Consider the following 52,295-nt stretch of genomic DNA (forward strand, 5'->3'; position numbering starts at 1 on the left):
GGCAGGCCCGCGGCAGCGAGTTCCGGCATCTCGTCGGTCATGTCTCCACAATAGCGTTGAAAGTTCAGTTATTGGAGTCAATGCGCCATCGAAATGGTCATGGCGGCTGCGCCGCCGAACAACAACCTATGCAGCGGGGGCTGTTGTTCGGCCGGACCGACAGCCCTGGCCCGACTCAGGAGCACGTGCCGCCGGCGTACGTCGCGCCGTTGACACCGCACTCGAAACCAGCGTGGAAGTCGGGGGAGCACGTCGGTCGTGACCAGGACGTTGAACAGCAGACCGATGCCCGCCAGCGGCAGGACGATCCTCCCCGTCGACCTCCCGCCGCGACACCGGAACCGCACCCTGGTACCCCGACCAGCGAGGTCAGGTCGCCGCGACGACCGAATCGCCGTCGACGGTGACCTTGAACGGGGTCAGGGGATCCGTCGCGGGCCCGTTCAGGACGGCGCCGGTGAGGGCGTCGAACTTCGACCCGTGGCAGGGGCAGTCGAGCTCCTTCTTCATCACGGCCACCGCGCAGCCCTGGTGGGTGCAGAGTCCGCTGAAGGCGACGATCTCGCCTGCGGTCGGCTGGGCGACGACGACCGGTGCGCCGCCGGCCGCCGTGACCAGGAGGGCCGAGCCCACGGGCACCGCGGACACCGTGGTCAGCGCCCCGTCCCCGCTGGAGGTGGCGCTGCCGGAGGAGCTGGTGGACGAGCTGCTGCTGTCGGTGGTCGCGGGGGTGGTTCCGGCGTCGTCGTCGCTGCCGCAGGCCGCCAGCAGGGACCCGACACCGAGGGCGCCACCGCCCACGGCGAGCGCCTTGCGCCGGGACAGGAGCCCGGGAGTCACGGGCTGGGGCAGTCGGGCGTCGTCCACGAGGATCCTCCGTCGGTCCGGCGGGCCCGATCGGTCCGCTCGGAGGGGACACGGTGTCACGCCCCGTTCGGTTCACCCCGGGGCCGGGGCAGGCTGGGAACGTCGGCGGTAGCGTCGCGCGGGTGGCCGACGACCTGCGCGAACGGCTGCGGCACGTCCGGTGGATCGGCGGCGGGTCCGGCGGTGCGAAGTCCACCGTGGCCCGCGCACTGGCGGCGCGCTTCGCCGTCGAGGTGTTCTCCACCGACGACGCGATGACCCGGCACACCCGCCGGCTGTCCCCGGCGTCCGCTCCGCGGCTGCACGCCTTCGCGGCGATGTCGATGGACGAGCGGTGGGTGGCGCGGACTCCGGCCGAGATGCTGGAGACCTTCCACTGGTTCGCCGGGGAGGGTTTCGAACTCGTCGTCGAGGACCTCCTGGGCCTCCCGCCGCACCGGCCCGTGGTCGTCGAAGGGTTCCGGCTGCTGCCCCGGCTCGTGGCCCCGCTGCTGTCCCGCCCGGAGCAGGCGGTGTGGCTGCTGCCGACCCGCGAGTTCCGGGTGCGGGCCTTCGCGGACCGGGGTTCCACGCTGGACATCGCCGACCGGACCGGTGACCCGGGGCGGGCCCTGGCCAACCTCCTCGAGCGGGACGCCCGGTTCACCGACCGCTTGGCGGGCGAGACCGGGGAGGCCGGGTGGGTCGTCGACGGATCGGCGTCTCTCGACGACCTCGTGACCCGTGTCGCGAGCCGGTTCGGGTTCGGCGCGGCGCCCGGACGGAGAACGAGGCCCGGACCCGGGTGGCCGTCGTAGCCTGGGGCAGAGCCCGACGACGGGCTGCGGCGTCGCGGAGTGGAGGTACCTTGCCGGTCGGCGGACACGAATTCGGCCCCGACGAACTCGCCCGAACCCTCGAGCACGCGTTCGGTGAGCTGAGTGGTCCGCCCGCGGCCGTCACCTTGTTGCACCGCACCGGGAACTGGTTGTCCGCCCTGGACACGGCCGGGTTCATCGAGATCGGCCCACCGCACCCCGACGACCCCGACGCCCGCCCGCGCGCCACGATCGCGTGGACGGAGGCGCTGGCCGCCGCGGAGCACGGTGGTGCCCTCGCCTCGCGCAGCCTCGACCTGCACCTCGACGACGACCCCTACGCCGTCGAGCCGGATCCCGACCAGCCCCGTCGCGACGTCCCCGTGCTCCGGCTGGCCGCCGGCCTCGCGGGGGCCGTCGCGGTCGACCTGCGCAGCGACCTGTCCGGGCTGGACCGGCCGATGACGGCCGTGCTGCTCGCCGCGATCAGCGCGGCCACGCAGGCGCACGTCCACCAGTTCCGAGCGGTGCGTGAGGACGGCCGCCCGTCCTCACGGGGGTCGATGCGCTGGGTGGGCCCGCTCTACGACTGGAGCGACGCTGAGGCCGAGGTGCAGCGCTGGGTCGGTTCGGACGAGCCGTCCGGTCCGTGGCGCCAGGGACGGCTGTCCCTGTACCCGGCGGCCGACGCGGAAGCAGACCTCCTGCGCGCCGCCCTCGCGAACCCCTACCCGGTCGCGGACCTCCCGCTCAGCGACCACCTGCGCCGGGTGCTCTGTGCGCTGCCGCCCGAGAGCCACCACCGCGGCTACCGCTCCCGTGGCGGAGGGGGCGGGGGCCAGGACAGCGTGGAGGCGACCATGGTCCGCCATCCCCGGGGCGAGGTGGAGTCGTGGCTCGGGTTCCCGCTGCCGACGCTGACCTCACTGGAAGAGCAAGGGCACGAACTGGTGTGCGTCACCCACCGGCTTCCGTGGGACGGCCCCGGTGGTGCGTTGCCGATTCGAGGCAGTCTGCTGCCCAACGGCGAACCGGTGCAGGTGGACGTCTCGTTGCTCTGGGTCCCACCGGGAACCGATCTGGCGGAGGTGTCGCTCGACGACGCGCAGGTCGAGAGCTGGGTGACGGGCCTGGTGCACTGGTCACCCGTCCCCCGGCCGCGGCCGGACCACCGGAAGCGGACGACCTCGTTCACGCAGGCAGCCGGCGGATGCACCGGCGTCACGGTGCGGGGGACCCGGGTCGGTGTCCAGCACCGGGACGCGGGTCACACCCGGATCGGCTGGTCACGGCGCGAGGGTGGGGAGGAGTTCGGCCTGTCGTTGCACGTGCCCGCCGAACCCGTCGAGGCTCTGGAAATCGTCCTGGCGGGACGGGACGTCCCCTGAACCTCAGATCCGCCCGGGGAGACCGCCCACACGGGGAGGCACCGGGGAGCGGTGCTGGTCCGTGCCGAGCCAGCGCAGCAGGGTTCCGGGTCCCTGCAGTTGCAGGGCGTCGGGGTGCTCGAACCGCTCGCCGAACCGGCTGAGGGTGTCGAGGCACCGAGCGGTGCCGAGGACGGCGGGCGAGCGCCGGACGGCGTCGACGGTCAGGTCGAGGTCCTCCACGAGCAGGGGTTTCCCGGCCAGGTCGACGTGGGTGGTGGAGCGCAGTGAACCGCCGCGTTCGCCGGTGCGGCCCAGCACGAACGTCTCCCGCAGTTCGGCGACGGCCCCGGGACCCAGCGACACGTCGAGGGAGCGGGTGACCTCGGCCCCGTCGGCGACGACGAACGGTTCTCCGGCCCAGGACAACCTCGCGCCGGGTGCGACGTCCACGGTGGTGGTCCACGTCGAGGCGGGTCCACCCCGGCCGTCGTAGGCGACGGTGCCCGCCACCTCGACGAGTTCCAGCGTGCAGCCCTCGGAGACGCTCACGTCGATGCGCACGTCGTCGCCGGCGAGGAGCAGCGCTCGGGCCCCGACGAGGGCCACGCGCGCGGACGCGACGCAACGGGTGAGGAGCTTCGGTGCGAACGCCCCGGTGACGAGGTCGAGGGAACCGTTGCGGTGCAGGTGGATCCTGGTCACGCGTGGGTGTGGGCGGTGATCGCGCCGTCGTCCCCCCGGTGGAAGTGCGGGGCCATCGGGCCCGGGTCGACGGGGGAGTGCGTTCCGGAGCGGAAGCGCGCGACGACGCCGTGCAGCCAGTCCGTGAGTTCGGTGACGGACGCCGCGTCGGTGCGGGACAGGGCGATGACGGGGCGGCCGTCGCGGGCGTGGGTCGCGTCCGCCTGCATCCGGGCGACGTCGACCCCGACGTGCGGTGCGAGGTCGGTCTTGTTCACCACCAGCAGGTCCGCGCGGGCGATCCCCGGGCCACCCTTGCGGGCGACGTCACCGCCGCCGGCGACGTCGAGGACGAAGATCTGCGCGTCGACGAGGGCGGGGGAGAAGGTGGCGGTGAGATTGTCGCCACCGGATTCGACGAGGACGACGTCGAGGGGGTCGAAGTCGTGCTCGAGGTCCTCCACGGCCAGCAGGTTGGCCGTGACGTCGTCGCGGATGGCGGTGTGCGGGCAGGCCCCGGTCTCGACCGCGCGGATGCGTTCGGGTTCCAGCACGCCGGCGGAACGCAGGAACCGGGCGTCCTCGTCGGTGTAGATGTCGTTGGTGATGACGCCCAGGCGGTAGGTGTCGCGCAGTTCCCGGCAGAGCAGGGCGATGAGGGAACTCTTGCCGGTCCCCACCGGCCCGGCGACGCCGAGGCGGAAGGAGCGGTTCGCGTGGTGGTGGTGCTCAGGCATGGAACAACCTCTGTTTCGTCCGGTCGTGCAGGAGGGAGAACTGTTCGAGCAGCGGGGCCGATCCGGCGGGGATCGCGGACGGTTCGGTGAGCCGGGCGCAGCGCTCGACGAGGTCCTCGACGAGGGGGTGGGCGGCGAGCGCCCACCCGGTGGTCTCGAGGGGGTCGCACGGGTCGAGCTTCAGGGCGGCGGCGGTGACGGTGGCGATGTCCTCGTGCCCGCAGAGGCGGACGAGTCGTGCTGCGTCCAGTCCGGCGACGGCGGCCAGTGCGCCGAGGACGAGGGGGCGGGGTGGGGTGCGACCGAGGTGCGCCCAGACCGGGTCGGGCCAGGTGCGTCCGGCGAGGCGCAGGTAGCCGCGCCCGAGGGTGCGCGAGACCGTCCGCAGCGGGCCGCTGGGCGTTCTGGCCGCCCAGGCGTCTTCGACTTCCTGGAGGTCGAGATCGGCGAGGACGTGGTGGCGGGCGACGACGGCGGTCCCGGCCTCGACGGCGACGACGGTCGTGAGCCGTCCGCGGAGGAACTCCGGGACGTCCGCCGCCGTGGCCCCGCCGTGGGTCACGGCGGGTTCCAGGCCGGCGGACTGGGTGTGCCCGCCGACGGGCAGGCGTGCGTCGGCGAGCAGGGTGAGCAGGAGGTCCGGGGAGTCCGCCATCAGAACAGCTGGTACCGCTGAGCGAGCGGGAGTTCGGTGGCCGGGGAGGGTTCCACGAGGTCGCCGTCGATGGTGATGGCGAAGGTCTCCGGGTCGACCTCGATGCGGGGCAGTGCGTCGTTGTGGACCATCTGCGCCTTCCCGACGCCGCGGGTGTCGCGCACGGGCTCGAGCCTGCGCCGCAGCCCGAGACGGCCTTCGAGGCCGTCGGCCAGGGCGGCCGGGGACACGAAGCTGACCGAGACGTCCGCGCCGTTGGCGTGCATCAGCGCGGGGCGCAGCAGGACGGGTTGGGGGGTGGGGATGGAGGCGTTCGGATCTCCCAGGGCGCCGAGCACCAGTGCTCCGCCCTTGAGCACCACCGAGGGCCGGATGCCGAAGAAGGCGGGGTCCCACAGGACGAGGTCGGCCAGCTTCCCGACCTCGACGGATCCCACGAGGTGGTCGATGCCGTGGGCGATGGCGGGGTTGATCGTGTACTTGGCGACGTAGCGGCGGGCGCGTTCGTTGTCGGCTCGCGCGTCCATGCCGCCGAACCGGAGCTTCATGACGTGCGCGACCTGCCAGGTCCGGGTGATGACCTCGCCGATGCGGCCCATCGCCTGGGCGTCGGAACTGGTGATGGAGAGGGCTCCGAGGTCGTGCAGGACGTCCTCGGCCGCGATCGTCGTGGCCCGGATCCGGGACTCGGCGAAGGCGAGGTCCTCGGGGACGGCCGGGTTCAGGTGGTGGCAGACCAGCAGCATGTCGAGGTGCTCGGGGACCGTGTTCACCGTGTGCGGCAGCGTCGGGTTCGTGGAACCCGGGATGACGTGCGGGAGGCCGGCGATCGTGATGATGTCCGGCGCGTGGCCGCCGCCGGCGCCCTCGGTGTGGAACGCGTGGATGGAGCGGCCGGCGATGGCGCCGATCGTGGAGTCGACGTAGCCGGCCTCGTTGAGGGAGTCGGAGTGCAGGGCGACCTGCAGGCCGAACTCGTCGGCGGCGCGCAGGGCGGCGTCGATCGCGGCGGGGGTCGACCCCCAGTCCTCGTGGACCTTGTAACCGGCCGCGCCGGCGAGGGCCTGCTCGGCGAGGCCCTCGGCGGACACCGTGTTGCCCTTGCCCAGCAGCAGCACGTTCACCGGTAGCGCGTCCAGCGCCCGGTGGGCCTGGGCGAGGTGCCACGACCCGGGGGTGACCGTCGTCGCCTTCGTCCCCTCGCTGGGGCCGGTACCCCCGCCGGCGAGGGTGGTCAGCCCCGCGGCCAGGGCCTCGTGGACCTGGGAGGGGGAGATGAGGTGCACGTGGGTGTCGATGCCACCGGCGGTGAGGATGCGTCCCTCACCGGAGATGACGTCGGTGGAGGGACCGATGTGGAGGTCGGGGTGGACCCCGTCGGCGATGTCGGGGTTCCCGGCCCGGCCGATCGCGGAGATCCGGCCGTCGCGGACGCCGACGTCGGCGCGGTAGATCCCGCTGTGGTCGAGGACGACGGCGTTGGTGATGACGGTGTCGGGGGCGCCGGCGGCCCGGGTCGTGGTGCCCTGGGCCATGGACTCGCGGATCGACTTGCCGCCGCCGAAGACGGCTTCCTCACCGCCGGCGGTGAGGTCCTGCTCGATCTCGATCCAGAGGTCGGTGTCACCGAGGCGGACCTGGTCGCCGGTGGTGGGGCCGTACAGCGCGGCGTAGGCGCTGCGGTCGATCTCAACCACGCGAGGACTCCTTGATCTGCAGGCCGGGGACGAGGCGGTTCCCGCGCAGGGCGACGGCCTGGACCAGGCGGGAGACGCCGGGTTCGAAGCGGAGCGAGGTGCCGGAGGGGACGTCGAGCCGGAAACCCGCGGCGGCGGCGCGGTCGAAGCGGAGCGCCGGGTTGGCGTCGGGGAGGTGCAGGTGCGAACCGATCTGGACCGGGCGGTCGCCGGTGTTCTCGACGAGCAGTTCGAGGCGTTCCCCGGGGGTGCGGTCGCCGTTGAGGACGATCGTGCCCGGACGGACCCGGACCGCGCCGGGACCTTCGGTGGGGGCACCGCCCTGGACGGGGTGGTGCAGGGTCACGAGTTTGCGTCCGTCCGGGAACGTCGCCTCGACCTGCACGTCGTGGAGCATCTCGGGGACCCCGGTCATGACCTGGTCGGCACGCAGGACGTGACGACCGGACTCCATGAGGTCGGCGACGAGGGCGCCTTCGCGGGCCCGTTCCAGCACCCACGTGGAGAGCAGGGCGACGGCCTCGGGGTGGTTGAGGAGGACTCCCCGCTCGAGGCGGTCGCGGGCGACCATGCCCGCGACCGCCAGGAGGAGCTTCTCGGTGTCGGCCGGGCTGAGGTTCACGGGTGGACCGTACCCCCGGTGGCGGGCAGGACGTGGTCGGACACCTTGTCGGTGCTGAGGCAGAGCGAGCAGACGACGTCGTCGTGGGTGAGGCAGGCGGTGACGTCGGGACGTTCGTAGTCCTGGCGGCAGACGTGGCAGGTGAGGACGGCGCCGGAGGGGTTGCCGTCCTCGTCGTACATCGGCAGCGCGATGCCGTCGTCGCTGCGGCGCAGGTAGTACTTCCCCTTCGTGGCCAGCGCCAGGACCGGCGGGCAGAGCACCGCGAGGACGATGGCGACGACGGGGGAGTAGGGCTGCAGACCGGCGCCGAACCCGCCGAAGAACACGACGATGGACAGCCCCGCCGAGAGTAGGACCGAGACGAACCCGACGGGGTTCACCGGGTAGAGCATCCCACGGCGGAACTCCGCGACGGTTGGGGAGATCTTGAGGATGCCCTTGTTCACGACGATGTCGGTGGCGACGGTCACGACCCAGGCCATGGCGCAGTTGGCGTAGAAACCCAGGATGGTGTTGAGGAAGTCGAACATGTTCGACTCCATCAGCGTCAGCGCGATGACCAGGTTGACGACGACGAAGACGATCCGGCCGGGGTAGCGCTTGGTGACCCGGGTGAAGGAGTTCGTCCAGGCCAGCGAACCCGAGTAGGCGTTCGTCACGTTGATCTTGATCTGGCTGATGACGACGAGGATGACGGCGAGGGTCATGGCCAGCCAACCCGGCATCATCTCCTCGTAGACGCCGAGGAACTGGTGCACGGGTTCGTTCGCGGTGGCCGCGGCCTGGGGGTCGAGGGAGGCGATGAGGTAGACGGCGAGGAACAGTCCGACGGCCTGCTTGAGCGCGCCGAAGACGACCCAGCCGGGGCCGGCGAGGACCACCGCGGTCCACCACTTCCGCCGGTTCTGCGCGGTGCGCGGCGGCATGAACCGCAGGTAGTCGATCTGTTCGGCGATCTGGGCCATCAGCGAGAGGCAGACCCCGGCCGCGAGCAGGACGGAGGCGGTGCTGATCGAGGCGCCCGAACCGTCCTCGCCGTCGTAGGCGAAGAAGGTGTCCACCGAGTCGGGGTGGCTGGCGACGAGGTAGACGAAGGGGATGACCATGAGGACGAGCCAGAACGGCGTGGTCCAGACCTGCATCTTCGACAGGGCCTTCATGCCGAAGACGACCAGGGGGATCACCAGGATCGTCGAGATCGCGTACCCGATCCAGCGGGGGATCCCGAGGCCGAGTTCGAGGCCCTGGGCCATGATCGATCCCTCGAGGGCGAAGAAGATGAACGTGAACGTCGCGAAGATGACGTTGGTGAGGACGGAACCGTAGTAGCCGAACCCGGAGCCGCGGGTGATGAGATCGAGGTCGATGTTGTACCGCGCCGCGTAGTAGGCCAGCGGGAAACCGCTGACGAAGATGACGACGGCGGCGACGAGGATGCCGAGGAGGGCGTTGGTGGTCCCGTGGGCGATGCCGATGTTCGCGCCGATGGAGAAGTCGGCGAGGTAGGCGATGCCGCCGAGGGCTGAGGTCGCGACCACGGCGGGGGTCCAGCGGCGGTAGCTGCGGGGGGCGAACCGCAGCGTGTAGTCCTCGAGGGTCTCCGAGGTGGCGGCGCTGACGTGGTGCGCGCTCGTGGTGTCTTGGGTCATCCCGGGCCTCCGGCGACGTCGGATCGCTTCCAACTGGAAGCGTTCTGACGCTAGGGCGTCACCCGTTCGGCGGTCAACGAACTGGTGTTCCCGATCGTGTTGCAGCGCAAGGAATCGCGAAAGTTGATCTGCTGGAAAAGCTGCCGAAACACGCCGGAAACACCTCAGAGCGGCGGCGAGGAAGGACCGGACACCTCGGCCAGCACCTCGAACTCCAGTCCCACCGCCGCGGCGACGTGCACGCGGTGCCCCGCGCGGCCCCGGCGCATCTCCACCGTCCCGTGCGGGGTCTCCCAGGCCCACCGCGACCGGGCGCGGTCCAGGTCGTCCGCACCGGGTGGCGCGCGGTGCCCCACGTCGGCCAGTAGTTTCAGGGCCAGGTAGGTGCTCTCGGCCATCGTCCCGGGCGACGGCACCGCCAGCCCCGGGGAGGTGCCCGCGACCCGGTCGAAGGTGCGGGCGAAACCCGCGCTGAAGTCCAGGGCGGCCGCGGTGCCGAGACCGGCGAACCAGCCGGCGGACGCGAACAGCCCCCGGGTCGTCCCGGGCCCGCTGGCCAGCAGCATCGTCTCGTCCATGAAGGGGCTGAACCGGACCAGGTCCCCGTCCAGGTCCGCGGCGTGGAACTCGCGGTTGAACCGGGCGCCGTCCGCACCCACGAGCAGCATGACCACTCCGTCGACCCGGGACGCGCTGCGCTGCAGCGTGTTCAGCAGTACGGACCACACCTCGTCGTCGTCGCAACCGAGCGGTAGCCAGTGCTGACCCCGCAGGTGGATCCCGGACCCGGCCAGCGTCCGCGCCACCCGCGCGGCCGTGGCCCGCGGCCAGACGTAGTCGTCGCCGACGACGAGCCAGCGCCGCCAGCCGAACTCCTCGCGCAGGAACCCGAGTGCCGCGACCACCTGCTCCCCGGGGAGCTCTCCCGTGCACAGCACCCCGTCACGGGCCTCGCCGCCCTCGTAGGCGGTGGCGTAGACGTAGGGGACCCGGCCGGCGAGCGCCGGGGCGACGGCTTCGCGGACGCTGGAGAGGTGCCAGCCGGCGACGGCGTCGACGTGGCCGCGGGTGACGGCGAGGTCGAGGGTGTCGGCGACCTGGTCGGGATCGAGTCCGGCGTCGACGTCGAGGAGTTCCAGGGGGCGGCCGCCGATGCCGCCGTGGGCGTTGACCTCCTCGGTGGCGAGGTGGGCGGCGACGCGGCAGGACAGCCCGAACATGCCGGCGGGTCCGCGGCGGGGGACGGCCAGCGCGACGCGGTAGCTGTCTGGCATGCTGGCCACGATCCCACGAGCGAGGAGGTCGGGTGGTGGTTGCGGTCCCGACGAGTCCGGCGGTCGAGTTGCTCGACCGGTTGCGGGCGGCGGCGCTGTTGCAGAACCTCCTGGCCGAGGCGTTGCGCGGTAGTGATCTGACGGTGGACCGGTGGCGGTGCCTGGCGCTGGTGGCGCAGCGGCCGGGGGCGTCGATGAGCGACCTGGTGGAGGTTCTCGTGATGGCGCCGGCGACGGCGAGCCGGGCGGTCGACGCGTTGGTGGACCTGGGGTTGCTGTACCGGGGTTTGGATCCGGCGGACCGGCGGCGGGTGGTCCTGCGGGTCTCCGGCGAGGGGGAGCGGGTCCTGGACGGGCTGGACCTGCCCGTCCCTTCCTGATCAGACGCTCGTGGGCGGGGAGACGTCCTTGAGGTACTGGTCGGCCCAGGCGCTGATGATGTGCGCGGCGCGGCGGGCCTGGCCGCGGGCGATGAGCAGGTGGTCGGAGCCTTCGAGGGAGATGAAGCTCCGGGGGTGCTTGGCGGCCTTGAAGATCTCGCTGGCGTTGTCGATGCTGACGGTGTCGTCGGTGGGGGAGTGCATCACGAGCAGCGGGACCGAGAGCCGGTGGATCTGCTGCTTGAGGTCCGCGGTGCGGACGTCCTCGATGAAGGCGCGTTTGAGGGTGAGGGCGCGGCCTCCGACCATCCACTCGGCGTGACCTTCGGACATGACGCGTTCGACGAGGGCGTCGTAGTTGTGTTCGACGTGGCGGGGTTCGGAGGGCGAGGCGATGCTCGCGACGGCCTGCAGGTCGGGGATGCGGTTCGCGGCGGCGATGACGGCGGCACCGCCGAAGGAGTGTCCGACGAGGAGGGCGGCGGGGGTTCCGCGTTCGGCCATGAACCCGGCGGCGAGGACGGTGTCGGAGACCTTGTGGGTGAAGGACCCGTCGCCCCAGTCGCCTTCGGAGTCGCCGAGGCCGAGGTTGTCGAAGCGGAGCATGCCGATGCCCTCGGCGGCGAGGCCCTTGCAGATGCGGGACGCGGCGGGGGAGTCCTTGCCGAGGGTGAACCCGTGGGCGAAGATCCCCCACCCGCGGACCTGTCCCTCGGGCAGGTCGAGCAGGCCGGCGAGCTTCTGGCCGGTGGTGCTGAGGAAGGAGACCTGTTCTGCCACGACGGGTCAGCCTAGCGGGCCGAACCAGCGGGGGAGGTGTTCGTGCAGGTCGTGGGGGTCCCCGGTGTCGTCGCCGACCCAGGCGACGTGGCCGTCGGGGCGGACGAGGGCGGCGGGGACGCTGAGGTGGGTGTCGACGTGGACCTCCACGGAGGGCGTCCGGGGGTCGAGCGGGAACGTGCCGCGGTGGGTGAGGAGCCACTGGCCGGTGGGCTGGTGGACGTCGCGGAGCCGGCGGCCGACGAGGTCGTGGTGGCCGCCGAGGTCGTAGCGGATCGCGAGGCCGGTGATGCGTTCGACCAGGGCGCGGTTCACGGTCTCGAGGTCCATGAGCCCGGCGAGGAGACGTTTCGTGGCGCGGGGGCCGGGATCGTCGCGGCCGAGTTCGGAGAGGGCGGTGACGAGGTCGAGGACGTCGGCGCCGACGGGGTGACGTTCGGCGTGGTAGGTGTCCAGCAACCCTGCGGGGGCGCGGCCGGCGACCTCGGCGGCGAGTTTCCAGCCGAGGTTGAACGCGTCCTGCAGGCCGAGGTTGAGGCCTTGTCCGCCGGTGGGCGGGTGGACGTGGGCGGCGTCGCCGGCGAGGAGGACCCGCCCGGTGCGGTACTGCTCGGCCTGGCGGGTGGCGTCGGTGAAGCGGGAGAGCCAGCGCGGGTCGTGGGCGCCGAAGTCGGTGCCGGCGTGGTGGCGGAGCCGGCTGCGGAGTTCGTCGAGGGTGGGGTCCTCGTGGCCCGGGGTGACGCCGGCGGCGGGGACGACGACGCGGTGGAACCCGTCGCCGAGCGGGCCCGCGCCGAAACCTCGGAGCCGCTCGCGCACGGCGGTGACGACGGCGGTCACCTCGTCCTCGGGTGCACTGAGGCGGACCTCGGCGATGAGCGTCTCGTGCCGGGCGGGTTCACCGGTGAAGGCGGTCCGGAGGAGTTTCCGGACGGTGCTGCGGCCGCCGTCGCATCCGACGAGGTAGCGGGTGCGGAGCCGCTTCCCGTCGGTGAGTTCGACGGTGACCCCGTCGTCGTCCTGGGTGAGGCCGCTCAGTCCGGTGCCCCGGCGGAAGGTGACGCCCAGTTCGAGGGCGCGTTCGGTGAGCAGGCGTTCCGTCGTGGTCTGCGGGACCCCGAGGATGGAGTTGTGGCTGGTGGCGAGCGCCGGCCAGGGACGGTCGATGCCGGCGACGTAGCCCGCGGGGGTGAACGTCCTCCCGTGCGGGGTGAAGCGGTCGAGGAGGTCGCGGCTGTCGAGGATCTCGACGCTGCGCACGTGCAGTCCGAGGCCGCGGACGCGGTCGGAGGGGTCGGGGTCGCGTTCCAGGACGAGGACGTCGACGCCCTGCAGTCGGAGTTCGCAGGCGAGGAACGTCCCGGTCGGACCGGCGCCGACGACCACGACGTCAGGGGTCGTGTCGCGGGTCACGTCAGCGGGTGCGGCGTTGCGCCCGTGCGGCGATCCGGTCGGCGATCCGGCGGCGCTGGTCGCGCAGGAACACCGCGGACAGGACGACGGAGAGGACCAGGGCGACGGCGATCGAGAGCGGTGGCCGGACCCCGAGGAGGGTCAGGACGGCCAGGGGGAGGACGAGGAACCCGACCCGGAGGATCGCGAAGGTCACGTAGGGGTTCACAGCCACCACGCTACCGGTCCCACGCGCGGGGGTGGGTCTTGACCTGTGTCAGCTTCCTGACATACGGTCTGCGTGTCAGGCATCTGACACAGACGGAAGGGACACCCTCGTGCCGGTCACCGGACCCGACTTCATCTCGCTGCAGGCGAGCGACCTCACCGCCTCCCGGGAGTTCTACGAGCACTACCTCGGTCTCCTCCGCTCCCCGGCCGGTCCCCCGCACGCCGTGGTCTTCGAGACCGCGCCCATCGCCTTCGCCCTGCGCGACGTCGTGCCGGGCACCGACCTCGACGCCGTCGCGCAGCCGGGCGTCGGGGCGGCGATCTGGTTGCACGCCGACGACGTCCAGGACATCCACGACGCCCTCGTCGCCGGCGGCCACCGCATCGTCTCGGCGCCGGTCGACGGGCCCTTCGGGCGCACGTTCACCTTCGCCGACCCCGACGGCTACCAGATCACCCTCCACGACCGCGCCTGAGTCGAGCCCCGCGCTGACTTAGGCCTGCGGGAAGTCCTACCCCGTCCCCGCGCCGCCTAGTTCCCGCAGGGTGCGGGCCAGCCGGGTCGCGGCCTCCCGCAGTTCCGGCGGTTCCAGGACCTCGGCGGGGATCCCGAGCCGGGCGATGTGGGCGGCGATCCAGTCGAGGTCGTCGCCGCCGACCTCGAGGACGCAGTGGGTCCCCTCGTCGTGCACGAGGCCGATCGTCGGGGGGACGAGTTCGCGGACCGTCCGGGCCGGGGCGTGCAGGCGGACCCGGACGAGCCACCGGTAGGGGACCGTGGTGACGGAACGCTGGACGTGCTCCACCGGGTCCGGGTGCTCCCGCGCTCGGAACCGCCACGTCGTCGCGCGGACGTCGCGCATGCGGTCCAGCCGGAACGTGCGCCAGTCGTCGCGGTCGACGTCGAAGGCCATGAGGTACCAGCGCCGACCGGTCGTGACCATCCGCACGGGTTCCACCGTCCGCTCGCTCTCGCCCCCTTCGCGGGCGGGGTAGTGGAAACGGACCCGGAGCAGGTCGCGGCAGGCGCGGGCGAAGGTGACGAGGACGTCCGCGTCGATCGTCACCCCGTCGGCCACCAGGGTGTCGGTGGCGGTGTGCACGGCGCGGACCTGCTCGCGCAGCCGGGGTGGCATGACCTGGTCGAGCTTGGCCAGCGCCCGCAGGGCCGCCTCGGCCGCCCCGCTGACGGTCCCCCCGCTGGCCAGGCGCAACGAGACGGCGGTGGCGATCGCCTCCTCGTCGTCGAGGAGCAACGGCGGCATCCGGGCGCCGGCACCGAGGCGGTACCCGCCCCCCACGCCGGAGGTCGCGCGCACGGGGTAGCCCAGCGAACGCAGCCGCTCGGCGTCGCGACGGATCGAGCGTTCGGTCACCCTGAGCTCAGCGGCCAGCTCGGCGGCCGTCCAGGACCTTCGTCGTTGGAGCAGGCCCAGCATCCGGAGCACGCGCTCGGTGGTCCCTTCCCCGCCCACCCCACGATCCTGGCACCGATCGCGGACGAAAGCTGTCCGCGATCGGGGTCACGGTGGTCCCATGAGCGTTGAGAGCTGGAACCGACTCCTGCGGGAGCAGATGAACCGGCACTGGGAGCACCAGGTGCGGAGGGGACTCGACGGGCTCACCGACGAGGAGTACTTCTGGGAACCGTCCCCCGGCAGCTGGAACGTCCGTCCCCGGGGGAGCAGCACCGCACCCGTGCAGGGTGGCTCGGGGGTGATGACGATCGACTTCGCGTACCCCGAACCGAGTCCCCCGCCCCTGACGACGATCGCCTGGCGGCTCGGGCACGTGATCGTCGGCTGCCTCGCCCTCAGGAACGCCGCGCACTTCGGCCGGGCGGCCACCGACTACTTCACCTTCGACTACGCCCCGGACGCCGCGACCGCCCTGCGCCAGCTCGACACCGAGTACGCGACCTGGCTCGCCGGGGTGGAGTCGTGGGGCGAGGACGGTCTGCTCGAACCCTGCGGACCCGCGGAAGAGGGGTACGCCGACGCCCCGAGGGCGGCCCTGGTGCTGCACATCCACCGTGAACTCATCCACCACCTGGCCGAGGTGTCGCTGCTGCGCGACCTGTTCCGCACGAGGGAGGCCTGACGTGGCGCGGGAACTGCAGATCGCGATCGACTGCGCCGATCCGGCCCGCCTCGCCGGGTTCTGGGCGGAAGCCCTCGGCTACCGGGTCCAGGGACCGCCGCCGGGGTTCGACACCTGGGCCGCGGCGCTCGACGCCTGGCAGGTGCCCGAGGGGCAGCGCAACGGCGCCTCGGCCGTCGTGGACCCGTCCGGATCCGGACCGCGGGTGTTCTTCCAGCGGGTTCCCGAGGAGAAGCGGGTCAAGAACCGGCTGCACCTGGACGTCCGTGCCGCTCCCGGACTCACCGGACCGGAACGGATGGCGGCGTTGGAGCGCGAGGCCGACCGCCTCGTCGGCCTCGGCGCGCACCGGGTCGCCCGTCTCGAACCCGCCCCACCCCTCGGAGCCGGCCACCTGGTGCTCGCCGACCCCGAGGGGAACGAGTTCTGTCTCGACTGACCTGCGGCCGACGAGAGGCCGGGGTTCAGGTGTCCGTCGGCAGGAGCGACAGGCCGTCGAGGATGATCTCCACGCCGGCACGGAACTGCTCGCGGTCGTCGTGGTTGCGCAACCGATCGGCGACGCGGGTCAGGAAGGGCAGGCCCGCGGCGTCGACCTCGTCGGTGAGCGCCGACGTCGCGCCGCTCAGGAACGTCGACCGGTCGAACCGCCGTCCGGGCTGAGCGCCGGGGAGTCTTGTCCCGGCGTCGTGCTGACTCGCGACACCGAGGACGTGGTGCACGAGCAGCGAGGCGGCGTCGAACTGGAAGGGCTCGGGCACCCCCAGCGCGTCGAGTTCCGTCCCGATGCGGTCGAACAGGCGCAGGACGGCGGGCTGCCACGGAGCGGCGGTCAGCTGCGTCCCCAGCCAGGGGTGAGCACCGATGGCGTCGAAGACTCCCAGCACCAGCGTCCGGACGCCCTGTCTCGCCCCGGTGCCCGTGGTGGTGGATCGCCCCGGCGCCGGTCGAGAGGTGTGCGGCCAGGGACCGGAACGTCAACGCCTCCACGCCCCCCGCGTCCAGGACCTCGATCGCCGCGTTCACGATGCGGGCCGTGGACAGGCGATGCGCCGCTGCGTCGTTCCACACCAGGAGGCACCACATGCTCGACGCACGTCAACCGGGGACCGTCCTGAAGTTCACCGCCAAGCCCGGGTGTGGTGCAGGCTGTTCGAACTGACCAACAGCCTGCACCACACCGGTGACCCCGACGGTCCCACCGACTGGGTCCTGTGCCGCGCCGAGGACGACCCCGACACCCTGTGGGCGTTCGAGTTCTACGCGGACGACGCGTCCTTCGAGCGCCACTTCTCCGACCCCGTCATCGACGCCAACCACGACGAGGTCATCGAGCTGCTCGCCGGGCCGCCGATGCGGGTCGTGGTGCGTCCCGTCTTCTCGGGTTTTGCCGGCTGAGGAGGGTGGGTCAGGGCACCTGGGCGATGACCAGGACGCCGAGGACGAGTGGGGCGTGGACACGGAAGGTCCACGCCCCACTCAGGTCTCGCAGGTGCCGTCGAACCCGCCCGGGAAGTCCTGGGCGAGTTCGCGGCGGTCAGGAACTCATTCCGCCAGCGGCGAGGGGCCGAGCTCGGCCAGGAGCTCGCCCATCTTCTGGTAGGCCTTGTTGCGGTAGTCGATCAGCGCGGCCAGCTTCTCCGGCTCGAGCTCGAGGAACCCGGAACCGGTCTTCGTGCCGTACTTGCCGGCGTCGACGAGCGCGGTGAGGTTCGCCGGCGCGGAGAGACGCTCGCCGAAGTGGCCCTCGAGGACCTTGAAACCCTTGGCGTAGACGTCGAGCCCGGCCATGTCGGCGATCGCGAACGGCCCGAAGAACGGCAGCCGGAAGCCGAAGGTCGTGGAGACGATCGTGTCGACGTCGGCGGGGGTGGCGACACCCTCCTCGACGACCGACATGGCTTCCTTCAGCAGCACGTACTGCAGGCGGTTCAGGACGAAACCGGGGACGTCCTTCACCTGCGCGCCACGGCGGCCGGCGCGGGTGAGCAGGTCCTCGATGAGCGGCAGGACGGCCGGGTTGGTCGCCTCACCCATCACGAGCTCGACACCCGGGATGAACGGCGCCGGGTTGGAGAAGTGCACGGTGAGGAACATCGACGCGTCCTCGAACGCCTCGGCCAGGACCTTCACCGGGATGGTCGAGGTGTTGGTGCCGATGATGGTGCCGGGGGTGACGGCCTTCTCCACGCGGGAGAGGACGTCCTTCTTGACCTGCGGGTCCTCGAAGACGGCTTCCTCGACGAAGTGGACGTCGGCGACGGCCTCCTCGATGGAGTCCGCGGGGTGGAACTTCTCCTTGAGGGTGTCGGTGCTGCCCGCGGGGAACAGTCCCTGGGCCTCGAAGAGCTCCGACTCCTTCAGGAGGCGCTCGTAGTTGCGCTGCGTCGACTCCTTGTCGGCGTCGGCGAGCCACACGTCGTTGCCGGCCAGCGCGAGCGACTGGGCGATGCCGCCGCCCATGTAGCCGGTGCCGATCTGGGCGACCTTGGTGATCTTGTCGGTGCGGGGTGCGAGAGGCATGGGAGGTCTCCTGGTGTGGTGGTGGCTGGTTCGACGGTGAACCGGACCTCCCGCGCCTCAGGCGCGGTCGGCCGGCTCGTCGGCCGTGTCGGTGTGGTGTGCGTTGAGCGGGTGGTCCGCGATCTCCTGGATCACGAGCCGGAAGTTGGCGACGTCGTGGGCGAAGCGGCCCAGGAACAGGCCGTCCACGCCCTCGGCGACGTCGGTGAACATGCCCGGGCCGGCGCTGCCGCCGTAGAGGATGCGGGTGACCCCACGACGGTGCGCGAGGGCGTCGCGCAAGCGGGTGGTGACCCCGACGACGTGCTCCGGCGGGGCCGGTTCGGTCTGCCCGATGGCCCAGTTCGGTTCGTAGCCGATGACGACCTCGGCCTCGGAGGGCACGTCCTCGAGCGCGGCCAGCACCTGGCTGATCGTGGTGCGGGCGGCGTCGGGGACGTCGATGCGCACGTTCTCGCCGATGCAGATCAGCGGGACCAGCCCGTTGCGCGCGGCCGCGGCCGCCTTGCGGGCGGTCACGATGTCGTCCTCGGCGAACATGCGGCGGCGTTCGGCGTGCCCGATCTCGACGAACCGGGCCCCGGCCTCGCGCAGCGCCGCCGGCGACACCTCGCCGGTCAGCGCCCCGAAGTCCTCCCACGAGGCGTCCTGGGCGCCCACGGCGATGCCCGTGCCGCGCAGGAGGTCGACGCCGGTGGTGATGTTGAGGAAGTCGGGGATGACGAACGCGTCCACGCCGCTACCCGCCACGTCGCGACCGAGGGTCGCGACGTCGGCGAGGTAGCTGCGCGTGCGGGCCAGGGAGAAGTACATCTTCAGGCTGACCCCGACGAGCGGGCGGGGACGAGTCGTCATGGTGCGCGGGCTCCAGATCTAGGTGGGCATCAGCAGGACCCGACGGTACCTGCCTCGCCCTCCGTCGCGGTCTCGTACCCGGTGATGGCGTCGACCTTCTCCGCCGAGGCGGAGGTCTCGTCGAAGACGTAGCCCAGGAACTCCTTCGCCAGCCGGCGGGCGAGCTCCTTGCCGATGACCCGCTCACCCAGGGTCAGGACCTGGGCGTTGTTGGAGAGCACCAGACGCTCCACCGAGAAGGAGTCGTGGGCGACGGAGGCCCGGATGCCGGGGACCTTGTTGGCCGCGATGGCCACGCCCATGCCGGTGCCGCAGACGAGGATGCCGCGGTCGGCTTCGCCTGCGGCGATCTTGCGGGCGGCGGCGACGGCGACGTGGGGGTAGGCGGTCTTGTCGGTGTCGCTGTCGACGCCGACGTCGAGGACCTCCTTGACCCGGGGGTCCTTGAGCAGGTCGGCCTTGATGGCGTTCTTGTAGGAGACACCGGCCTCGTCGGCGGCCAACACCACACGCCACTGCAGATCAGTCATGCGCTTTCCTTCCTCAGAGCTTGTCGGCGACGGTGCGCGTCACCAGCGCGAGCGAGACGGCACCGGCGTCGGGGTGACCGATGGAGCGCTCCGCCAACGGCCGCGCCCGCCCGATCTGCGGTCGCAGCTGCTTCGTCGCCTCGGCGGCGTCCGTCGCCGCCTGCGACGCCGTGGTGAAGGCCGTCTTCAGGTCGTCGCCGGCGGCGATGCGCTCGGCGAGGGTCTCCGCGAAGGGGACCTGGGAGTCGAGCATCGTCTTGTTGCCGACGCGGGCACCGGCGAGGCGCATCACGGCCTCCACCGACGCGGTGGCGCCTTCGGAGACCTGCTCCGGCGTCGGCGTGCCCTCGTCGCCGAGCTTGTCGGCGAACGCGTGCAGCAGCACGCCCCAGATCACCCCGGAGGTGCCGCCGGCGCGGTCGGCCCACGCCGCACCCGCCGCGGACAACGTCGATGCGGCACCGGCCCCCGCGTCGGCGGCCGTCCGGGCCGCCTGCGCGGCCGCGACGGAGCCGTTGACCATGCCGGTGCCGTGGTCGCCGTCACCGGCGATGGCGTCGATGCGCCCGAGTTCCGCTTCCGCGTCCTTGAGGACCTCGCGCACGGCCTCGATGAGCCCGGCGATCTTCTGCCCCGACTCCTGAGCCGCCGCGGGAGTGCCGCTGTAGTCGGCGACCTCGTCCTCGGGGACGACGTACGTCGGGGCCGGGGTCGTCTCGATGCTCGCGCCGACGCTGAGCGCCGGGCACTGTGCCGGGTCCGTCCACAGCTTCTCGAGTTCCTCGTCCAGCCACGTCACCGTGAGCGAGCAACCCGCCATGTCCAGGCTGGTGACGAGTTCCCCGACCTGGGGGGCGACGATCTCGTAACCCGCGGCCCGCAGCTGCTTCGCGATGGGCACGTAGAGCAGGAACAGCTCCTCGTACTTGGTGGAGCCGAGGCCGTTGACCAGCACCGCGATCCGCCCGGAGTCCGGCGCGTCGTCGGGCTTGCCGGCGAGGACCTTCTCCACGAGCAGGGTCGCGATCTCCTCCGGGGTGCCGATGGGCTCCTCGGAGATCCCCGGCTCACCGTGGATGCCGAGCCCGATGGCCATGTTCCCCGGGGTGACGGTGAACAACGGCTCGGTCTCACCGGGGAGGGTGCAGCCGGCGAAGGCGATGCCCATCGAGCGGGTGACGTCGTTGACGTGACGGGAGACCCGCACGACGTCCTCGAAGTCGTAACCGGCCTCCGCGGCGGCACCGGCGATCTTGAAGGCGACGACGTCCCCGGCGATGCCCCGGCGTTCCCCGTTGGCGCCCTGGCCCTCGGAGGCGACGTCGTCGGTCACGACGAGCAGTTCCGCGGGGATGCCCTCGGCGCGCAGGCGTTCCGCGGCGAGGCCGAAGTTGAGGATGTCACCGGCGTAGTTGCCGAAGCCCAGCAGGACCCCGCCGCCGCGGTTCGCGGCCTTGGCCACGTCGTAGACCCAGCGGGTGGAGGGGGAGGCGAAGACGTTGCCGCACACGGCGGCGTCGGCCAGGCCCGGCCCGACGTAGCCGGCGAAGGCCGGGTAGTGCCCGGACCCGCCGCCGGCGATGACGGCGACCTTCCCGTCGGGGGTGGCGGTGGAGCGGATCACCCCGTGCGGCACCGGCTGCACGAAGTGGGAGTAGAGGTCCACGAACCCGGCAACGGAATCGTCGACGAACGAGGACGGGTCCCCGAAGATCTTCGTCATGCGAACGGTCTCCTTCGATCGCTCAGTGGTTCACGGCGGAGCTGCTGAACTGCTTCCAGGTCGTCGCCCTGGGCAGGACGCGACGGATGTACTCGCGGTTCGTGGCGCCGACGCTGATGCTGTCGCCGCCGTAGTGTTCCACGCAGAAGGCGCCCCGGAACCCGGCCTCGATGGCCATCGTGATCGCCTTGCGGTAGTTGATCGTGCCGAACTCCAGGGGAGCCGGGTGGGTGCGGACGGAACCGGTGCCGGGTTCCTCGTCGCGGTAGTAGTTCTTGAGGTGCCAGTAGTTCGTGTAGGGGAACGTCTTGGCGGCGATCTCCTCCCACGGCTCCACCTCGCGGTGCAGGCGCAGGATGTTGCCGAAGTCCGGGTTGAGGCCGACGTTGTCGAAGCCCACGTCCTGGACGAACTGCACCATGCCGTCGGCGGTGCCGAGGTAGGTGTCCTCGTACATCTCCAGGGCGATCTGGACGCCGACGCTCTGGGCGTGCGCGGCCAGTTCCTTGATCTTCGCGACGGCGACGGCGCGGACGTCGTCGCTGAAGTCGTCGGAGTAGCCGGGCTGCAGCCAGAACCACAGGGCCTTGGCCTGGTCGGGGGTGAAACCGCGCATGAAACCGAAGTTCACGACCGGGATGCCGATCGCGGCGCACGCGTCGATGGCGCGGTGGGAGTAGGCGAGGTTCTCGTCGGCCTTCTCGTGGTCCATCACCGAACGACGCGAGGTCGAGAACGCCGGGATCGTCAGCCCGGCCTGACGCACCGTGGCCGAGAACTCGTCGAGACGCTCGGGGGAGAGGTCCGCGATCCGGATCCAGGTGTCGGTCGGGTCGATGCTCGTGTAGCCCGCGTCGGTCATGACCTCGAGCGTCTGCGCCCACCCCTCGGCGGACTGCTCCTGCACCGTGGTGCCGTCCTTCAGGACGTGCGGGTGCGGCATCATCGGGACGGTGATCGGCCAGTTCTGGCGGGTCAGCACGTCCGGGAAGCCGTCGAACACGCGAGTGCTCGTCGGGGTGTGCGCGTCGTCGCTCACGGTGTCACTCCAAAAGGTCGTCCGTTGAGTCAGATTCTATAGAAAATCACGCCAGAAGGCGAGCGCCTCCCGGCGTGTTCACTCGACCGCCCGGTCCAGGACGCCCTGCAGGTGCGCGCGCATGGCCTGCGCGGCGCCCGCGGGATCGCGCTGCTCGAAGGCGCGCACGATCGCCTCGTGCTCCGAGACGCTCTCGTCCGCATCGCTCACCCGTTCCTCGACCTGGTGCAGACGCTGCACGAAACCGCGGAAGGAGTCCAGGGTCCGGACGATGAACGGGTTGCCCGTCCCCTCCGCGACCAGCTCGTGGAAGGACCAGTCGGCCTCCAGGTAGTGCTTGAAGCCGGCGTAGCCCGGACCGGTGGGCGCGGAGCGCTGGTCCTCGACCGCGCTCCACAGCCGGGCGACGAAGGCGTCGTCGGTGCGGACGCAGGCACGCTCGGCGTTGCCGGGTTCCACCAGCAGCCGGACGTCGACGAGCTGGGCGAGCTCCTCCGCCGAGAGCAGCGGTGCGGCCCGGTAGCCGCGGCGGGCGCTGCGGACCACGAGGCCCGAGCCCTCCAGGCGGGCCAGCGCCTCCCGGACCGGGGTGGCGGAGACGCCGAGGCGGACGGCGAGGGTCTGGGTCCGCAGCGCCGAGCCGGGCTCCAGGCCCCGGTTCATGAGGAGTTCGAGGATCGCGTCGTGGACGGTGTCGCTCAGTCCCCGCGGGGCGTCCACCGACCAGTCGCCGTCGTCGGTGGTCGCGCGGGAGCTGTCCATGGCACCGGGACGCTACCCGAGACGCGCTCCCGGGGGCGGCACGCTCTACGGTGGCGCAGGTGAGCGCGGACACGACGAACGGGACGAACGGGACGGGCGCGGCCGAGGCGGAGGTCGTGGACCTGTGTCGCGATCTCCTGCGCATCGACACCTCCAACTACGGCGACGGTTCGGGTCCGGGGGAGCGCGTCGCGGCCGAGCACGTCATGGAACTCCTGCACGAGGTCGGTCTGCAGCCCGAGTACGTCGAGGGGTTCCCGAAGCGCGGCAACGTGGTCGTGCGGGTGCCCGGTGACGAGCGGGGAACCGCCGAGCGCGGCGCGCTGCTGATGCACGGCCACCTCGACGTCGTCCCGGCGCAGGCGGCCGACTGGAAGGTCGACCCGTTCTCCGGTGAGATCGCCGACGGCTGCCTCTGGGGTCGTGGCGCCGTCGACATGAAGGACATGGACGCGATGCTGCTCGCCGTCCTGCGCGACATGGCCCGCCAGGGGACGAAACCCCCGCGCGACATCGTCTTCGCGTTCCTCGCCGACGAGGAGGCCGCGGGTGTGCAGGGTGCGGAGTGGTTGGTGCACGAGCGTCCCGAACTGTTCGAGGGGGTCACCGAGGCCGTCAGCGAGGTCGGGGGATTCTCCGTCGACCTCGACGGGCAACGCACCTACCTGCTGCAGACGGCCGAGAAGGGACTGGCCTGGTTGCGTCTGGTCGCCCACGGTCGTGCGGGCCACGGGTCGCAGGTCGGCACCGACAACGCCGTGACCCGGCTGTGCGCCGCGGTGACGCGGATCGGTGAGTACTCCTGGCCGTTGGAGTACACCGCCACCGTGCGGCAGTTCCTCGAGGGTGTCTCCGAGATCACCGGGGTGGCGTTCGAGGAGACCGATCCCTCGGCGCTGCTCGCGAAGCTCGGCACGACCGCCCGCTGGGTCGGCGCCACCCTGCAGAACACCGCGAACCCCACCGCGCTGGACGCCGGCTACAAGCACAACGTGATCCCGGGCACGGCGAGCGCCCTCATCGACACCCGGTTCCTGCCGGGACGTCAGGAACAGCTCATGGAGGTCGTCCGCGACCTGGCGGGCGACCGCGTCGACGTCGAGGTCGTCAACCAGAGCGTCGCGCTGGAGACGGAGTTCGCCACCCCGTTGGTGGACCGCATGCAGGCCGCCCTGCTGGCGGAGGACCCGGGGGCGAAGGTGCTGCCGTACTGCCTGTCCGGGGGGACCGACAACAAGTCGTTCTCGCACCTGGGTATCCGCGGCTACGGTTTCGCGCCGCTGCGGTTGCCGGCGGGGATGGACTTCGCGGGCATGTTCCACGGGATCGACGAGCGTGTTCCGGTGGACGCCCTGGAGTTCGGCGTGCGGGTGCTGCAGCGCTTCCTCGCCGACGCCTGAGGTCCGGCCCGGTCCGGGTCCGGAGTGGGGTCGGAGTGGGCTCGCGGTGGTGCGGTCGCCGACTCCGCCGGCAGCCGCCACCCTGAGCGGGTGACCGACACCGAGCACTCCCAGCCCCCGGCCCCCGTGGCCGACAGCTTCACCGCCCTGACCGGCAACCTCGACCAGTTGCTCGCCGCGGCCGAGAGCGCGGGCGACGAGGCCGCCGCGGGCCTCGCCGGAGGTCTGCACGCCGCGGCCCTGGACGCCCTGCGCGCCATCGCCGCGGCCTGCGGCGTCGACTGGGACGGCGTCCTCGCCGAACGCGACCGCCGTTCCGTCGTCGCGGAGTGACCTCCTCCGGTCCGAGGAGCCCCGGGCTGCTCAGACCGGGAACCGGCCCGACGGGTTCGAGATCACGAACAGTTGCGACCGGCCGTCGTGCCAGAGGCCGTCGACGACGCCGAGGTCGCGCATCCCGATCCGGGTGGCCGTCGCCCGGCTGCGGAGGTTGTGGGTGTGGGTGAGGGCCCACACCTCGTCGTGACCCGCGTCGAAGGCGTCGTGGACGGCGGTGAGGGCCGCGGCCGCCGCGTAGCCGTGGCCGACGGCGTCGGGGTGGAGGTACCAGCCGACCTCCACCTCACCGTGCTCGGAGTTCGGTGCGGTGAAGAGCAGGACGCTGCCGACGGGTTCGAGGCGGTCGGGGGTGACGATGGCGCGCGTGCCCAGCGGGGGTTGGGCGGTCAGCGCCCACTGCTCGATGCGGTGGCGGGCCTGGGTGACCTCGGCCAGCGGGACGCGCGCCGCCTCCCCGAACCACTGGATGACCTCGTTGCGGCGCAACAGGTCGTAGAGCCGTTCGGCCTCCTCGGGTCGCCACGCCCGCAGGCTGACCGGGGGAAGTCCTGAGGTCTCCGCGGTCGTCACGGGCCTCACGGTAGCGCCGGCTCAGCCCCCGGTGGGGGTGACGGCGACGATGCCGTGCAGCAGGGCGCGCAACGCCCAGCGCAGACGGTCCCGCCCGGTTCCGGAGAAGAGTTCGTCGCCCACCCGGTCGAGGTGGACGAGGTCTCCGTCGTGGTGGCGGACGGCGTCCTGCTCGACCGCGTCGTCGGCGTCGGGGGAGTTGCGACGGGTGGCCTGCTCCGCAGCGGTGGCCGTGGCCAGCTGCAGCAGCAGGTCCACCCCCCAGGCCGCCTGGCGTGCAGGGACGCGGCCCTGGTGCAGCTCCCCGAGCGCCCGGTCCACGAACGCGAGGAACTGCGGACCGGTGGGACGGACCGCGACCAGCGAACGGGCCAGCCCGGGGTGGCGGAAGAGCAGTTCGGTGTAGCCGCTGAACTGCGCGACGAGGCGTTCGCGCCAGTCCCCCTCCACCGGGGGTTCGAGCTCCTGCAGCAGGCGGTCGAGGATCGCCGCGTGCAGTTCGGCGGTGTTGCGCACGTAGACGTACAACGACGCCGGCCCGGTGTCGAGGGCGGCGGCCAGCTTGCGCATCGTGAGCCGTTCGAGGCCGTCGGCGTCCATCAGGCGCAGGGCGACGTCCACGATCGCGTCGCGACTCAGCGGGGGTTTCGCGGGTCGTTCCCGGCGGCTGAGCGGGGTGGGGGTCACGCCCGGGCTCCGGCGGCCGTCGCGGCGTGGATCGCGAACTGCTCGACCAGCGGCGCGGGTGAGTCGGCGCAGAAGATCAGGTCGAGGTTGCGGGCCGCCTCGGCGGCCTTCTCCTCGCTGCGGGCGAAGAGGTCCGCCTCGTAGCCCGCGAGCGCCGTCTCGACGTCGTCGGGGTGTTCGAGCAGGGCGCGGGCGAGTTCGGCGCCGTCGAGGAGGGCGAGGTTCGCGCCTTCGCCGGCGAAGGGGGACATGACGTGGGCGGCGTCGCCGAGGAGGGTGACCCCGGGGACCCGGTCCCAGGTGAGTCCGGTGGGGAGGGCGTGGACGGGGCGGGGGGTGAAGCCGCTGTCGGCTTCGCGGACGAGGCGGAGCAGGCTCTCGTCCCAGCCGTCGAAGGCGGTGAGGAGGGCGGTGCGGGTGTCGATGCGCCGCCGGGTCCAGTTCTCGGGGACGCGGAGGCCGGCGTAGACGTGGAGGCTTCCGTCGGTCTCGCGGTGGGCGAGGAACCCCTGGTCCTGGCCGAGGGCGAAGAGCATCCCCGCGCCGACGGTGTCGGCGGCGAGGGGGTGGCGTGCGTCGGCGTCGACGAGGTCGAACTCGACGAAGGAGATGCCGCTGTAGGCGGGGACCGCGGGGGTCAGGAGGGGCCGTACCCGCGACCAGGCGCCGTCGGCGCCGACGAGGAGGTCGGTGGTCGTGGTGGTGCCGTCGGCGAGGGTGAGGGTGTGGCCGCCGTCGGGGTGGGGACGGGCGGCGGTGAGCCTGGCGCCCCAGCGGACGGTGTCGTGGGGCAGGGAGTCGAGGAGGAGACGACGCAGCGTGGTGCGGTCGATCTCGGGGCGGGTGCCGTCGCCCTCGTCGGTCTCCTCGTGGTGCACGACTCCGTGGCGGTCGAGGACGCGCAGGGCCTCCCCGCCGGGGTGGACGTGGGTGCGGAAGGTGTCGTGCAGGCCGGCGGCGCGCAGTGCGGCCTGCCCGGTGTCCTCGTGGATGTCGAGCATCCCGCCCTGGCGGCGGGTGTCGGGTCCTTCGTCGAGGTCGAGGACGAGGGCCTCGACGCCGTGGACGTGCAGGACGCGGGCGAGGGTGAGGCCGCCGAGGCCAGCGCCCACGATGGTGAGGGGTCGATGGGTCACGAACACGATCGTGACGAACATGTTCGTCGGCGTCAAGGGGAAGGGCGCGCCCCTACGCTGCTGCCGTGCCCCGCTACGACCGTGACGAGATCGCCCGCCGTTGCGGGCACGACAGCTGGCAGCAGGCCGTCGAGGCCACGGCCCACCTCTCCCAGCAGGAAGCGGGCCGGGTGCTCGGCGTCAGTCACCCGACGGTGCGGGTCTGGCGGGCCGAACTGGGCGTGGGGGTGGCCGTGGCGCGCCCCTCCACGGCGGAGCGCAAGGCGGCGTTCCTGGCCGATCCCGCTGATCCGCGGCACGGTTCGGCCAACGGCTACCGCAACGTCGGTTGTCGCTGTGAGCGGTGCACCGAAGCGTGGACGACGTACCAGCGGGAACGCCGCAACGCCTGACATCACGCGACATCACTGAGGTACCCTGGATCGCATGGCCCAGATGACCCTCCGCCTCTCGGAGGAGCACGAACGCATGCTGGACGACCTCCAGCGACGCAACCCCGGTGTCTCGCGGCAGAAGCTCTTCGAATCGATGCTCGAGCAGTCCACGCGCGAGCAGGAGGAGGAGATCGCGACGATCGCCGAACGCATCGCCACCAGCAACCCCGCGCTGTGGGAAGCGCTGCGCGCTCGGTGATCCCCGAGCGTCCCCGCTTCCTGACCGTCGCCCAGATCAGCGAACTCGCCGACTGGCTCGCCGAGGAACCCGTCCGCATCCGCGACGTGGGGGCCCTGGTCGCCGCTGCGTCGCGTCCTGCCGTCGACGTCGACGGTGAGCGCGTCTACCGCGACGAGTACGAGCAGGCGGGTGCTCTGATGCACGCCATCGCCACGACGCGTCCGTTCGACTCGGCGCTGAACCCGGGGATCGCGTTGTTCGTCGCGCTGGCCGCCCTGGACCGCAACGGGATCAAGACGTTGCGCCCGGACGCCGACCACGGCCAACGCCTCGTCCGCTCGGTCGCCGAGGGACTCGACGACGTCGGTCTCATCGCGACCCACCTGCGTCAGATCGCCCTCGGGGAGCCGTGGCGGGAGACCTTGCCCCCGAGCTGAGCGTTCCACTCGAGGTACCGCACCGGCCGGGCCCCTGACGGGGCCCGGCGACGGTCAGTCCGAGGTGGCGCCGGTGAGCGTGTCGAGCGCTTCCCGCGTCGGGGTACCGGACTTCTTCGCGGCGACGGCGGCGTCGACGAGGGAGATGAAGAAGTCGTCGAAGGAGGTGTCCTCGCCGTGGGCGTCCCAGTGCTCGGAGGTGATCTCCGAGGTGAAGGCGGCGAAGGCCTCGACCGAGGAGGCCGTGTCCGGGTAGTCGTCACCGACGGCCTGCAGCCAGTGGTGCCAGCCGTTGACGTAGGCGGCGGCCTGCTCGCGGCTGTCCGCGTCCCGCAGGACGGTGCCGACACTGGCGGCGTCCAGGCTGTAGGGCGGCTGCGCGAGGGCCGTGGCGGCCGCGGGGTGCTCGGCGATGGTGTCGAGGCTGCCCGCACGTTCGGCTTCGTCCAGGAAGCGTTCGAGGCTGCGGTGGTTGCCGGCCGGCCAGGGCATCTTGTTGGCGCACTGCGTGCGCCTGTTGCTGGGCATGCCTGTCCTCTTCGCTCGTGGAAATCTCCCCGGGATCATCTCACGCCGCGCGTCCGGCGTGCGCGGTCGCGCGTGCCCGCTCACCCCTGCGCCGACACCGCCGACCCTGCCGAGACACTGCGCAACGCGGCGTAGGTGCGGTTGCCCGCGGCCGCGGACCGCAGCTCCTGGGCGGCCACGTCGATGTACTGCTGGGACGTCGTGAGGCTCTGGTGGCCCAGCAGCCGCATGATCTCCACGGCACTTCCCCCGGCGGCGACGACCTCGGTCGCGAAGGTGTGGCGCAGAGCGTGCACCGAGGCACCCCGCGCCACCCGGTCGTGGATCCCGGCCGCCCGGTAGGCGGTCCGGACGAGGTACTGCAGCTGGTTGCGGGTCAGGGCCGTGCCACGGGTGTCGACGAACATCGCCGCGTCCAGCGGCAGCACCGCGGGGCGGGCGAAGCGCGCACGACGTGAGGCCAGGTAGGCCTGCAGGACCTCCGCCAACGCCGCCTCGACGGGCACGCTGCGCTCGGCGTTGCCCTTGCCGAGGACCCGCAGTCGCTGATCACCGTCGGCGCCGGCCAGGTCACCCACCCGCAGCCCCAGCAGTTCCGCGCTGCGGATGCCGCTCACGAGCAACGTCGCCACCACCGCCAGGTCCCGCTCCGGCCACGGATCGCGAGCCCCGGGCCGGTCGAGCGCGACCGAGGACAGCAACAGTTCCGGCGTGCGTTCCCCGCGCAGGGGTTTGGGACCCGTGCGGTCCGGGCGCGGGCGCTGCACACCGCCCATCGGGTTGCCCGGCAACGCGTCCTCCGCCACGAGGAAGGAGCAGAACCCGTTCCACGTCGACCAGCAGCGGGCGATGGAACTCCGTGCGTGGTCGGCGGCGAACTCGGCGAACGCCGCGCGCAGGGCGCGGACCGTGAGGTCGGCCACCAGGAGTTCCTCGCCGGCGAAACGTCGCAGCCGGGGGAGCAGGACGGCGACGTCACGCCGCCGGGCGTCGGTGGTGTGCGGGGATTCCTTGCGGGGGAGTCGTGCGACGTCGTAGGCGTCGAGAGCGGCCTGCAGCGACGTCGAGGAGGTCACGACCTCGGGAACCCCGGACGACGGGGGAGTCATGTGACGATCGTGTCCCACCGGGGGAGTCTTGTCAAGCGATTCCGTTGTGTCGCAACGAATCTGTTCCAGGGCAGCGGAGATCTGGAACGGGGGAGTCGTCCGCATATTCGTCGTTATGCGGAGTTCGGGTGAGTGTGGGCCGCTGGTCCGGCCGCGAGGTCACTGCGTGCGGGTCACGTCGGCCAGCCGGTGTGGTCGTTCCAGTGCGAGGTCACCGCGTGGGTGGTGGACGACCGCGAGGTCGTTGCGCACGCGGACGACCGTGACGGCGCGGTGGTCGATGCGGGATGCGTTGACGCATCGGGTCGACGCATCGGGTCGGTGGGCGAGCCGGAACGTGGGAACCGACGGATCGGCGGCTGGTCCGGAGCGCCCCTTCGGCGTCGGATCACCAGGTGCGAGTCACGCCGATAATCGACATTATGACAAACAATGGGCGGCGTTGCGGCACCTGGTCCCCTCTTCTGGGGTAAAGGTGCAGGTCAGAGGGTACGGAGAGTGGTTGATCGCACACAAAAAGTGAGAGCCCCGGGGCTGGACCCCCAGGGCTCTCCGAGCACTTCACAACCCAGCGTGTGTGCGAAACCGAGAATAACGGTGAATGACCTCAGAGTCACGCCGTTCCTCGGCCATTCGCGCACACCGAAGAAAGGTGTGCCCTGATGTCTCTGACAGATGCCGTCGGACCGTACGACTCCGCCCCGACACGACTTCCCGCCGGCTACCCCTCCATGGACGCCCCCGGCGGCGACAACGAGTACGGCGCGATGGCCGGCCGCTCGAACGCGAACCTCCTGCTCAAGGCCCTCGCCGACGCCGGCGTCGACCTCTTCGCCTTCGACCAGGCCGTCGTCACGATGCTCGCCGGGACGTCCAACCCGGCCGTCGTGCGGACCGTCGTCGGCTGGATCGTCCGCGCCCACCTCGCCGGGGTCTCCACCGGCGTCACCACGGCGACCTCGACGGCGAGCACCCTGAACAGCCAGGCGTCCGGCCTGCTGGTCGGCCTGCTCAAGACGGCGCTGGGCAACCAGGCCGCCGGCGCCACCTCCGCCGCGACCGCCATCGCCGACCGCGTCAACGCCCTCGCCGCCACCTGGACCAACCGGTGAGCGCCGACGACCCGCAGGCGCGGGCCCTGACCGACACCGTCGGCTTCTTCGACGACGTCATCACCGAGCTGCACCGCCTCGTGGGCCTCGAGCGGGACTTGAGGGTTCGCGCGTACATGGTCGAGCGGCACGCCCTGATGCGTGCTGCCCGGGACGCCGTGTTCGACGACGCGCGCCACCGTCGCCCCCTCGACCTCCACGTCTCGGGACAGATGTCCCTCGACGACGAGAACAGGTGAGCCCCGGGACCCTCGCCCTCACCGCTGACCTCCGGCAGATCGCCGGCGAGGTCGCGTTGTGGTGCGAGAAGACGTGCGACTCCCCCCGTGATGGCGCCCGCGCGCTGATGGCCGGGACGGCCGCGCTGGCCGCCCGTGCCGCGGCGAACGGCCGCACCTACGAGGCCGGCGTCTTCGGGCGCCGGTTCGTCGCCTTCGAGCTGTACCTCGAACGCCTCGAAGGGGTCCGCCGATGAGGCCCATCAAGGCCCGCGAGGCGCGCGAGCTGGCCCAGGCCGTCTCCGGCGTCGTCGAGCGACCGGACTGGCGGCACGCCCCGAAGGCCGGTGCCTACGTCCAGTTGCCCAGGACCACAGGCCTCCGGCCGTCCGCGCGGCGGGTCCTCGAGCTGCTGCTCAGGACGGCCGACGAGCGGTTCATGGCGAAGCACACGACGTCGTGGATGGCCGACCAGCTCGGCCTCGGTCACAGCACCGTGCACCGGGCTCGGCACGAGCTCGAGGCCGCCGGCCTCGTCGTCGTGACGACTCACGGAATCGGGCGGACATCGTCGGTCTACAAGGTCCGAATCGACCGGATTCGAGAGCTCGCTGGTGTGCTCCCGGGGAGCACTCAGAGTGCTCCCGGGGAGCACACCGGTGTGCTCCCGGGGAGCACTCAGAGTGCTCCCGGGGAGCACACTCAACGCGGGCGCGCGCGCGACGTGCGCGTTCCAGACTTCACCAGAAACCCCCCTACCCCCCAGGTGAATCACTCCCCTGAACTCGTGGTCGTCGGGGGAAGCCCCCCGACACCCCCCGAGAACTCGATCTGCCGACACCGAAAGACCTCGTGCCGACAGTGCGGTACCGACCGGACGAGCCGTCGTCGTCGAGCTCAGCAGGAGGCCGCGGAGCGTGAACGGGAGGCAGCCAGGGCGAGGCAGGCTCAGCTACGCCGCGAGGAGGAGGAGGCGCGCGGGGACGTCGAGACGGCTGCCGCCGGACTTGCTGCTGTCCGGGCGGTCCTCAACGGCCGCCGGTGACCAGGCAGGATGCGTCCCGTGGATGCACCCCGAGTCCTGAGCGGCTGGAGCTACGACGGCACCGTCGTCGTCGAGGGTGTTCGGACCTTCCACGGCCGCCTGCACCTCGAGGACTGGGGCATCCTCGTCGAGCTCCGGCCCGACGATCCTTCGGTTGCTGGTGGGGTCCCCCTTCCCGTGGGGGACTCGCACTGGGCCGGGTTCACCTGGTCCCAGGTCCTCCACTTCCGAGGGATCGCCCGCTCGATGACCGTGGGGCCGGAGCTCGACCAGGGCTGACCTCAGTCGGCGAACTCCTCGAGCTCGGTCTGGGACAGGCTCAGCAGCTTCAGGACGCGGGACTGCGCCAGGCCCGCGGCCTTCGCGGCCGCGCGCTGAGACAGCACGCCGGCATCGACGGCCTCGACGATCAGGAAGTTGCGCTGCTGGTGCGCGAGGTCGCGCTGACCGTCGAGGTCGCGTGCGTGGCCAGCCGCGGCCGCGATGCGCGCGGCGAAGTCCGTCGCGTCCGGAACGGCGTGCGGGGCGGCGTCGTGGGTCCTGGTGCTCATGGGTTCTCCCCTGATCGGCGACGGTTACGGCGTGTCACCAGTGTGAACACTTCCGTGATCGGGGGTGTTCACACGCAAGATGCGTGTCGTGCCGAGCAAGGGGAAGGGCGTGCGCGTCCGCGGGACGTGCAAGGCCGGTCACACGACCGAGGCGACCTCCGCCCCGGGCCGGGTGACCTGGCAGGGCCCGTGCGCCACCGACGGGTGCGACCTGACCGTCACCGCCCGCCGCATCGCCGGCAACGCCGGCAAGCCCCCGCCCACCGCGCGCCAGGCCGACGCGGCCGCGGCCGCGAAGGCCGAGGGCAAGACCGGCAACGACCCCCACCAGGTGAAGGAGATCGCGGGCTATGGCTCGAAGAAGCGTGGCGGACGCTCCGCTGATGGTGGGGACGGTCGGGGTCCCGACGTTCCGCCAGCCGGGAGCCCCCAGCAGCGGCCAGGAGACGACGACGCCGGGTCCGGCGGCCCAGGAGCAGGACCCGATGACGACAAGCCCGCAGAACGCCACACAGCCCCCGTCGTCCGGACTGTGGACTCCCAACGGCGCGACCCCGCCAACGGACGCTTCAGCGGAGGACGGGCCCGGCTACGAGCAGCTCGGGAACGAGGACGAGTTCGGGCCGAGCAGCGACGAGCCATCGAGCGCGAGCAGGGGATCCTCCCGCACATCCTCCCCCGCTGAGGGCCTCTCCCTCGGCGAGGTCCGGGCCAACAAGCGGGCCCTGAAGCCCGTCATCGGCCAGGTCCTCGAGATGGGCTCGATCTTCGCCCACGAGGGCCTGGTCCGCGACGACTTCGAGCGCGCGGTCGAGCTCTACAAGGCCGACGCCGACGACATCGAGGGCATCTCCGACCCCGCGGCCGGGCTGATGTCGCGGCGGATGCCGGCCGGGGCCGCCAACCCCGACCTCGCCGACGGCATCGGGTTGCTGTTCGCGATCGCCGGCTACATCGCGAAGCAGTTCGCGAAGATGGCCGCCGCCCGGGAGCTGAAGGTCCGCACCCTGGAGAGCCCGCAGTTCGACCAGCAGCCGGAGGAGTCCGCCCCGGGCTGGCCGATGCAGTCCCCCGCCCCCCAGCAGATGCCCACGGAGGGCGCCGCGTGATCGACCCCGTGCTCGAGGACCTCGAGCAGCGCATCACCAGCGAACCGCGCCTCACCGCGAAGGAGTGGCGCTGCTACGCCCGCAACCGCAAGCGGTGGGGCCGGCGAGCCGTCGCCGCGACCGCGGCCGTGGTGCTCGCCGAGCTCGCCGTGGCGGCCGCGTGGACGGCGTGGGCTGAAGCGATCAGCACGCCGATGCCGAAGCCGTGACCGTCCAGGACCTCGAGGTCGGGACCCGCGACGACTACGGGTTCCCCGTCGACCTGGACCCGGACAAGAACCTCATCTGGTCCAGCTTCGGGCGGAAGGGGTCGGGGAAGTCCTACATCAACCGGGCCCTGTTCCGGGCCTACCCGTACGCCAAGCTCTGCATCGACGTCAACGGCAACGCCGACCCGGGCCCGGACTCCGTGGCGCTGAAGGAGCCGCTGCCGTCGCGGATGCCGCGCCCGGAGCGCGACCCTGACACCGGGGCCCGGGTGTTCCCGAACCTGCACTACCTCGCCAACCCGATGTCGAAGACGTACCGCGAGGACCTGGACCGCGCGGTCGGGATGAGCCTGTTCCCCCAGGACCAGAACACGCTCGTCTGGATCGGGGAGCTGAACCAGTTCTCGACGGCCTCGCGCACGCCGCCGGCGCTGTCCACGCTGCTGCAGCAGTCGCGGCACTACCGCACGTCGGCGCTGTTCGACTGCCCGCGCCCGGTGGACATCGACAAGCTGGTCATCTCCCAGGCCGACGTCATCACCATCTTCGACATGCCCGACCCCGACGACCGGGACCGGGTGGCGAAGCTGATCGGCTACCCGGCGCCGAGGTTCCGGGCCGAGTGCGACGAGACGTTCTCCCGCGGTGAGCACTGGTACCTGCTGTGGAACACCGCGACCCGTGACCTGTTCCGCTGTCCCCCGCTGCCCAAGGGCATCGCCTAGTTCAGCCCGCCCCGCCGGAGGATGACGCGGGGCGGGGCGCGTTCCTGGTCGCCCCCAAGGCACGGCCGGGAGCGCGTGAGGCCCCCACCGTCCGTGACCGGTGGGGGCCTCCATGCGTTCCCCCCCGCACACCAGACCGCACCCCAGCACGAGCCGGGCAGCATCGGCCCAGGTCAGCGGCCGGTTGAGCCTGCAGCACAGTGAGATTCGCGATACCCGGTTCACCCGGGTGAACCGGCCTGTTCGAGTTGACGAACGCTGGGAGTGTTCGGCGACCGTGAGGGTTCATGAGCCTCAAGTACATCCTCACGACGGCAGGCATCAGCCTCGCGACGGTCGTCGCCTACCAGCAGTTCCAGGCGCGCAAGGCCTCCTGAGGCCGCCCGCGACCTGCACTGCCCTGACCCCTGAAGGAGGAGCCCGCGATGGGTTCTGCCCAGAAGGCCGGGTTCTGGATCGCCGTCGGTGGGGTCTCCCTCATCGCTCCGGTCCTGTTCAACCTGGCATCCGACCGCTTCGGTGACTCGTTCCCCGGCCTGCGGACCCTCAACGACTACGTGACCAGGAAGAACGGCTGACACCACATGGCAACTGCGACCGTCCCCTCTCAGCAGACCGTCTTCATGCAGGGCGTGGGTGTCCCCGCCTCGAGCGTGAAGCCCACCGAGTTCTTCGCCCGGACCCGCCGCAAGACCCTCCTCGAGCGCGCGACTCAGATCAGCCTCGGCGGCCAGGACGTCTTCGAGCTGCGCAAGTCCGACATCCTCTCCACCATCACCATCCGCTTCGTCGGCCAGCTCACGCTCACCGCCGCCTCGACGCTGTCCTACCGCTGGCCCTACGACCTGCTGCGCCAGGTCCGCTTCACCGCCAACGGCGCCTCCAACCTCATCAACGTCTCCGGCCTGAAGCTGAAGGCCCGTGAGCAGATGCGCCAGGGTGACGAGACCGACCGCGGCGTCACGCGCCAGTTCGCCAACGCTGCCGCGTCCAACGGAACCCTCTCGATGGCCGCGGAGCAGTGGGCCGGGACGACCGCCGCGAACTTCGGGCCCGGCTCCTCCCTGGGCGCCGGCACGTACCCCGTCGACCTGACCTGGCACGTCCCGGTGTCCGAGGACGAGATCGACCTCTCGGGTGCGATCTTCCTCGCCACGTCCACCTCGGACCTGACGCTGACCCTGGACTACGAGAACCCCCAGAACCTCTTCGGCACCCCGGCCAACGCTGCCCTCACCGGGCAGATCCAGGTGGTCTCGACGAAGTTCTCGGTGCCGATCGGCTCCGACGGCAACATCGTCGTCCCCAACCTCAACGTCTTCCACTCCCTGGTGCAGTCGAACACGACGGCCATCCAGAACGGTGAGAACGAGGTCCGCCTCGTCGGCCAGGGCGCCGGGAAGTCGCTGCTGCGCGCCTTCTTCCAGACCTGGAACGGCACCGGGGTCGCGGCCGCGCCGCTGACGATGAACGCCACCAACTACGGCAAGCAGTCCTGGCGCTTCGGCAACAACGAGACCCCCGACGAGTACCCGGACGGCTCGTTCCTGCGCGCGATCAACGAGCGGACCTGCACCTCCGACATCGGCGGCCTGTGGGGCTTCGGCCTGCACGACTTCGCCACGGAGAACGCCTTCCGCGACGTCGTCGACATGGGCACGACCTCGGAGCTGCGACTGGTCTCGACCATCCAGTCCGGGGTCACCCTCACCAGCCCGCGCATCGAGTACGTGACCGAGACGGCGTTCCTGGCCGGTCAGGGGGCCTGACGTGTACGGCGACTCCTACAGCAAGTACGGCCTGTGGGGTGGGCAGCCGAACAACACCCCCACGGAGCTCAACGCCGTACCGACGCCCACCGAGGGCGGCGACCCGGACAAGCTCCTGAGCCTGGCGAACCCCCTCACCGCGTTCCTCGCCATCGGCGTCATCGCCCTGGGCTTCGCGGCCTTCTCCACCACCGTCCGGGTCGGGAACTCCTCGGCCAGCCTGAACCTCGGGAAGTGAGCACGACGTGAGCACCGAAACCACCGACCAGCCCGGCGACCAGCCCGGCGACGGCACCCCCGTCAACGAGGTCCCCGACTCTCCCACCGTCATCGACACCCCGACGGACGAGACGGACCTCGCGGCCGAGCTCGACGAGCTCAAGGCCCGGGTGGCCGAGCTCGAGGAGCGCGCCACCACCCCCGTCGACACCGACCCGGCGCCGGGCGCCGGCAGCGGTTCCCTCGTCGGGAAGATCGTGACCTGGCAGGAGGAGGAGTTCGGGCTGCCGCGGGCGAAGTACGGCGTCGTCCTCGGCGAGCACGAGATCCAGGAGGGCAAGCTGAACATCGCCCGCCTCTCCTCCGGCAGCCTCGACGTCGCCTACGACCCCGACGACCTCACCGTCCTGGGGTCCTGATGGCCTTCGCTGCTCCGCTGGCCGCCGGTGCGGTCGAGGCCGGTGCGGGTGCCGCTGCCGGCGGGGCAGCGACCGGCGCCGCTGGTGCCGCTGGTGCTGAAGGCGCGGCCGCGGGGGCGGGCGGGCGCGCGGGTGGGGCAGCGAAGGGTGCCCGGCCTCGCAAGCCTGCGAGCAAGCCCACGAGCAAGCCCGCCGCGAAGCCGCAGGCTGGGGTCCCGGCCGCGGCACCCCTCGACCCCGACGTCGTCCAGGACGCCGCGGAGGAGACTCAGGAGGCCCAGGAGTCGCAGGGCCCGACCGGGGACGGGAAGTCGTTCGCCGACACCGTCAACGACCGGGTCCGGCGGGTGCAGCCCTCCCAGCAGGTCGCCGGCGGGCTGCTGGCCGCGCTCGTCGCCTACCCGGTGCTGCTGAACTTCCTGCAGGGCGGGACCCCGCAGGTGAAGCAGTGGTTCCGGGCGAAGTTCCTCAACGACACCGGCACCGGGTCGGGGGCCTCGAGCACCGGCGCGGCCAACGTCGCCCTCGCCGGGTCGAAGACCACGACCATCGCCACGGGCTCCTCTTTCGTCAACGCCAGCAACGGCGCCGCCTCGGGGGGCTCGGGTAGTTCCGCGAACGCTCCGCCGGCGGCCTCGGGGAAGGTCGCGACGGCGATCGCCTTCGCTCGGGCTCAGATCGGCAAGCCCTACGGCTGGGGCGCAACGGGTCCGAACAAGTACGACTGCTCCGGCCTGGTCATGAAGGCCTACGCCGCGGCCGGGGTCTCCCTGCCGCGCACCACCGGCACTCAGATCCTGCAGGGCCGGGCCGTGGCCCAGGCCAACCTGCAGCCGGGGGACCTCGTGTTCCCCGACAACCATCACGTCGGGATCTACACCGGCAACGGCATGTTCGTCGAAGCACCCCGCACCGGCCTCAACGTCCGCGAGGTCCGGGTCTGGGGCTTCCTGACAGCACGGAGGGTCGTGTGAACCTCGGAGGAGTGGTCGTCGTCCTGGCAGGGGTCTGGGTCCTGTGCCAGGTCATCGGCGGCAACGCCCTTGCTCGACTGCGGGTCCTGGACCTGTCCTCGTGAAGGGCGCCATCTGGTCGCTGCTCGGGCTGACGCTGCTGCAGGCCGCGTTGTCCGGGCGCACCAACACCGGCCGCATCGGCGAACTCGCCACCTCGGTCAGCACCGTCCTGTCCTACGTCATCGACCCGAAGAAGCCGGCGATCCCGGACCTGTCCAGCTCGAGCTCGAGCACCGGGACCGGTTCGGGCAGCTCGGGTTCCTCGGCTCCGCAGAAGGGCAGCGGAGGTGGCCGCCTGAGCGCGCCGGTGCCCTCCGCGACCCCCACCCGCAACTCCTCCTCCACCTACGTCGCCTGACCCCTGATCGACCCGCTGAACGGAGCCCCGCCATGCTGAAGAAGACCCTCGGCTACACCACCGGCCTCATCGCGCTGTACCTCATCGTGTTCAACGGCTCGAAGTCTGGTCAGGTCATCAAGGAGGGCGCGGCCGGGTTCTCCACCGTGACCAAGACCCTGCAGGGCCGCTGATGAGCCAACGCCACGATCCGGGCCAGGCGATCAACCGCCGCCGGATCCTCTCCAGCGTCTACGACCCCGACCCCCGCGGGTGGGCCATGTTCGCCAGCCTCGCCTCGCGCATCCAGCGCGGCGTCAACGGCCAGGACGGCACCGTCTACCGCCCCATGCCCGGTGTCGGTGTCGCGGCGTTCCACGGCGACTCCGGCTGGACCCCTCAGCACTTCATGGGCCAGGCCGCCCTCGGCGCTGGTCTGGGCGCCGGGCGTCCCATCCCCTCGGGGGCCACCGACCTCGCCCGCGAGACCTCCAACCTGCTCACCGATGGGCCCATGCGGATCTACGCGGAGCGGATGAAGCGGACCAGCGGTACCGGGTCTGTCGGTGCCTCACTGCAGGGTGGTGCCTGATGGCCGGGTGGAACCCCACCGCACGCCCCGAGGCACTGCCGAAGGTCGGGGGGCCGCAGGGCAACCCCGGCGGTTCCCCGACCGGCACGCCCGGTGGGCCGAACGCTTCCACGTCGGCGAAGGGCTGGGCTGGGAAGAACCGCACGACGCTGCTCGCCGCCGGCGCCGCCGGCGTCGTCCTCCTCGCCCTGGTCATGAAGTCGCGCGGGGGTGCCTCGACGGACGACTCCGCGGCCGCGGCAGGGACGATGACGACCAACCCGAACCCGCAGAACCTCGCCGCCTACGACTCCAGCTCCAGCGACGTCTACAACGCGATCCAGCCGCAGCTCGAGCAACTGCAGGACCTCTTCAACGAGTGGAAGACCGGCAAGGACTCGATGACCACCGTCCCGGTCACCACCCTGCCCGTCACGACCCCGACGACGGCCACGCCGGTGAAGACCCCTGTCCCGGTGACGGTGCCCTACGCCCCGTCCCCGGTGCCCGCCGACGTCGCCCTCTCCCCCGTGGGAACCCAGCTCTGGAACCAAGGCGTCACCCCGCCGGCGGACCGGGGCGCGACGAACTCGCAGGCCCAGGCCGACTACGGCAAGGCCTACGAAGCAGCGTGGGAAGCCAAGTACGGGCTGAAGAAGTAGCCCGTGACGCAACTCTCCGCGGGGCAGGTCTACGCCTACGCCAAGGCCGCCGGGTTCAGCGCGTCCGAGGCCGTCGTCATGACGGCCATCGCCCGCGCGGAGTCCGGGTGGAACACCACCGCGGTCGGGGACACCACCCTCGCGAACGCGACGTGGGGGCCCTCGATCGGGTTGTGGCAGGTCCGGTCGCTGAAGGCGCAGAGCGGCACCGGGGGAACCCGTGACGCGACCCGACTCAGCGACCCGGCGTTCAACGCGAAGTCGGCCTACCAGGTCTACAAGGGGCAGGGGCTCGGTGCCTGGTCGGTGTACTCCTCCGGCGCCTACAAGAAGTACCTCGGCGAAGCCCAAGGAGGAGCGGTGGCCGGTTCCGGTGTCACGCTGCCCAGCAACGGTTCTGCCGGTGGCGGGGGAAGTGCTGTCGACGTCAACAACGCAGGCCTGTGGGACGACGTCACCGGCGGACTCTCCGGCGCGGTCGGGGACACGTTCTCCGCCGGGCTGACGACCGTCTGGTCCCAAGTCCGCCCGTTCATCGTCACCGGCGCCGCGGCGACCCTGGGCCTGGCGCTGCTGGGCGCCGGGATCCTCGTCACCGCCTGGCCCACCACCCGAACCTCGATCCCGTCCCAGCTCGGAGGAGCAGCCTGATGTCCTGGACCACCCCGAGCAAGAAGGCCCGCGCACGCGAGGTCGCGACGAAACCCGGCGAGGCCGTCCAGGGCCAGTTCAACCGGGTCCGCGACGACGTCCGCCACAAGCGCCACGAGCAGCTCGTCTCCGTCATCGAATCCGTCGCCGACGACGTCCGCGCCGGGCTGCAGCCGACGCTGAACGGCATCCGCGTGCTCGCCGCGCGGGCGTTCCCCGTCAACGGCATCAGCGGCCAGCGCATCGCCGCCTCCAACGGCCGCCTCGTCGGCTGGTCGCTGGCGAACACCTCCGCGACCAACGGTGTCCTGGTGCGTTTCCGCGCCGGGCGCGACATCACCGGCGACGTCGTCGCCGTGACCGTCGTCCCCGCGGGTGGGACCTCGACGATGCGCGTGGGGACCGCGGGTGGGGTCTCCTTCGGCGCTGACGGCCTCACCATCGAGGTCGCCCCCGTCGCGGGTGGCAGCCAGGCCGGCGGCCTGGAGGGGTCTCTGCACATCGGGGAAGTCGACTGATGTGGACGGCCTCTGGGCCGGGGTCATCACCGGCGCGATCCTCGGCGTGCTCGCGCTGATGGGCAAGCGCATGGAGACCGGCACCTCCCGCGCGGTCGAGGCCCAGGGCGCGGCCGCGGACGAGTGGCAGGAACTCGCCGGGTTCCACCGCGAACGCGCCGAGGCCGCAGAGCAGGTCCTCCGCGACGAGCGCGAGGCCCGGCGCCTCGAGCAGCTCGCCCACGAGCGCGAGGTCGCCGGGCTCGAGCAACGCCTCGAGGAGGTCGGCCTGCCGATTCGCCGGCGCCCGCGGGTCCCGGGGGAACCCGTCCGTCAGCGGGAGCCGTCGTGACGCTGCGCAGCGCCACCCGCAGCGGCCTCGCCCGGTCCTGGCGCCGGCTGGCGGGCCTCGCCGTGGCGACGTCGTTCACCGTGGCGTGCTGGGGCGCCTGGCAGTCCGCAGCGACCGCGGACGACCTCCACGCGACCCGCGCCACCGCGAGCACCGACCGCGCCGCTGCGGCCGTCCTGGGGCAGTCCGTGGACGACCTCCGCGCTCAGGTCCGGGGCCTCGGCGCGGAACCTGTCGCCCCGCCCGCCTCCGACCAGGTCGCCGCGTTGCCCACCGCGACCGTCACGGGCAACGCTGGCCGTGACGGCCGCGACGGCCAGGTCCTCATCGTCACCCCACCGGCCGTGACCCTCACAGCCCCCGCGGGTCGCGACGGACGCGACGGAACCCCCGGCGCCGCGGGAACTGCCGGGCCGCAGGGCCCCGCCGGGAACGTCGTCACCGCGACGTCCATCACCACCGTCACCCCGGCGCCGGTCGTGCTCACCACGACGGCGTTCGCGACCGTCACCGCCACCGAGTACTCCACCGTCACCGAGACGGCCACGGAGACCACCACCGCGACGACGACCGAGACCACGACAGCCACCGTCACCGCCCCACCCGATCCCCCGACCACGACGAGCGACCCCGGGCAGGACGTCCCGACCGGGGAACCGACAGGAGCGCCATGACCCCGAAACTCCCAGCCCGCCGGCGTTGGCTCGACATCACTGAGCGCGCCGTGTGGACGCTGCTTCAGGCCGGGGTCGGCGTGGCCGTCGTCGAGGCCCTCGACATCCCCGAGGCCTGGGCCGCTGTCATCGCCCTCGCCCTCGCCGTTGCCAAGGGTGAACTGGCGACCAAGTTCGGCGACGGAACCGCCGCGACCCTGCCCGCCACCGAGACCACGGGGCCCCCCGTGTCCGGTTCTGCCACCACCACCGAGGAGTCCTGATGTCCAGCAAGCCGATCATCCGCAACCGCCAGGCCGCGCTCTACGGCGGGATCGCCTGCATCCTCCTGGGCTCCGTGCTGCTCTACGACGCCTACGACAACCGCGGCATCTCGCGACCCTTCGCGACCCGGTTCCTGCCCGGCGCCTGAGGTGGCCCTGTTCGGCGCCCGGCGATCCGGGTACTCCGGCGTCCCGCTGCCGACCTACCAGGTGCCGGCCGCGGCCGTCTCGGCCATCGACCGCATCAACCTCCCGTTGGGCGGCAAGGAGTCCGGTGGGCAGATCCTCGTCAGCGGTCCCGACATCGCCACCGACCAGCGATGGGTCATCGAGCACGCCACGACGTCGTGCACCTCAACGACCCCGACGACGCTGCTGCTCTACTCAGGAACCACCGCGCCACAGAACCTCCTCGACGGGTCCTCGGCCGGGAACTTCGACGTGGCCGACTGGTCACCCGGCCTCCTTGTTCCCGGCGGCTCCCGCCTGGTGGCCGTCTGGTCCGGCGCCTCGAGCGGTGCGGTCGGGTTCCTGAACCTGCAGCTCACCGTCTACTCCACCGGGCGGGGCTGATGGGCTTCAACAACCCCCTGACCCCGGCACAGCTCGCCGCGGCACTGGCCGCGACCACCCTGACCGTCACCGGCCAGGTCACCACCACCCCGACGACCGGAACGGATGCGGACACCTTGCGACCACTGGACCAGACGGCCATCAACGCTCTCACCGCCGCCGACAAGTCGAGCCCGTTCATCATCTACAACCTCACGACGTCGAAGCTGAACTACGTCGTCAACGGTGCCGTCGTCGTCCCGCCCGACCCGGCTGCCTTCGCTCCCACCTTCGGTGCCGCGGCAACGACCACCCCGACGATTCCCGCCGCGTTCGCCACCAACACGGTGTCACTGGGAACGGGCTTCAAGATGGTGTGGGGCACCCTCTTCGACACAAACTTCTTCACCGGCCTGCACTTCATGGCCGGCACCGACGGCAGCAAGTGGCAGGGCGAGATTCTTCAAGGATCGGGCTCGAACTCCCCCTACCTCACCGCTGCCAGCGCCACCACCACCGCCGCAGGCATGAGCGCGCGCTCGACCGCGGGTGCGCAGGTCAGCATCCAGATCCGGAACATCGCCTACAACGCGACGACGGGGAACTTGACCTGGGAGTGGATGAACACCAGCGGGTCACCCGTCAACTCCTCCGGCCTCACCTTCGCCTGGATCGCCGCCTGATGGTCACCCTCGCCCCGCACGCCGTCTGGCGACCCGTGCACGCCTGCACCGCACGCCGCGTGAAGCCCGAGCTCGGCGTGGTCCAGCACACTCAGCAGGGCAACAACTCCCCCCAGCCGTGGTTCAACCGGAAGGGCTCGGAGTCCTCGAGCACCTGGTGGATCGCCAAGGACGGCCGCCTCGAGCAGTACGTCGACCTTGACACCTCCTACGCCTGGGCCCAGGGGTCGGGGAACGGGATGTACCACTCGGTCGAGTTCGAGGGCTACGTCGGCGAGCCCCTGACGGAGGCTCAGCTGAACACCGCGGCCGCGCTCTACGCCTGGGGCGCCGACACCCGGGGGTGGGCCATGAAGCTCGCCGAGGCCCCCGGCCAGACCGGCTTCGGCTGGCACGGCATGGGCTCGAAGGTCGGCTGGGGTCACCCGGACTGTCCCGGCGACATCCGCCGGCCGCAGCGCTCCGTGATCCTCGCCCGCGCCGCCCGCATCCTGCACCCGCCCGCACCGACCCCCGACACCAAGAAGGCCGAGGCCGACGACATGACCCCTGAGCAGGAACGCAAGCTCGACGAGCTGCTGAAGATGGGCGGGGTCATCATCCGTCAGCTCGGCGGGGACTGGTCGAGCGGCAACTGGCCAGGCTGGCCGCAGCTCGGCAACCAGACCATCGTCGATGCCCTGGCCGAGGTCCTCGTCATCGCCGGCCAGCTCCCCGACGAGACCGTCAGCACGCTGATGGACACCCGGGTGCAGGTCCGCGACCCCAAGACCGGTCAGCCGGCGCAGCTCGCCGTCCGGGAGACGCTGACACGGGCCTCCGAGGGTGCCGAGGCGCGGCAGCTCCTCGACGGCACCGTCCCGCCGGGACTGGTCAAGCCGACCCGCTGAGCTGACCCTCTGGCGAGGGTCGCGAGGGCACCCGCACGGGTCACGATCATGGGCCAAACGGAGCAGATACCTACAGGTTTGCTAACACTGCAGGTCAGAGCGTTGCAGGGTGTCCGACATGGCCTGGCTCCACGACCTGCGCGACGCCGTTCAGGAGGTCCTCGAGTGGACCGCCGAGACACCGTGCACCTGCCTCAACCGGGCCGACGAGCTGACGGGCGAGCGGTGCATGGCGCACCGCGCGTACTTCGCCCTCGGCGGGCTCTACTGGTACGGCGTGCCCACCCGCCGCTTCCCGCGCCAGCTCACCCCGCGCTACGTCCCCGCGCACCGGGTGCTGGTCGCGCACGACTGGCGCTGGCGCGACGTCGGCCACGGCGGCCGCGAGCGGGAGCACCACCGCGACGGGTGCCGCATCTGGTGCCAGGACTGCGGGGCCATCGCCCCCGGCGGGTGCACGCGCCGGGACTTCCGTCCCGAGGACGGCTCCGGCTCGCGTCCGGTGCAGCGCGGCGACGTCCTGTACTGGTGGGCCGACTACGGCTGGACCGACGAGCTCACCTCGGCGGAGGACCCGCGGTCGTGCACCTGGCTCCTGCAGCGCCACTTCGAGCTCGCGCCACGACCCGCGAATGCGCCGGAGTTTCTGCACGATCTGCGAGACTCCGAGGGTGAAGATCGTCGCCTACTGCCGAGTAAGCACCGACGCTCAGGCTGACGGCCAGGGCCTGCAGGTCCAGGAGGAGGCCGTTCGCGCCTGGGCACGCAAGCACCGGCACCGGGTCGTCGCCGTCGAGTCCGACGTCGGCCGCTCCGGTGCGGACAACGTCACCGACCGTCCCGCGCTGGCCCGGGCCCTGGGGCGCCTCGCCGCGGGCGAGGCCGGAGCGATCGTCGTCTACCGCCTCGACCGCCTGGCCCGCGACGTCGTGCTGCAGGAGACGATCCTGGCCGACCTGCACCGGGTCGGCCTCGAGCTGCACTCGACGTTCGCGGCCGAGGACGAGAACCTCGCCCACGACCCCGAGGACCCGACCCGGGCGCTGGTGCGCCAGATCCTCGGCGCCGTCGCCGACTACGAGCGTCAGGTGATCCGCCTGCGCCTGCGCGCGGGGAAGGCGCGGAAGGTGTCCGCCGGCGGGTACGGCGGGGGCCGGCCACCGTTCGGTTTCCGCGCCGAGGGCCGCGAACTCGTCCCCGTCCCCTCGGAGCAGAAGACCCTCCGCACGATGCGGAAGCTGTACGAGGAACGGGGCATGTCGTTTCGCGAACTCGGGGCCTGGCTCGACGCGAACGGACACCCCCCTCGATCCGCGGCGACGTGGTCGCCGAACTCCATCCGCAACGTGCTCGCCAGGGCCGACGATGGAGTTTCTCGACGACCGGCGATAGGGTCGGTAACCCGGTCGAAGAATACGAAGGAGTTGGTTTCAGGAATGTCCTGACGCAGTAACCAAGAAACCCTCAGAAACCCTCTAGACACGTTGCGCCGCAGATAAAACCGGCTTTCGACATTATGACAAGTTACCGACGAGACGCACTCCCCAGCACGTCACCCGTTCAGCGCCGTCAGGGTCAAGCAGGTGCCGTACCGCGTCGATGGTCACGACTGAGCCCGTCTCCAGAGCCCGGGGACGAACGACGCGCGAGAGGTACCGGTGAGCACGACGACTCCCGCCTTCCGGTCGGCGGCGCGCAGCCTCGGCTTCGCCCTCGTCTTCGCGGTCGCCGTCCTCCTGGGACGCACTACGATCATGGACGGCACCAGCCTGAGCCTCGTGTGGCCCGCGGCGGGTGTGTCGGCGGCGTGGTTCGCCGTGCAGCGCGACGCCGGGACCCGCCGTCTGGACGTCGCCCTGCTGGCCCTGCTCACCTGGTCGCTCAACGTGGCCACCGGAGCCGGTCCCGTGCTCGCCGCCTTCTTCGTGCTCGCCAACCTCCTGCAGGTCGAGGTCTTCGTCGTCCTGCTGCGCCGGTGGTGCCCGCACCTGTGGGGTGCCGGCGGGCGTGAACCCCTCACCGGGACCCGCACCCTGGCCCGCCTGCTGGGTGCGGCCCTGGTGGCCACGGCCGCCGGGGGCCTCATCGGCCCGACCGCCGCGGCGCTGGCCGCCGGCGCGTGGTCCTGGTTGCCGATCGCGGTCTGGATGGTCCGCAACAGCGTCGCCATCGCTCTGATCACGGTCCTGGTGCTGCGCGTGGGGCACGTGCTCGGCACCCGTCGCGACCTCACCGGAACCGCGCAGGCCTCCTCGCGTCGACTGCCCTTCCTGGTGCCGACCGGCTGGCGCTCCGTGGAACTCGCCGCCGCCCTGGCCGCCTCCGCCGTGGCCTACCTCGGGGTGTTCTGGTTCGCCCACGGGCTCCCCCTGGCCTTCCTGCCCCTGGCGTTGACGGTGTGGATCGCCCTGCGCTTCGACACCACCCTGGTGACCCTGCACGACTTCCTCATCAGCTGCGTCGCCGTCCTGCTCACCCTCGCCGGCGGCGGGCCCTTCGCCGCCATCGCCCACCCCGCCACCCGCGCCCTGGTCGTGCAGGCCTACGTCGGGTTGTTGGCCGTCATCGGCCTGGCCCTGGCCCTGAGCCGCGACGAACGCGAGGTCCTGCTGGGACGTCTGCGCACCTCCGAGGCCCGAGCGCTCGACCTGCTGGAGCAGGTCCGGCAGCGCGCCGACCTCGCCGACACCGTCCTGGCCACGGTGGACGTCGGCGTCGCGGTCTGCGACGCCGACGGCCGTCTCACCCTGCTCAACGACACCGCCCGGATCTGGCACGGACTGCGGTCCGGGGACCCCCTCTCGGCCTTCGACGGTGACGCGGGATGGGCACTGCTGCAGTCGCCGGACTCCCCCCTGCAGCGCGCTCTGCGGCACGAGCAGGTCGTGGGGGTCGAGGTGCTGATCGCCCCGGACGGGCTGCCGGCCGTGCCCGTGATCTGCAGCGCCCGCCGCCTGACCGCGCCCGGCGGCACCGTCCTGGGGGCGGTCGTCGCCCTGCACGACCTCCGCAGCGTGCGGGCACGCGAGGTCGCCCTGGGCCGCGCCAACGACCAGCTGCGCGAACAGACGGACCACCTCGAACGACTCGTCAGCGCCTCCCGCGACGTCCTGACCTCCCCCGACCCCCGCCGGGCGGTCTGCGAGGCCGCCCTGGACATCTCCGGTGCCTGGTCGGCCATGCTGTGGCAGCCCGACGGCGCCACCCGCCACTTCGTCGCCACCGCCCACGTCGACCAGGGCGGAGCTCCGGCCGAGGAGGTGCTGCCCGAGGGCACGCGGATGACCCTGGACCTCTACGAGGCGACGAGCCTCGTCCACACCTGCTACTACGCCGACGAACCGCTCTTCCTGGCCGACGCCGCCCACCACCCCCAGGCCCACCCCCTCATCGCCCAGACCATGGGCGAGGCGTCCGGGGCCTGGATCCCCGTCCCCGGACGTGACGGTGTCGTGGCCGGTGTCCTCGTCGTGCTCTGGCAGGGGCGTCTCGCGGCTCTGCCCCCGGCGATCACGGCGCTGCTCACCGCCCTCGCCGCCGAGGCCGCCCACGCCTTCGACCGGGCCGACCTCGTCGACCAGCTCGCCCAGGCCGCCGTCCACGACCCCCTCACCGGGCTCGCGAACCGGCGTCGCTGGGACGAGGCCGCCGGCATCGAGATCGCCCGCGCGGACCGCACCGGCGCCCCGCTGACGTTCGCCCTCGTCGACCTGGACCACTTCAAGGCCTACAACGACTCCTGCGGGCACCTCGCCGGCGACGAGCTGCTGCGCGCCTTCGCCCGCCGCACCCCCACCCACCTGCGCGACGTGGACGTGCTGGCCCGCTGGGGTGGCGAGGAGTTCGCACTGGCCCTGCCCGGCTGCACCGCCGAACAGGCCCGCGTGGTCGCCGACCGCATCCGCGCCGACATCCCCGCCGGGCAGACGTGCAGCATCGGCATCAGCCAGTGGCGACCGGGCCAGTCGATGCAGCAGGTCATGAGCGAAGCCGACCAGGCCCTGTACCGGGCCAAGCGCACCGGCCGCGACCGCACCGTCCTCGCCACGCCCGAAGGCGCGCAGGACCCGGTCTCCGTCTGATCCTGGAACCCCGAGCCGAAAGACGCCCATGCCCAGCGCACCGGAGCACCACGACGAGCGGCGGCGTCTGCAGTCGTTGCAGCAGCACGACGTCGCGGCCCTCACCGACGACCCGGAACTGCAGGAGCTGATCACCACCGCGGCCCGCTCCCTGGGCATGCCCGCCGCCCTGGTGAGTCTGGTCGGAGCCGACGAGCAGGTGTTCGCCGCCCGCCGCGGCCTGACCGGCGTCCTGGGCTACGACACCTCCCGGACCCCCAAGGAGGTCTCCTTCTGCGCCCACGTCGTCGCGGCCGAGCACTCCATCGCCGTCCCCGACGCGACGGCCGACGCCCGCTTCGCCGACAACGCCCTGGTCACCGGCCCCGAGCAGCTGCGCGCCTACGCCGGGGCGCCGATCCTGGACCGCGACGGTCTGCCGTTGGGGGCCGTGTGCGTCCTGGACCGCTTCCCCCGCGACCTCGACGACGTCGCCCTCACGGTGCTGCAGCGGCTGGCCGACGCCGTCGGTGACGTCCTCGACGCCCGCCGCCGACCGGATCCCCCGGCCTGACCCGTCTCCCGGGGTTGACGGCGACCGGCCGCCGCGTTGTACTTGTCGAAGTCGTCAAGTACGGGAGACCCACGTGGATGACCAGTTGAGCGTCACCTTCGCCGCCCTCGCCGACCCCACCCGTCGAGCCCTGCTCGCCCAGCTCGCCCGGGGTGAGGCGACCGTGAACGAACTCGCCGCGCCGCACGCGGTGACGTTGCCCGCGATCTCCCGGCACCTCACGGTCCTGGAGAGCGCCGGACTCGTGGTCAAGGGCCGGCGGGCGCAGTGGCGGCCCTGCCGGCTCGCCACCGAACCCCTGCGGGCCGTCGACGACTGGATGGACGACTACCGGCGGTTCTTCACCGACCGGTTCGACCGACTCGCCGAGCACCTGTCGAAGGAGACACCATGAGCACGGGACCGAGCACCGAGACCGCAGGACGCAGCATCACCCTGGTCCGCGACTACCCCGTCGCCCCGGAACGGGTGTTCGCGGCCTGGACCGAACCCGGGGAGCTGGAGTGGTTCTCGGGACTGCCTGCAGCGCAGTCGGAACCGAGCGTGGACCTGCGCGTCGGGGGGTACTGGCGGGTCCTGCTCCAGGAAGGGCCGGGAGGTCGGCGCTACGCGACCGGTGGACGCTACCTGCAGATCGACACCCCGCACCGGCTGGTGTTCAGCTGGGGGGCGGTGGGGGGCTGGCCGGAACTCGACCCCGACGACGTCGACGCCACTCCCCTGGTGTCACTGGACTTCGTCGCCACCGAGGACGGAACGCGCATGACGGCCCGACTCAGCCTCTCGGAGAACCTCGAGGCGGGTCAGGTCGAGCACTGGTTCGGCCTGGGCATCCGGGAGGGCTGGACGACGACGATCGACCGCCTCGCCGGTGCGGTGGGCTAGCAGGGTCAGGGCGTCCCGCCCGAAGGAGAACACCAGGCAGGCCAGGGCGAGGACCAACCCGGCCCGCGCCACCGGCACCGGCACGACCGGGACCAGGGCGAGGATCAACGCGACGGCCTGGACGACGGCGAACACCTTGCGGGAGTAGCGGAACGGCAATTCGCCCCGCAGTCGCGGCAGGACGCGGGCTGCGCCGACCCACAGGTAGCGCATCGCGCCGATGGCGATTACCCAGAACCCCTGGGTGAGCGCCACGGTCAGCGAGAGCACCAGCAGCAGGGCGGCGTCGACCTCCATGTCGAGTCGGGCGCCGGCGGGCGTCGCGGTGCCGGTGCGGCGCGCGACGTAGCCGTCGACGCCGTCGAGCACCAACGCCGGGACGGCGAGCCCGACCAGCCACCACGGCCGCGGCCCGACGACCCCGGTGAGGGCGAGGACGGCGACCGTCGCGCACCCACCCACGAGCACCGTCCGGGCCAGCGTCACCCGGTCCGCCGGGCCCGACCAGCGGTCCCGGCGCGAACCCACCGCCACCGCGGCGCACGCGACCAGCCCGATGCCGGCGATCGCCGCGGCCCCCTGTGACAGCGCCACCCCGGCGTAGGAGGCCAGGGCGGCGCAGACCAGCACCGACACCGCCAGTGCGATCGCACCGTCACGCACACTCGTCCCCATGGCGGGCACAACGAGGTAGCCGCGGGGAAGGTTCAGCGGGCCCAGAACTCCTGGTGGGACCGCGTCAGCCAGCCGTCCACCCAGGCCCGGTCGCCGGTCTCCGGCAGGTCGCTCGCCCGGACCGCGGCGAGCAGGTCGGCCTCCAGGTCCGCGACCCACGCCTCGACGTCACGGAGGGCCCACTCGCCCCGGCGCACCGAGCGCAGCGCGTCCAGGTCCGGGCCCGGCACGGGCAACGTGACCCGGCCGGTGCGCAGCAGTTCCAGACCCTGCAGCCCGAGCCGCAGCGCGTGGGTGGCCGGTTTCGGGGCGTAGCCGGGACCGGAGCGTCGCGCCCGCACCGCGGCCCGACGACCACGTTCACCGAGGAACGCGGCGCGCTGCGACCGCAGGTAGCCCAGGAACCGTCGTCCGGTCGTGCGTGAGGCGAAGCGGTGGGCGTTCTCGCGCAGTTCCCGGCCGGCGTCGGTCACCGCGACGACCTCGGCGTCGGGAACCCACAACGGCAGCAGCACCGTGGGGTTCCCGGCCAGGGCCAGGCGGGCCCACTTCCGGGCGCTGTACACGACGACGTCGAGGTCCCCCGGGCCGGACCTCTCGGCCAGCCCGCGCGGGCGGGCCCAGGCGGTGTGCAGTTCGTACTGCTCGAAGGGGATCTCGCGACCGCCCGGGGTGCGCACCCGGGCGAGGCCGGTCACGAACTCGACGGGCTCCAGGCACAGGCCGAGTTCGTCGCGGTCGTCCTGACCGGTGAGGGCGGTGCCGTGCACCCCGCTGCCGACCTGGGTCAGCAGCACGGTGCCGGCCTCGGCGAGGCGGCGGGCCTCCTCACCGGCGTGCGGGTGTCTGATCACCGGTTCAGGGTAGGCAGCGGAACCCGCACTCCACCAACCGTTTTCAGAGGCGGGACAACCGCTCGAGCAGGGTTGCCGCGAAGTCGCCGGGGATCTCCAGGGCGACCCGGGTGCCGCCCGGGTAGGCCGTCGGGAAACCCTGGTAGACGTCGCGCAGGTCGGCGATCGTCTGCCCGCGGCCCGGTCCGTCGGTGTGGTCGACGACGACGGGAACGGTCGGGGCCACCGCGAGCTCCACCTCGCCGGTCGCGACGGCCGCGGCCAGCGGGTCGTGCAGGACGGCGCAGGGCCGGCCGTAGCGCTGGGCGTAGAACGCGTAGTAGTACTCGAGCATCTGCGCGATGGCCGTGGTGACGGGGGTTCCCACGGCGAGGAGTTCCTGGCGGTGGGATTCCTCGAAGACGTGCTTCATCGTGACGTCCAGGCCGATCATCGTCAGGTCGAAACCCGCGGTGAACACGGTGTGGGCGGCGAGCGGGTCGTTGGCGACGTTCGCCTCCGCCAGCGCCGACACGTTCCCCGGTGCCATCGCGGCACCACCCATGACGGTGAACCTCCCGACGAGTTCGGGCAGTCGCGGTTCGAGTTCCAGGGCGAGGGCGATGTTGGTGAACGGCCCGATGGCCAGCAGGTCGAGTTCACCGGGGTGCGCACGGGCGGCGTCGACGATGGCCTGCGCGCCGCTCGTGCCGGTGGGCTCGGCCGCCGCGCGCGGCAGCGTCACCTCGCCGATCCCGTTCACGCCGTGGACCTCGGGCGCACCACCGGAGTAGGCGTGGTCGAGGAAGTCGTGGGCGCCGACGCTGACGGGGACGTCGGGCAGCCCCATCATGGCCAGCAGGTCCAGGGTGTTGCGGGCGCCCCCGGCGGCGTCGAGGTTGCCGCTGACGGTCGAGACACCGACGAGGTCGATCCCCGGGGTCGTCGCCAGCCAGCCGATGGCCATGGCGTCGTCGATGCCGGTGTCGCAGTCGAGGAAGAAGGGTGCGGTCACGGCTCCAGTGTCCCTCACGTCGGCACCCACCGACGGGGAGGTCAGAGGCGCGCCCGCACCAGCCCCTGCAATCCGGCGGCCACCTTGAACCCCGCGTCCAGCACCGCGGCCCGGCCGGGGACGGCCCCCGTCCCGGCGGTGTCGAAGATGCCCTGCACCTGCTCGGGCCCGGCTGCGGTGAGCTGCCCCACGGTCGTGATCCCCGATCCCGCCAGGGCGAACCGTTCCTGCGAGGACAGC

The 52,295-nt window shown here is 71.9% G+C and carries 74 protein-coding genes and 1 pseudogene (2 of these 75 cut by a window edge); 45 read left to right on the forward strand and 30 right to left on the reverse strand.

The annotated features are described in order from the left end of the window. Together AC0I8G_RS12100 and AC0I8G_RS12105 are read right to left on the reverse strand one after the other, a co-directional pair. Positions 1-41, reverse strand: the 5' end (the start) of a protein-coding gene (locus AC0I8G_RS12100) for a tyrosine-type recombinase/integrase (RefSeq protein WP_471730138.1). The gene continues 958 nt to the left of window position 1, outside the view; only the first 41 of its 999 coding nucleotides appear in the window; it begins with the start codon at positions 39-41; its stop codon lies off the left edge, out of view. Positions 42-369: 328 nt separating this feature from the next. Further along, on the reverse strand, positions 370-867 hold the full coding sequence (locus AC0I8G_RS12105; protein ID WP_380262668.1) for a QcrA and Rieske domain-containing protein: 498 nt from the start codon (positions 865-867) through the stop codon (positions 370-372). Between the two features lie 122 nt (positions 868-989). Between AC0I8G_RS12105 and AC0I8G_RS12110 the strand changes: the two genes are divergently transcribed. Both AC0I8G_RS12110 and AC0I8G_RS12115 read left to right on the forward strand, forming a co-directional pair. Next, positions 990-1,664, forward strand: a complete 675-nt coding sequence (locus tag AC0I8G_RS12110; protein ID WP_471730139.1) for a hypothetical protein — start codon at positions 990-992, stop codon at positions 1,662-1,664. 50 nt (positions 1,665-1,714) lie between these two features. Then, positions 1,715-3,052: a hypothetical protein gene (locus AC0I8G_RS12115; RefSeq protein WP_471730140.1), complete on the forward strand. Its 1,338-nt coding sequence runs from the start codon at positions 1,715-1,717 to the stop codon at positions 3,050-3,052. 3 nt (positions 3,053-3,055) lie between these two features. Here the strand turns inward: AC0I8G_RS12115 and AC0I8G_RS12120 are convergent, their stop codons facing one another. From AC0I8G_RS12120 to AC0I8G_RS12150, 7 genes are all read right to left on the reverse strand, one after another. Further along, complete coding sequence (locus AC0I8G_RS12120) at positions 3,056-3,736, reverse strand: urease accessory protein UreD (RefSeq protein WP_471730141.1); 681 nt, start codon at positions 3,734-3,736, stop codon at positions 3,056-3,058. After that, positions 3,733-4,452: an urease accessory protein UreG gene (gene ureG / locus AC0I8G_RS12125; RefSeq protein WP_471730142.1), complete on the reverse strand. Its 720-nt coding sequence runs from the start codon at positions 4,450-4,452 to the stop codon at positions 3,733-3,735. The genes AC0I8G_RS12120 and ureG overlap by 4 nt, the downstream gene beginning before the upstream one ends. Further along, positions 4,445-5,107 (reverse strand): urease accessory protein UreF, encoded by a 663-nt coding sequence (locus AC0I8G_RS12130; protein ID WP_471730143.1) that lies wholly within the window; start codon positions 5,105-5,107, stop codon positions 4,445-4,447. The genes ureG and AC0I8G_RS12130 overlap by 8 nt, the downstream gene beginning before the upstream one ends. After that, complete coding sequence (locus tag AC0I8G_RS12135; RefSeq protein WP_471730144.1) at positions 5,107-6,804, reverse strand: urease subunit alpha; 1,698 nt, start codon at positions 6,802-6,804, stop codon at positions 5,107-5,109. Before AC0I8G_RS12135 ends, AC0I8G_RS12130 begins: the two co-directional genes overlap by 1 nt. Next, positions 6,797-7,426: an urease subunit gamma gene (locus AC0I8G_RS12140; protein ID WP_380161860.1), complete on the reverse strand. Its 630-nt coding sequence runs from the start codon at positions 7,424-7,426 to the stop codon at positions 6,797-6,799. Before AC0I8G_RS12140 ends, AC0I8G_RS12135 begins: the two co-directional genes overlap by 8 nt. Further along, complete coding sequence (locus tag AC0I8G_RS12145; RefSeq protein WP_471730145.1) at positions 7,423-9,078, reverse strand: purine-cytosine permease family protein; 1,656 nt, start codon at positions 9,076-9,078, stop codon at positions 7,423-7,425. The genes AC0I8G_RS12140 and AC0I8G_RS12145 overlap by 4 nt, the downstream gene beginning before the upstream one ends. A gap of 164 nt (positions 9,079-9,242) precedes the next feature. Beyond that, positions 9,243-10,352, reverse strand: a complete 1,110-nt coding sequence (locus AC0I8G_RS12150; RefSeq protein WP_471730146.1) for a substrate-binding domain-containing protein — start codon at positions 10,350-10,352, stop codon at positions 9,243-9,245. A gap of 32 nt (positions 10,353-10,384) precedes the next feature. Between AC0I8G_RS12150 and AC0I8G_RS12155 the strand changes: the two genes are divergently transcribed. Continuing rightward, positions 10,385-10,732 (forward strand): MarR family winged helix-turn-helix transcriptional regulator, encoded by a 348-nt coding sequence (locus tag AC0I8G_RS12155; protein WP_328291632.1) that lies wholly within the window; start codon positions 10,385-10,387, stop codon positions 10,730-10,732. On the opposite strand, the gene AC0I8G_RS12160 is transcribed toward AC0I8G_RS12155, so the two are convergent. Genes AC0I8G_RS12160 through AC0I8G_RS12170 form a run of 3 tightly spaced genes read right to left on the reverse strand, consistent with a single transcriptional unit; the run spans position 10,733 to position 13,133 of the window. Beyond that, positions 10,733-11,512: an alpha/beta hydrolase family protein gene (locus AC0I8G_RS12160; protein ID WP_471730147.1), complete on the reverse strand. Its 780-nt coding sequence runs from the start codon at positions 11,510-11,512 to the stop codon at positions 10,733-10,735. Positions 11,513-11,518: 6 nt separating this feature from the next. After that, a complete protein-coding gene (locus tag AC0I8G_RS12165; RefSeq protein WP_471730148.1) occupies positions 11,519-12,925 on the reverse strand; it encodes an FAD-dependent monooxygenase in 1,407 nt (468 codons plus the stop codon). A 1-nt stretch (position 12,926) separates the two neighbouring features. After that, a complete protein-coding gene (locus AC0I8G_RS12170) occupies positions 12,927-13,133 on the reverse strand; it encodes a DUF4229 domain-containing protein (protein WP_471730149.1) in 207 nt (68 codons plus the stop codon). Positions 13,134-13,242: 109 nt separating this feature from the next. Here AC0I8G_RS12170 and AC0I8G_RS12175 point away from each other — a divergent pair, with 109 nt between their 5' ends. After that, a complete protein-coding gene (locus AC0I8G_RS12175; protein WP_471730150.1) occupies positions 13,243-13,611 on the forward strand; it encodes a VOC family protein in 369 nt (122 codons plus the stop codon). Between the two features lie 36 nt (positions 13,612-13,647). Here AC0I8G_RS12175 and AC0I8G_RS12180 read toward each other — a convergent pair whose 3' ends face one another. Continuing rightward, positions 13,648-14,574, reverse strand: coding sequence for a helix-turn-helix transcriptional regulator (locus AC0I8G_RS12180; protein WP_471730269.1), 927 nt, complete (start codon positions 14,572-14,574; stop codon positions 13,648-13,650). Between the two features lie 97 nt (positions 14,575-14,671). Here AC0I8G_RS12180 and AC0I8G_RS12185 point away from each other — a divergent pair, with 97 nt between their 5' ends. Together AC0I8G_RS12185 and AC0I8G_RS12190 are read left to right on the forward strand one after the other, a co-directional pair. After that, the gene (locus tag AC0I8G_RS12185; RefSeq protein ID WP_471730151.1) at positions 14,672-15,235 is read left to right on the forward strand and encodes a DinB family protein; all 564 of its coding nucleotides are present in this window, start codon (positions 14,672-14,674) and stop codon (positions 15,233-15,235) included. Between the two features lies 1 nt (position 15,236). After that, positions 15,237-15,674 carry a VOC family protein gene (locus tag AC0I8G_RS12190; protein WP_471730152.1) on the forward strand — a complete coding sequence of 146 codons (438 nt, stop codon included), beginning with the start codon at positions 15,237-15,239 and terminating at the stop codon, positions 15,672-15,674. A gap of 25 nt (positions 15,675-15,699) precedes the next feature. On the opposite strand, the gene AC0I8G_RS12195 is transcribed toward AC0I8G_RS12190, so the two are convergent. After that, positions 15,700-16,122, reverse strand: a complete 423-nt coding sequence (locus AC0I8G_RS12195) for a TetR/AcrR family transcriptional regulator C-terminal domain-containing protein (RefSeq protein WP_471730153.1) — start codon at positions 16,120-16,122, stop codon at positions 15,700-15,702. Positions 16,123-16,372: 250 nt separating this feature from the next. On the opposite strand from AC0I8G_RS12195, the gene AC0I8G_RS12200 reads away from it, so the two are divergent. Further along, positions 16,373-16,633: a putative quinol monooxygenase gene (locus AC0I8G_RS12200; protein ID WP_471730154.1), complete on the forward strand. Its 261-nt coding sequence runs from the start codon at positions 16,373-16,375 to the stop codon at positions 16,631-16,633. 147 nt (positions 16,634-16,780) lie between these two features. Here the strand turns inward: AC0I8G_RS12200 and AC0I8G_RS12205 are convergent, their stop codons facing one another. From AC0I8G_RS12205 to AC0I8G_RS12230, 6 genes are all read right to left on the reverse strand, one after another. Then, positions 16,781-17,758, reverse strand: a complete 978-nt coding sequence (locus AC0I8G_RS12205; RefSeq protein ID WP_380262684.1) for a 3-hydroxyacyl-CoA dehydrogenase family protein — start codon at positions 17,756-17,758, stop codon at positions 16,781-16,783. 57 nt (positions 17,759-17,815) lie between these two features. Continuing rightward, positions 17,816-18,613 carry a triose-phosphate isomerase family protein gene (locus AC0I8G_RS12210; protein ID WP_471730155.1) on the reverse strand — a complete coding sequence of 266 codons (798 nt, stop codon included), beginning with the start codon at positions 18,611-18,613 and terminating at the stop codon, positions 17,816-17,818. A 29-nt stretch (positions 18,614-18,642) separates the two neighbouring features. Then, complete coding sequence (locus AC0I8G_RS12215) at positions 18,643-19,143, reverse strand: ribose-5-phosphate isomerase (protein WP_471730156.1); 501 nt, start codon at positions 19,141-19,143, stop codon at positions 18,643-18,645. A 13-nt stretch (positions 19,144-19,156) separates the two neighbouring features. Further along, positions 19,157-20,866 (reverse strand): dihydroxyacetone kinase family protein, encoded by a 1,710-nt coding sequence (locus AC0I8G_RS12220; RefSeq protein WP_471730157.1) that lies wholly within the window; start codon positions 20,864-20,866, stop codon positions 19,157-19,159. Positions 20,867-20,888: 22 nt separating this feature from the next. After that, positions 20,889-21,905 carry a sugar phosphate isomerase/epimerase family protein gene (locus AC0I8G_RS12225; protein ID WP_380161869.1) on the reverse strand — a complete coding sequence of 339 codons (1,017 nt, stop codon included), beginning with the start codon at positions 21,903-21,905 and terminating at the stop codon, positions 20,889-20,891. 78 nt (positions 21,906-21,983) lie between these two features. Continuing rightward, complete coding sequence (locus tag AC0I8G_RS12230; RefSeq protein WP_328291618.1) at positions 21,984-22,667, reverse strand: GntR family transcriptional regulator; 684 nt, start codon at positions 22,665-22,667, stop codon at positions 21,984-21,986. Positions 22,668-22,726: 59 nt separating this feature from the next. On the opposite strand from AC0I8G_RS12230, the gene AC0I8G_RS12235 reads away from it, so the two are divergent. After that, positions 22,727-24,067 carry a M20/M25/M40 family metallo-hydrolase gene (locus AC0I8G_RS12235; RefSeq protein WP_471730158.1) on the forward strand — a complete coding sequence of 447 codons (1,341 nt, stop codon included), beginning with the start codon at positions 22,727-22,729 and terminating at the stop codon, positions 24,065-24,067. Between the two features lie 90 nt (positions 24,068-24,157). Further along, positions 24,158-24,400 (forward strand): hypothetical protein, encoded by a 243-nt coding sequence (locus AC0I8G_RS12240; RefSeq protein WP_471730159.1) that lies wholly within the window; start codon positions 24,158-24,160, stop codon positions 24,398-24,400. 30 nt (positions 24,401-24,430) lie between these two features. On the opposite strand, the gene AC0I8G_RS12245 is transcribed toward AC0I8G_RS12240, so the two are convergent. The 3 genes from AC0I8G_RS12245 to AC0I8G_RS12255 are packed head-to-tail and all read right to left on the reverse strand — an operon-like array spanning position 24,431 to position 26,820. Further along, entirely contained in the window at positions 24,431-24,976 is a 546-nt protein-coding gene (locus AC0I8G_RS12245) for a GNAT family N-acetyltransferase (RefSeq protein ID WP_380262909.1), read from the reverse strand. 21 nt (positions 24,977-24,997) lie between these two features. Then, complete coding sequence (locus tag AC0I8G_RS12250) at positions 24,998-25,663, reverse strand: TetR/AcrR family transcriptional regulator (RefSeq protein ID WP_471730160.1); 666 nt, start codon at positions 25,661-25,663, stop codon at positions 24,998-25,000. Continuing rightward, entirely contained in the window at positions 25,660-26,820 is a 1,161-nt protein-coding gene (locus AC0I8G_RS12255; RefSeq protein ID WP_471730161.1) for an FAD-dependent oxidoreductase, read from the reverse strand. The genes AC0I8G_RS12250 and AC0I8G_RS12255 overlap by 4 nt, the downstream gene beginning before the upstream one ends. A 44-nt stretch (positions 26,821-26,864) precedes the next feature. Between AC0I8G_RS12255 and AC0I8G_RS12260 the strand changes: the two genes are divergently transcribed. The 3 genes from AC0I8G_RS12260 to AC0I8G_RS12270 are packed head-to-tail and all read left to right on the forward strand — an operon-like array spanning position 26,865 to position 27,851. Continuing rightward, on the forward strand, positions 26,865-27,191 hold the full coding sequence (locus tag AC0I8G_RS12260) for a hypothetical protein (RefSeq protein WP_471730162.1): 327 nt from the start codon (positions 26,865-26,867) through the stop codon (positions 27,189-27,191). Positions 27,192-27,225: 34 nt separating this feature from the next. Further along, positions 27,226-27,432, forward strand: coding sequence for a hypothetical protein (locus AC0I8G_RS12265; RefSeq protein ID WP_328291611.1), 207 nt, complete (start codon positions 27,226-27,228; stop codon positions 27,430-27,432). Beyond that, the gene (locus AC0I8G_RS12270) at positions 27,408-27,851 is read left to right on the forward strand and encodes a hypothetical protein (RefSeq protein WP_328291610.1); all 444 of its coding nucleotides are present in this window, start codon (positions 27,408-27,410) and stop codon (positions 27,849-27,851) included. Before AC0I8G_RS12265 ends, AC0I8G_RS12270 begins: the two co-directional genes overlap by 25 nt. Before the next feature lie 54 nt (positions 27,852-27,905). Here the strand turns inward: AC0I8G_RS12270 and AC0I8G_RS12275 are convergent, their stop codons facing one another. Both AC0I8G_RS12275 and AC0I8G_RS12280 read right to left on the reverse strand, forming a co-directional pair. Next, entirely contained in the window at positions 27,906-28,379 is a 474-nt protein-coding gene (locus tag AC0I8G_RS12275) for a hypothetical protein (RefSeq protein ID WP_471730163.1), read from the reverse strand. Positions 28,380-28,459: 80 nt separating this feature from the next. After that, the gene (locus AC0I8G_RS12280) at positions 28,460-29,488 is read right to left on the reverse strand and encodes a tyrosine-type recombinase/integrase (RefSeq protein WP_471730164.1); all 1,029 of its coding nucleotides are present in this window, start codon (positions 29,486-29,488) and stop codon (positions 28,460-28,462) included. 662 nt (positions 29,489-30,150) lie between these two features. Here AC0I8G_RS12280 and AC0I8G_RS12285 point away from each other — a divergent pair. Genes AC0I8G_RS12285 through AC0I8G_RS12305 form a run of 5 tightly spaced genes read left to right on the forward strand, consistent with a single transcriptional unit; the run spans position 30,151 to position 32,142 of the window. Next, entirely contained in the window at positions 30,151-30,600 is a 450-nt protein-coding gene (locus AC0I8G_RS12285) for a hypothetical protein (protein WP_471730165.1), read from the forward strand. Further along, positions 30,597-30,839, forward strand: coding sequence for a hypothetical protein (locus AC0I8G_RS12290; protein ID WP_471730166.1), 243 nt, complete (start codon positions 30,597-30,599; stop codon positions 30,837-30,839). The genes AC0I8G_RS12285 and AC0I8G_RS12290 overlap by 4 nt, the downstream gene beginning before the upstream one ends. Next, a complete protein-coding gene (locus AC0I8G_RS12295) occupies positions 30,836-31,075 on the forward strand; it encodes a hypothetical protein (protein WP_471730167.1) in 240 nt (79 codons plus the stop codon). The genes AC0I8G_RS12290 and AC0I8G_RS12295 overlap by 4 nt, the downstream gene beginning before the upstream one ends. Then, entirely contained in the window at positions 31,072-31,863 is a 792-nt protein-coding gene (locus AC0I8G_RS12300) for a hypothetical protein (protein ID WP_471730168.1), read from the forward strand. The genes AC0I8G_RS12295 and AC0I8G_RS12300 overlap by 4 nt, the downstream gene beginning before the upstream one ends. Positions 31,864-31,881: 18 nt before the next feature. Beyond that, positions 31,882-32,142, forward strand: coding sequence for a hypothetical protein (locus AC0I8G_RS12305; protein WP_471730169.1), 261 nt, complete (start codon positions 31,882-31,884; stop codon positions 32,140-32,142). 2 nt (positions 32,143-32,144) lie between these two features. On the opposite strand, the gene AC0I8G_RS12310 is transcribed toward AC0I8G_RS12305, so the two are convergent. Beyond that, on the reverse strand, positions 32,145-32,414 hold the full coding sequence (locus tag AC0I8G_RS12310) for a hypothetical protein (RefSeq protein ID WP_471730170.1): 270 nt from the start codon (positions 32,412-32,414) through the stop codon (positions 32,145-32,147). A gap of 88 nt (positions 32,415-32,502) precedes the next feature. Between AC0I8G_RS12310 and AC0I8G_RS12315 the strand changes: the two genes are divergently transcribed. The 28 genes from AC0I8G_RS12315 to AC0I8G_RS12450 all read left to right on the forward strand — a co-directional run bounded on the left by AC0I8G_RS12315 (position 32,503) and on the right by AC0I8G_RS12450 (position 49,532). Beyond that, complete coding sequence (locus AC0I8G_RS12315; RefSeq protein ID WP_471730171.1) at positions 32,503-33,099, forward strand: hypothetical protein; 597 nt, start codon at positions 32,503-32,505, stop codon at positions 33,097-33,099. A gap of 70 nt (positions 33,100-33,169) precedes the next feature. Next, the gene (locus AC0I8G_RS12320; RefSeq protein ID WP_471730172.1) at positions 33,170-33,523 is read left to right on the forward strand and encodes a hypothetical protein; all 354 of its coding nucleotides are present in this window, start codon (positions 33,170-33,172) and stop codon (positions 33,521-33,523) included. Beyond that, complete coding sequence (locus AC0I8G_RS12325; RefSeq protein ID WP_471730173.1) at positions 33,520-33,732, forward strand: hypothetical protein; 213 nt, start codon at positions 33,520-33,522, stop codon at positions 33,730-33,732. Before AC0I8G_RS12320 ends, AC0I8G_RS12325 begins: the two co-directional genes overlap by 4 nt. Continuing rightward, on the forward strand, positions 33,729-34,457 hold the full coding sequence (locus tag AC0I8G_RS12330; protein ID WP_471730174.1) for a hypothetical protein: 729 nt from the start codon (positions 33,729-33,731) through the stop codon (positions 34,455-34,457). The genes AC0I8G_RS12325 and AC0I8G_RS12330 overlap by 4 nt, the downstream gene beginning before the upstream one ends. Positions 34,458-34,882: 425 nt before the next feature. Further along, the gene (locus tag AC0I8G_RS12335) at positions 34,883-35,035 is read left to right on the forward strand and encodes a hypothetical protein (protein WP_471730175.1); all 153 of its coding nucleotides are present in this window, start codon (positions 34,883-34,885) and stop codon (positions 35,033-35,035) included. Positions 35,036-35,041: 6 nt separating this feature from the next. Continuing rightward, positions 35,042-36,226: a hypothetical protein gene (locus AC0I8G_RS12340; RefSeq protein WP_471730176.1), complete on the forward strand. Its 1,185-nt coding sequence runs from the start codon at positions 35,042-35,044 to the stop codon at positions 36,224-36,226. Position 36,227: 1 nt separating this feature from the next. Beyond that, positions 36,228-36,464, forward strand: coding sequence for a hypothetical protein (locus AC0I8G_RS12345; RefSeq protein WP_471730177.1), 237 nt, complete (start codon positions 36,228-36,230; stop codon positions 36,462-36,464). A gap of 7 nt (positions 36,465-36,471) precedes the next feature. Continuing rightward, positions 36,472-36,864: a hypothetical protein gene (locus tag AC0I8G_RS12350; protein WP_471730178.1), complete on the forward strand. Its 393-nt coding sequence runs from the start codon at positions 36,472-36,474 to the stop codon at positions 36,862-36,864. Continuing rightward, positions 36,864-37,838, forward strand: a complete 975-nt coding sequence (locus AC0I8G_RS12355; protein ID WP_471730179.1) for a C40 family peptidase — start codon at positions 36,864-36,866, stop codon at positions 37,836-37,838. The genes AC0I8G_RS12350 and AC0I8G_RS12355 overlap by 1 nt, the downstream gene beginning before the upstream one ends. Positions 37,839-37,938: 100 nt before the next feature. After that, positions 37,939-38,238: a hypothetical protein gene (locus tag AC0I8G_RS12360; protein WP_471730180.1), complete on the forward strand. Its 300-nt coding sequence runs from the start codon at positions 37,939-37,941 to the stop codon at positions 38,236-38,238. 32 nt (positions 38,239-38,270) lie between these two features. Continuing rightward, a complete protein-coding gene (locus AC0I8G_RS12365; RefSeq protein WP_471730181.1) occupies positions 38,271-38,411 on the forward strand; it encodes a hypothetical protein in 141 nt (46 codons plus the stop codon). Beyond that, positions 38,411-38,809: a hypothetical protein gene (locus tag AC0I8G_RS12370; protein ID WP_471730182.1), complete on the forward strand. Its 399-nt coding sequence runs from the start codon at positions 38,411-38,413 to the stop codon at positions 38,807-38,809. The genes AC0I8G_RS12365 and AC0I8G_RS12370 overlap by 1 nt, the downstream gene beginning before the upstream one ends. Then, a complete protein-coding gene (locus AC0I8G_RS12375; protein ID WP_471730183.1) occupies positions 38,809-39,450 on the forward strand; it encodes a hypothetical protein in 642 nt (213 codons plus the stop codon). Before AC0I8G_RS12370 ends, AC0I8G_RS12375 begins: the two co-directional genes overlap by 1 nt. A 3-nt stretch (positions 39,451-39,453) precedes the next feature. Next, positions 39,454-40,101 (forward strand): transglycosylase SLT domain-containing protein, encoded by a 648-nt coding sequence (locus AC0I8G_RS12380; protein WP_471730184.1) that lies wholly within the window; start codon positions 39,454-39,456, stop codon positions 40,099-40,101. Beyond that, positions 40,101-40,619, forward strand: coding sequence for a hypothetical protein (locus AC0I8G_RS12385; protein WP_471730185.1), 519 nt, complete (start codon positions 40,101-40,103; stop codon positions 40,617-40,619). Before AC0I8G_RS12380 ends, AC0I8G_RS12385 begins: the two co-directional genes overlap by 1 nt. Before the next feature lies 1 nt (position 40,620). Beyond that, positions 40,621-40,950, forward strand: coding sequence for a hypothetical protein (locus AC0I8G_RS12390; RefSeq protein WP_471730186.1), 330 nt, complete (start codon positions 40,621-40,623; stop codon positions 40,948-40,950). Further along, positions 40,947-41,624 (forward strand): hypothetical protein, encoded by a 678-nt coding sequence (locus tag AC0I8G_RS12395; RefSeq protein WP_471730187.1) that lies wholly within the window; start codon positions 40,947-40,949, stop codon positions 41,622-41,624. Before AC0I8G_RS12390 ends, AC0I8G_RS12395 begins: the two co-directional genes overlap by 4 nt. Then, a complete protein-coding gene (locus AC0I8G_RS12400) occupies positions 41,621-41,887 on the forward strand; it encodes a hypothetical protein (RefSeq protein ID WP_471730188.1) in 267 nt (88 codons plus the stop codon). The genes AC0I8G_RS12395 and AC0I8G_RS12400 overlap by 4 nt, the downstream gene beginning before the upstream one ends. Then, entirely contained in the window at positions 41,887-42,036 is a 150-nt protein-coding gene (locus tag AC0I8G_RS12405; RefSeq protein WP_471730189.1) for a hypothetical protein, read from the forward strand. The genes AC0I8G_RS12400 and AC0I8G_RS12405 overlap by 1 nt, the downstream gene beginning before the upstream one ends. 1 nt (position 42,037) lies before the next feature. Then, the gene (locus AC0I8G_RS12410; protein ID WP_471730190.1) at positions 42,038-42,460 is read left to right on the forward strand and encodes a hypothetical protein; all 423 of its coding nucleotides are present in this window, start codon (positions 42,038-42,040) and stop codon (positions 42,458-42,460) included. Beyond that, positions 42,460-43,122: a hypothetical protein gene (locus tag AC0I8G_RS12415; RefSeq protein WP_471730191.1), complete on the forward strand. Its 663-nt coding sequence runs from the start codon at positions 42,460-42,462 to the stop codon at positions 43,120-43,122. Before AC0I8G_RS12410 ends, AC0I8G_RS12415 begins: the two co-directional genes overlap by 1 nt. Continuing rightward, a complete protein-coding gene (locus AC0I8G_RS12420; RefSeq protein ID WP_471730192.1) occupies positions 43,122-44,012 on the forward strand; it encodes a peptidoglycan recognition protein family protein in 891 nt (296 codons plus the stop codon). Before AC0I8G_RS12415 ends, AC0I8G_RS12420 begins: the two co-directional genes overlap by 1 nt. 118 nt (positions 44,013-44,130) lie before the next feature. Then, positions 44,131-44,730: a hypothetical protein gene (locus tag AC0I8G_RS12425; protein ID WP_471730193.1), complete on the forward strand. Its 600-nt coding sequence runs from the start codon at positions 44,131-44,133 to the stop codon at positions 44,728-44,730. Beyond that, positions 44,684-45,457 carry a recombinase family protein gene (locus AC0I8G_RS12430; RefSeq protein WP_471730194.1) on the forward strand — a complete coding sequence of 258 codons (774 nt, stop codon included), beginning with the start codon at positions 44,684-44,686 and terminating at the stop codon, positions 45,455-45,457. Before AC0I8G_RS12425 ends, AC0I8G_RS12430 begins: the two co-directional genes overlap by 47 nt. 213 nt (positions 45,458-45,670) lie before the next feature. Continuing rightward, the gene (locus tag AC0I8G_RS12435) at positions 45,671-48,094 is read left to right on the forward strand and encodes a diguanylate cyclase domain-containing protein (RefSeq protein WP_471730195.1); all 2,424 of its coding nucleotides are present in this window, start codon (positions 45,671-45,673) and stop codon (positions 48,092-48,094) included. 28 nt (positions 48,095-48,122) lie between these two features. After that, the gene (locus AC0I8G_RS12440) at positions 48,123-48,647 is read left to right on the forward strand and encodes a GAF domain-containing protein (RefSeq protein ID WP_471730196.1); all 525 of its coding nucleotides are present in this window, start codon (positions 48,123-48,125) and stop codon (positions 48,645-48,647) included. A 73-nt stretch (positions 48,648-48,720) separates the two neighbouring features. Beyond that, positions 48,721-49,041 (forward strand): ArsR/SmtB family transcription factor, encoded by a 321-nt coding sequence (locus AC0I8G_RS12445; protein ID WP_471730197.1) that lies wholly within the window; start codon positions 48,721-48,723, stop codon positions 49,039-49,041. Further along, positions 49,038-49,532: an SRPBCC family protein gene (locus AC0I8G_RS12450; protein ID WP_471730198.1), complete on the forward strand. Its 495-nt coding sequence runs from the start codon at positions 49,038-49,040 to the stop codon at positions 49,530-49,532. The genes AC0I8G_RS12445 and AC0I8G_RS12450 overlap by 4 nt, the downstream gene beginning before the upstream one ends. 51 nt (positions 49,533-49,583) lie before the next feature. Here AC0I8G_RS12450 and AC0I8G_RS12455 read toward each other — a convergent pair. The 4 genes and pseudogenes from AC0I8G_RS12455 to AC0I8G_RS12470 all read right to left on the reverse strand — a co-directional run. After that, positions 49,584-50,207, reverse strand: a pseudogene (locus AC0I8G_RS12455) (CDP-alcohol phosphatidyltransferase family protein); the annotation flags it as partial. A 32-nt stretch (positions 50,208-50,239) separates the two neighbouring features. Beyond that, the gene (locus AC0I8G_RS12460; RefSeq protein ID WP_471730199.1) at positions 50,240-51,061 is read right to left on the reverse strand and encodes a DNA polymerase beta superfamily protein; all 822 of its coding nucleotides are present in this window, start codon (positions 51,059-51,061) and stop codon (positions 50,240-50,242) included. A gap of 43 nt (positions 51,062-51,104) precedes the next feature. Beyond that, entirely contained in the window at positions 51,105-52,055 is a 951-nt protein-coding gene (locus AC0I8G_RS12465; RefSeq protein WP_471730200.1) for a nucleoside hydrolase, read from the reverse strand. Positions 52,056-52,096: 41 nt separating this feature from the next. Then, positions 52,097-52,295, reverse strand: partial view of a hypothetical protein gene (locus AC0I8G_RS12470; RefSeq protein WP_471730201.1) — the final stretch only. Its footprint extends 932 nt past the window's final position; the window shows 199 of its 1,131 coding nt (coding positions 933-1,131); its start codon lies beyond the right edge, outside the window; it ends in the stop codon at positions 52,097-52,099.

Source organism: Kineococcus sp. AC630 (assembly GCF_979255925.1).

What these genes read in the sequence shown, in the direction of transcription:
- AC0I8G_RS12185 (WP_471730151.1), top strand. Translation starts at nt 14,672, where the DNA reads ATGAGCGTTGAGAGCTGGAACCGACTCCTGCGGGAGCAGATGAACCGG.
- AC0I8G_RS12365 (WP_471730181.1), top strand. Translation starts at nt 38,271, where the DNA reads ATGCTGAAGAAGACCCTCGGCTACACCACCGGCCTCATCGCGCTGTAC.
- AC0I8G_RS12300 (WP_471730168.1), top strand. Translation starts at nt 31,072, where the DNA reads ATGAGGCCCATCAAGGCCCGCGAGGCGCGCGAGCTGGCCCAGGCCGTC.
- AC0I8G_RS12440 (WP_471730196.1), top strand. Translation starts at nt 48,123, where the DNA reads ATGCCCAGCGCACCGGAGCACCACGACGAGCGGCGGCGTCTGCAGTCG.
- AC0I8G_RS12385 (WP_471730185.1), top strand. Translation starts at nt 40,101, where the DNA reads ATGTCCTGGACCACCCCGAGCAAGAAGGCCCGCGCACGCGAGGTCGCG.
- AC0I8G_RS12340 (WP_471730176.1), top strand. Translation starts at nt 35,042, where the DNA reads ATGGCAACTGCGACCGTCCCCTCTCAGCAGACCGTCTTCATGCAGGGC.
- AC0I8G_RS12415 (WP_471730191.1), top strand. Translation starts at nt 42,460, where the DNA reads ATGGGCTTCAACAACCCCCTGACCCCGGCACAGCTCGCCGCGGCACTG.
- AC0I8G_RS12335 (WP_471730175.1), top strand. Translation starts at nt 34,883, where the DNA reads ATGGGTTCTGCCCAGAAGGCCGGGTTCTGGATCGCCGTCGGTGGGGTC.
- AC0I8G_RS12285 (WP_471730165.1), top strand. Translation starts at nt 30,151, where the DNA reads ATGTCTCTGACAGATGCCGTCGGACCGTACGACTCCGCCCCGACACGA.
- AC0I8G_RS12210 (WP_471730155.1), bottom strand. Translation starts at nt 18,613, where the DNA reads ATGACGACTCGTCCCCGCCCGCTCGTCGGGGTCAGCCTGAAGATGTAC.
- AC0I8G_RS12400 (WP_471730188.1), top strand. Translation starts at nt 41,621, where the DNA reads ATGACCCCGAAACTCCCAGCCCGCCGGCGTTGGCTCGACATCACTGAG.
- AC0I8G_RS12370 (WP_471730182.1), top strand. Translation starts at nt 38,411, where the DNA reads ATGAGCCAACGCCACGATCCGGGCCAGGCGATCAACCGCCGCCGGATC.
- AC0I8G_RS12355 (WP_471730179.1), top strand. Translation starts at nt 36,864, where the DNA reads ATGGCCTTCGCTGCTCCGCTGGCCGCCGGTGCGGTCGAGGCCGGTGCG.
- AC0I8G_RS12320 (WP_471730172.1), top strand. Translation starts at nt 33,170, where the DNA reads ATGGGCTCGATCTTCGCCCACGAGGGCCTGGTCCGCGACGACTTCGAG.
- AC0I8G_RS12220 (WP_471730157.1), bottom strand. Translation starts at nt 20,866, where the DNA reads ATGACGAAGATCTTCGGGGACCCGTCCTCGTTCGTCGACGATTCCGTT.
- AC0I8G_RS12215 (WP_471730156.1), bottom strand. Translation starts at nt 19,143, where the DNA reads ATGACTGATCTGCAGTGGCGTGTGGTGTTGGCCGCCGACGAGGCCGGT.
- AC0I8G_RS12425 (WP_471730193.1), top strand. Translation starts at nt 44,131, where the DNA reads ATGGCCTGGCTCCACGACCTGCGCGACGCCGTTCAGGAGGTCCTCGAG.
- AC0I8G_RS12265 (WP_328291611.1), top strand. Translation starts at nt 27,226, where the DNA reads ATGGCCCAGATGACCCTCCGCCTCTCGGAGGAGCACGAACGCATGCTG.
- AC0I8G_RS12280 (WP_471730164.1), bottom strand. Translation starts at nt 29,488, where the DNA reads ATGACTCCCCCGTCGTCCGGGGTTCCCGAGGTCGTGACCTCCTCGACG.
- AC0I8G_RS12450 (WP_471730198.1), top strand. Translation starts at nt 49,038, where the DNA reads ATGAGCACGGGACCGAGCACCGAGACCGCAGGACGCAGCATCACCCTG.
- AC0I8G_RS12420 (WP_471730192.1), top strand. Translation starts at nt 43,122, where the DNA reads ATGGTCACCCTCGCCCCGCACGCCGTCTGGCGACCCGTGCACGCCTGC.
- ureG (WP_471730142.1), bottom strand. Translation starts at nt 4,452, where the DNA reads ATGCCTGAGCACCACCACCACGCGAACCGCTCCTTCCGCCTCGGCGTC.
- AC0I8G_RS12310 (WP_471730170.1), bottom strand. Translation starts at nt 32,414, where the DNA reads ATGAGCACCAGGACCCACGACGCCGCCCCGCACGCCGTTCCGGACGCG.
- AC0I8G_RS12275 (WP_471730163.1), bottom strand. Translation starts at nt 28,379, where the DNA reads ATGCCCAGCAACAGGCGCACGCAGTGCGCCAACAAGATGCCCTGGCCG.
- AC0I8G_RS12130 (WP_471730143.1), bottom strand. Translation starts at nt 5,107, where the DNA reads ATGGCGGACTCCCCGGACCTCCTGCTCACCCTGCTCGCCGACGCACGC.
- AC0I8G_RS12405 (WP_471730189.1), top strand. Translation starts at nt 41,887, where the DNA reads ATGTCCAGCAAGCCGATCATCCGCAACCGCCAGGCCGCGCTCTACGGC.
- AC0I8G_RS12230 (WP_328291618.1), bottom strand. Translation starts at nt 22,667, where the DNA reads ATGGACAGCTCCCGCGCGACCACCGACGACGGCGACTGGTCGGTGGAC.
- AC0I8G_RS12180 (WP_471730269.1), bottom strand. Translation starts at nt 14,574, where the DNA reads ATGCTGGGCCTGCTCCAACGACGAAGGTCCTGGACGGCCGCCGAGCTG.
- AC0I8G_RS12375 (WP_471730183.1), top strand. Translation starts at nt 38,809, where the DNA reads ATGGCCGGGTGGAACCCCACCGCACGCCCCGAGGCACTGCCGAAGGTC.
- AC0I8G_RS12255 (WP_471730161.1), bottom strand. Translation starts at nt 26,820, where the DNA reads ATGTTCGTCACGATCGTGTTCGTGACCCATCGACCCCTCACCATCGTG.
- AC0I8G_RS12150 (WP_471730146.1), bottom strand. Translation starts at nt 10,352, where the DNA reads ATGCCAGACAGCTACCGCGTCGCGCTGGCCGTCCCCCGCCGCGGACCC.
- AC0I8G_RS12205 (WP_380262684.1), bottom strand. Translation starts at nt 17,758, where the DNA reads ATGCCTCTCGCACCCCGCACCGACAAGATCACCAAGGTCGCCCAGATC.
- AC0I8G_RS12145 (WP_471730145.1), bottom strand. Translation starts at nt 9,078, where the DNA reads ATGACCCAAGACACCACGAGCGCGCACCACGTCAGCGCCGCCACCTCG.